This is a genomic window from Allobosea sp. TBD101 (assembly GCF_059817965.1).
The window spans coordinates 5,172,188-5,229,028 of record NZ_CM187543.1 but is presented as its reverse complement, the minus strand read 5'-3'; the positions used below and the strand labels follow the sequence as shown (position 1 = coordinate 5,229,028).

Genomic DNA, 56,841 nt, shown 5'->3' with positions numbered 1-56,841 from the left:
ATCATCGTCGTGCTGCTGTTTCTGCTGCTGCACAGCGCGCCTGGCGACGTCGTCGATGTCCTCGCCGGCGAGGCAGGAACGGCCTCGCCGGAGTATCTGGCGCAACTGCGAGCGCAGTTCGGGCTGGACCAGCCGGTTCTCGTCCAGCTCTACCGCTACGCGCTGAGGGTGCTCAGCTTTGATCTCGGTTATTCGTTCCGGACCAGTCAGCCGGTTTCGGCCCTGATCTTGGCTCGCATACCGGCGACCCTCCTGTTGCTCGGCATCAGCATCACGACCGCGATCGGTGCGGGAGTCGTGCTCGGCGTGACGGCGGCCCGTCATGTGAACCGCCCGCTCGACAACGCCATCTCGCTGCTGGCGCTCGTCTTTTATGCGACGCCGATCTTCTGGATCGCATTGATGATGATCGTGCTGTTTTCGGTTCAACTGGGCTGGTTCCCCACAGGGGGAATGATGACGCTCGGAGCGCCGATGCCGCCGTTAGCGCGGGCTTTAGACGTCGCACGTCACGCCGCGATGCCCAGCGCTGCGCTCTCGCTGTTTTATGTCGCGATCTATACGCGGCTGATGCGCGCTTCCATGCTTGAGGTGCAAGGCGCGGACTATGTCCGGACGGCTCAGGCCAAGGGATTGGCGAGCTCGACCGTGGCCTGGCGGCACGTCTTCCGCAACGCCCTGCTCCCGATCGTCACGATGGCCGGCCTGCAGATCGGCTCGATCATCGGCGGCGCAGTGCTCATCGAGACGGTGTTTGCCTGGCCGGGACTCGGCCGCCTCGCCTCGGAGGCGGTGTTCCAGCGCGACTTCAACCTCCTGATGGGGATCCTGATCATCAGCTCCATTCTCGTTCTCGTCATGAATATCCTCGTCGATGTCGTCTATGCGCTGATCGACCCCCGGATCTCTTTGTCCTGATGGCCGGATCAGTCAAATTCCTGGGCGCCTTCTGCCGACGCTGGACGACGCTGCTGGGCTGCGTCCTCCTCGGGGCGGTGCTCGCCATGACCTTGACGGCGCACTGGGTCTTTCCCGAGGATCCGTGGTCGATGGTGACGCAGCCGATGCTCTGGCCTGCCGAGCAGGCAGGCTATCCGCTCGGCTCGGATGCGCTGGGCCGGGACGTCGCGGCCGGGATCTTCTATGGCGCCCGCGTGTCGCTGGCGATCGGCATCGCGGCGACGGTAGCCGGCTTACTCCTCGGCACGGTCGTCGGCAGCATTGCCGGATATTACGGTGGCCTCGCCGACGACTTGCTGATGCGCTTCACCGAAGCGTTCCAGACGGTTCCGCCCTTCCTTCTGACAATCGTGATCGTCACGCTGCTGAACCCCTCTTTGACGACCGTCATCCTGTCGATCGCCCTCGTCTCCTGGCCCCCCGTCGCCCGCCTTGTGCGGGTCGAATTCATGACCATGCGCGAGCGCGAGTTCGTGCAGGCCTGCCGCGCCATCGGCATGGGCGATGCGCGCATCATTATTCGCCAGATCCTGCCGAACACGCTGTCCCCGGTGATTGTCACGTCTTCGATCATGGTCGCGAGCGCCATTCTGACCGAGTCGTCCCTCGCATTTCTGGGTTTGGGGGACCCCAATGTGATGAGTTGGGGAACGATGATCGGGGCGGGGAGAGAGCAGTTGCGGACGGCCTGGTACCTGACCGCGGTTCCTGGATTGGCCATTCTGGTCACGGTGCTGGCGATCAATCTGATCGGTGAGGGCCTCAACGACGCCTTGAACCCGCGCTTGCGAAATCTGTGACTCTGACAACGGCGAGGCGACGATGACGACCGTCATCCGTGACTGCGACTGGATCATCGCCTGGGATGCGGCATCGCGGTGTCACACCTACCGGCGGGGCGGCGATGTCGCTTTCGACAAGCGCATCCTGCAGGTCGGAGGACGGTTCGAAGGGACTGCTTCTCGCGAGTTGTCGGGCAAGGGTCGCCTCGTCATGCCCGGCCTCGTTGACCTCCACAGCCATCCCTCGCTCGAACCCGCCTATCGCGGTGTCCGCGAGGAGCATGGATTACGACAGATGTTCATGACCGGCCTCTACGAGCGCTCGATCGCATTCTGGCCCGATGCCGAGGGACAGGTCGCCGCCGCGGAGGTCGCATTTTGCGAAATGGCCTTGTCCGGTGTGACGACGGTGGCGGACCTGTCGAATCCTTATGACGGTTGGCTCGAACTGTTGGCGCGCAGTGGCCTGCGCGCCTTCGTGGCGCCAGGGTTCGCGTCGGCTCGCTGGACGCTCGATTCGCATTTCAATCTCGGCTTCAATTGGGATGAGGCCGCAGGTCACCGCGGCCTTGAAGCCGCATTGAAATTGATCGGGCAGGCACGGAATCATCCAGCGGGCCGGCTGTCGGGTATCGTTTACCCCGCTCAGATCGATACATGCACTCCCGAACTTCTAGACGCCGCTGCCAGAGCCGCAAAGCAACAAGGACTGCCTCTGACGACCCACGCCGCGCAGTCCGTCAACGAGTTCTTCGAGATGCTGCGCCGCACTGGCAAGACACCGGTACAGTTTGCGGGCGAGGTTGGCATCCTCGGTCCGAATCTCACCTTGGCGCACGGCATTTTCATTGACGATCATTCTTGGCTGCACTGGCGGCCATCGCGGGATCTCGCTCTGCTCGCCGAGACCGGGACTTCGATCGCGCATTGTCCGACGCCCTTCGCGCGTTATGGCGCCGTCCTCGAGAACTTCGGTCGATATCGCGGTGTCGGCATCAATCTCGGGATCGGGACGGACACGACTCCCCACAACATGATCGAAGAGATCCGGCTCGCGCTGATTTTGGCCAAGACGCAGTCCGGTGACGTTGAGAACGCTACGCTGTCGGATGTTTTTCACGCGGCAACCGTTGGGGGAGCGAAGGCGCTTCTGACAAGCGACATCGGCCGGCTCGAACCGGCGTGCAAGGCCGATATCGTTCTGGTGGACCTCGAACATCCATGGATAAAGCCGGCACGAGATCCTCTTCGCAGCTTGGTTTTCCACGCCGCCGATCGAGCGGTTACACATGTCTTCGTCGATGGTAACCCGGTCGTCGAGGATCGGTGCGTAACGACGCTCGATCGCGCGTCCGCCCTTGACCGGCTCGGCGAAGCTCAACAACGGATGCTCCATGGCGCCCCGGCCCGAGATGGCTTGAAGCGATCCGCTGACCAGATTGCGCCGCTCAGTCTTCCGGTCCTGGCATGAATCGCGTTGGAGCTGAGTGATGGGCTTGCGAAGCGCGCATCCTCACGCAGATGGACATGCTCTTCGCCAACTTCCCGGCGATGGGCCAACTGGGGATGTCGCCATTAGCAGCCATTCTCTCGCTTCCACCTCACGCCTGATCTGATACTCAAGACCGTCCTCAAGCCGAATACAGGAGGGGCCTAGGGTCTAACCCAACGAGCGTCTTGTGATTCAACTGGCTCACGAGAAAAGGAAAATTCTATGAGCCGCCTGTGCTGGTTGGTCGCCCCCCACATAACTCACTGACATCGCTCGCCAGCGAACTCAGGACCTCGCCGAGGACACCCCTCGGGAGCGCTCAGAAAGGTTCGAGCTCGTCTTTGTAGAATGGGCTGTTCACGTTGGAAGGCAGCGTCAGATGGCCACCTCTAACGAATGTCGGTATCGGTGGTTGCGCGCCCCCGCAACCAAATACACAAAAGCTCCGTCGCAACTGCGGCGGGGCTTTCGCGTTCCAAGGCAAACCGCCAAAGCCGAGCAAGGCCAACGTGCCGCCCGAGATCAACGCCACCGCCGTCGCGGGGCGTGGCCACGATCTTCTCGATCAGCGAATGGCCCGACCGGCCGTCGGCCGGGCCACGACCTTCATGCGTCAGAACATGTGGAACGGCGGCTTGGCGTCATCCGGCAACAGCGCCTTATAGGGTGTCCGGGTCAGGCGCTCCTGGAAATCGGCCTTGGCCTGTTCCAGCAACCCAGGTTCGGCGAGGACGTCCACGGCGACGCCTGCCATGACCTTCGCAACGTGAACCATGCCCTTGTGGGCCAGCGGCGACTGCCCATGGGCCGTCAACTGCCAGGAGTGGCCCGGCGTGCCGATCGTATAGGTCGCGCCCCGCGCCTGGACCGTCGGGACAGCCCAGGAGACATCGCCGACATCGGTGGAGCCCATCATCCGCGGTCCGGGCACTTCCTTGGGCGCGATGGCGTTGCACAGCGGGAAATCCGTCGCCGGTAGTCCAGAGCGTCGGAAAGCGCTTTCGACATGCGCGGGCGTCACCGTCTTCTGCATGCGCCTGGCGAAGGCGACGTCGTCCGCGTCGAAAGGCGGCGGGCCGAGCCGATCGAAATTGCGCTGCATCGCATCTTCAAGCGGCGTGTTAGCCAGCAAGCTGCTCATCGCGCTGACGACCTCATCAGTGACGGCCGTTTCCGTCATCAGCGCCGCGCCTTCGGCGATTTTCCGGACGCGGGCGAGGAGTTCATGGACCTGGGAGACCATCGTCGCGCGCACGACGTAGCGGAGCTTGGCCTTGGCCTGCACGACATTCGGCGCGATGCCGCCTGCATCCAGATAGGCATAGTGGATGCGGGCATCGCTCGGCATGTGCTCGCGCATGTAGTTGACGCCGACATTCATCAGCTCGGCGGCATCGAGTGCCGAACGGCCGAGATCCGGCGCGGCAGCGGCATGGCTGGCGCGGCCGGAGAACTCGAAGTCGATCGTCGTGTTCGCAAGGGATATGGCTGCCGTCACGGCCGCGAAATCGGCCGGATGCCAGGAGATCGCGATGTCGACATCCTTGAAGGCGCCTTCCTTGACCATGAACGCCTTGCCCGCTCCGCCTTCCTCGGCCGGACAGCCATAGTATCGGACGCGGCCCTTGAGCCCACGCTCCGCGAGGAAATCCTTGACCGCCGCTGCCGCCAGCATGGCGCCGGCCCCGAGCAGGTTGTGGCCGCAGCCATGGCCTGCCGGCTGGTTTGGAAGTGGCTGATGCTCGGAAACTCCAGGGGCTTGCGATAGCTCCGGCAGCGCATCGTATTCGCCGAGTATCGCGATCACCGGGCCGTCTTCTCCCGCCTCGCCCATGACCGCCGTCGGCAAGCCGGCAATGCCCGTCTCCACGCGAAATCCCTCGCGCCGAAGCTGCTCGGCATGAGCAGCAGCTGACTTGACCTCCCGGTAGTTGAGCTCGGGCATCTCAAAGACGCGGTCACTCAGCTCGATATAGTCAGCTTGCTTTGAATCGACGATCGTCCAAATCTTATCGGTATTCTGCACAGCCATCTCCCGAGGTGGCATCCGCGCCATAGAGGCCGCCGAAGGCCGCGGTCACCACAATCGCCAGGTGTCGGCAGCCCCAGCATCGAGAGGCTACTACACGGCGGACGGCAGAACGGCTGAATTTTGGTCCGAAGTTTCGGCGATTATTGCAGATCGGATTTTGCTTACGTCCTCCGAAGCTCACGATGTTTGCCTTTGTCCGCTCCCGCTTCGACTTGTCCTTCAGCGCCGTTTTGAGGAGCCGGGCACTGCGGATCGCTGCGTGGCAATGAGTTGCACCGGGGCAATCGCGGGCGGCCTGTAAGTCGCAATAAAATCTTACAAAGCTCTTGTGAAATCTCACAAGACAGATCAAGTTTCGGTTCATGCTCGATGCAAGCTCCCCTTTCCTTCCTGCTCCTATTGCCGAGGCGCTGCTCGATGTCGCTAGCCGCCGGCTGCGCACGGCTATCGTCTCCTGCGAGCTCACGCCCGGTGACTTCGTCCATGAGGCGGCCCTCGCCGAGCGCTTCGGGCTGGGCCGCGCCAGCGTTCGTGTCGCGCTGACCGAGTTGGCAGCGGGGCGCTTCGTTAGCCGGCATGCCCGGCAGGGCTGGCGGATTGCACCGATCGACGGCGCGCTGATCGGAGCGGTGATCGACGGGCGTCGCCGGCTCGAGCCTGCCCTGGCAGCGCACAGGCTGGCAGAGCCCGCGCTCTCCACGGCGACTGCGCTGCTCGGGATGGTCCAGTCCGTATCGGGGCGGACCGAACTCGCAGCGCTTGCTACGGCCCGCGCTGCCGAGCGCCAGCTGCGCAACCTGCTTGCTGCCGGCGCCGGCGTCTTCGCCAGCGATTGGCTCGGCGAGATCTGGGATCATTCGGACCGGATCGTGCGGATGCTCGACCTCGGCGGCCACGCCATCCCTTCTGCTGATCTCGGCGAGCTGGTCGCCGCGCTCGGCGCGGGCGACAGCGATCTCGCCGGGCGAGCGATCGAACGCGACCAAAAGCGCTTCGCCGACGCAATCGCCCACGGCTTCCTCGCCATGTCGGCGCAGCCGGCTCGCCCGCAAGCGCGTTCTGCCCGCCGAGGCCGCGCCGCCCAATCGCCGCTTGTCACAGCCGATCGGCCTATCCCCCTGTCGAAGGAGAAGCAGTCATGACCGTTGCCTGGCGAAACTATCCTCTCGCAGCGGCCTGCGCCGCGATCCTCGCTTTGGGGAGCGTCGCTCCCGCGCAAGCCTCCAAAGAGCGCTTCGTGGTTGACCTCGTCAACGAGCCTTCCTCGCTCGATCCGCAGGTTCAATGGAACCCCGATAGCTACTACGTCTACCGAAACATCTTCGACAATCTGGTCACCCGCGACGACAAGGGCGAGATCGTCCCGCAAGTCGCGACCTCCTGGAAATACCTGTCCGACAACGAGATCGAATTCGAGCTTCGGTCCGACATCGCCTTCCATGACGGCTCGAAGCTGACCGCGGACGACGTCGTCTTCAGCGTCAAGCGCATTACCGATCGCAGCTTCGGCAGCCCGCAGCTCGGCCAGTTCGACAAGATCACCGATGCGGTCGCGCTCTCGCCGACCAAGGTCAAGCTGACGACCAGCGGGGCCTACCCGGCCTTGCTGGCGCAGCTCGTCAAGCTCTCGATTGTGCCCAAGGCCGTCGTCGAGGCGGTGGGCAAGGACGCGTTCAACCTGAAACCGGTCGGCAGCGGGCCCTACAAATTCGAGAACTGGCAGCGCGGCGTTGCAGTGACGCTCTCGCGCAACGATGCCTATTGGGGCACGAAGGGGCCGTTCCCGAGCGTGATCTTCCGGGCCGTGCCTGACAGCGCGACCCGCCTTGCCAATCTCCAGGCCGGCACCAGCGACCTCGGCGTCACGCTCGACAGCGACCAGGCAGCCCAGCTGAAATCGGCGGCGAAGGCCAAGCCCCTGACGGGCCTGACCGAGCGTGTCGCCTATCTGCGCCTGAACACGACCAAACCGCCTTTCGACAACGTCAAGGTCCGGCAGGCGGCGGCTCTCGCCATCGACAAGGAGGGGCTGGTCGATGGCCTGCTCGGCGGCTTCGACAAGCCGGTCGGGCAGTTGCTGACGCCGGCGATCTTCGGATGGGTCGATGGCATGCCTGCCGCGAAATACGACCTCGCCAAGGCGAAGGCCCTGGTCGCCGAGGCCGGCCCCGCCGCCAAGGCCGAGATCGAGCTTTCGACCGCGCCGGTCTTCGACCAGCGCATCGTCCAGGCGGTGCAGCAGCAGCTCGGCGAGGCCGGGCTCAACGTCAAGATCGCGATGTCCGACATGGCGAGCTATCTGAAGCGCGCCCAGGCCGGGCCGGAAGGCACCTCGACGCTGAGCTTCGGCCGCTGGTCCTGTGCCTGCCAGGATGCTGATGGCGTGCTCTTCCCGCTGCTGCACAAGAGCAGCGGCTGGTCGGCCTATCGCAATCCCAAGACGGACGGCCTGCTGGAAGAGGCCCGCCAGACCCTCGACAAGGACAAGCGCCTCGCCGCCTACAAGCAGGTCCACGAGATCGTCGCGGCCGAGGCGCCGGTGATCCCGCTCTATCAGGCCGTCGTGATCTATGGCGCGACCAAGAACCTGAATTTCACGCCGACGCCGAACGAAAGCATGTTTCTGAACCGGATGAGCTGGAACGACTGAGCCGCAACGGCCGACAGCAGCTCTGTAAGATCAAGGCGCCGGGAGGAGACCGGGCGCCGCCAATCAAAAAAGGGGAATGGCTGATGATGCGAACACGCCGAATGCTCGCAGGCGCGCTGCTCGCCGCTTGCCTGTCGCTGCCGGGGGGCGCGGCCTTCGCCGCCAAGGAGCGTCTGACGATCGACCTCGTCGGCGAGCCAAACTCGCTCGATCCGCATGTCCAGTGGAACCCGGACAGCTACTACGTCTACCGCAACATCTTCGACAATCTCGTCACCCGTGACGACAAGGGTGTCATCGCGCCGCAGGTCGCAACCTCGTGGAAGCAGCTTTCCGACACGAAGATCCAGTTCCAGCTGCGCGATGACATCACCTTCCATGACGGCTCGAAGCTGACCGCCGACGACGTCGTCTTCAGCGTCAAGCGCATCACTGATCCAAAGTTCGCCAGCCCGCAGCTCGGCCAGTTCGACAAGATCATCGACGCCGTCGCGGACGACGCCAAAACGGTGACGCTGACCACGCAGGGTGCCTATCCGGCCCTGCTCGCGCAGCTCGTCAAGCTCTCGGTCGTGCCGAAGAAGGTCGTCGAGGCCGTGGGCAAGGACGCCTTCAATCTCGCGCCGGTCGGCAGCGGCCCCTACAAGTTCGGCGCGTGGCAGCGCGGCGTTGCGGTGACGCTCAATCGCAACGACGCCTACTGGGGCACCAAGGCGGCGTTCCCGAGTGTCGTCTTCCGCGCGATTCCCGATGCCGCGACGCGCGTCGCCAATCTGATGGCCGGCACCTCGGACCTCGCCGCCAATCTCGACGGCGATCTCGCCGCCCAGCTCAAGACCTCGCAGCGCGCCAAGCCCGTGCCGGTGCTGACCGAGCGCGTCGCCTATCTCGCGATGAACGTTCAGAAGGAACCGCTGAACGATCCCCGCGTGCGCCGTGCCATCGCCCAGGCGATCGACAAGCAGGCGATCACCGACGGCGTGCTCGGCGGCACCGAGAAGCCGCTGGCCCAGATGCTCTCGCCCGCGCATGAGGGCTTCGTCGAGGGGATCAAGGACTTGCCCTTCGATCTCGCCAAGGCCAAGGCGGAGCTTGCCGCGGTCGGCCCCAAGGCCAAGCAGGAGATCGCCCTGGTGACCGCGCCGGTCTACGACCAGCGCGTCGTGCAGGCGCTGCAGCAGATGCTGGTCGATGCCGGTCTCAGCGTGAAGATCGAGATGACCGACATGGGCTCCTGGCTGAAGCGCATGCAGAGCGGCCCCGATTCCATCCCCGTGATGGCGTTCAGCCGCTGGTCCTGCGGCTGCCAGGACGCGGACGGCGTGCTGTTCCCGATCCTGCACAGCGCCAGCGGCTGGGCCAATGCCAAGGACAAGGCGATCGAGGAAGCGCTTGAGACCGGGCGCCAGACGCTCGATCCGGCCAAGCGTCTCGCCGCATACAAGACCGTGCACGAACGCATCGCCAGCGAGCACTTCGTGATCCCGCTCTATCAGGCGGCACAGATGTACGGGACGTCCAAGAACCTCGTCTGGACCCCCACGCCCAATGAAAGCATCTTCGTCAACCGGATGAGCTGGAAGGACTGACGCGGCGTGGTCGGCTTCCTCCTCCAGCGCGCCGGGCAGGCGCTCGTCACGATCTTCGGCGTGGCGACGCTGATCTTCTTCGTCCAGCGGCTGACGGGGGATCCGACCTATCTCCTGGTGCCGGAAACCGCTACGCAAGCCGATATCGAAGCCCTGCGCCACGCGCTGGGCTTCGACCGGCCGCTGATCGTCCAGTATCTCGGCTTCCTTGCCGATCTCGCCCGTTTCGATCTCGGCCAGTCCGTGGTGCAGCGCGTGCCGGTGATCGACATCATCGCCTCGCGCCTGCCCTACACGCTGATGCTCGCCGGCGGCGCGCTGACGGTCGCCTGCGGCATCGGCATCCCCGTCGGCATCCTGCTCGCATTGTTCCGCGATAGCGCCGCGGCGAAGGCGGCCGCCGGCTTCGTGCTCGCGGCCCAGAGCATGCCGACCTTCTGGAGCGGCATCCTTCTGATCCTGCTCTTTGCCGTGACCCTCGGCTGGCTGCCGCCGTCTTCGACGGGCGGCTTCTCGCACCTGATCATGCCGTCCATCGCGCTCGGCCTGCTTTCGATGGCGACCTTCGCCCGGATCACGCGGGCGGCGCTGATCGAGGAGTTCACGCGCGACTATGTCCGCACGGCCCGCGCAAGAGGTGTCGGTCCGGTGCGCATCCTGCTGCGGCATGTCGCGAAGAACGCGGCGATTCCCGTCATCACCGTCGCCGCGCTCGAGATATCGAACCTGTTGGCCGGCGCGGTCATCGTCGAGACGGTGTTTGCCTGGCCTGGCCTTGGCCAGGTCACGGTTCAGGCCATCCTCGCACGCGATTTCCTGGTCGTGCAGGGCGTCGTCATGCTGGGGGCCCTGGTCACGATCGGGCTCAATCTGCTCTCGGACTTTCTCTACAGCGTCGTCGACCCGCGCATCGCATTGGGGGGCGGACGATGAGCGCACCAGTTCCTTCGCTGCCTCGCCGCCGCTTCCCGCTGAAGCGCTGGTGGCCGATCGCCATTCTCGCGGTCTTCGTGCTGACCGCGATCTGCGCGCCCCTGCTCGCTCCCTATGATCCCAATGCTCAGAATCTCGTCGGGCGGCTGAAGCCGCCGGGCACGGTTTCGCGCAGCTTTTACTACTGGCTCGGCTCGGACGAACTCGGCCGCGATCTCCTCAGCCGGATCATCTACGGCACGCGCGTCTCGCTGCTCGTCGCCGTGCTCTCCGTCCTGCTCTCGGGAGCGTGCGGAACCGCGCTCGGGCTGATCGCCGGCTACCGGCGCGGCTGGGTCGAGACTGCGGTGATGCGCATTGCCGACGTGTTCCTGTCGATCCCGGCGGTGCTTCTCGCCATCATCACCGTCGCGGTGCTGGGGCCCAGCCTGGTCAATGTCGTCCTCGTGCTCGCCCTCACGCGCTGGCCGCGCTATGCCCGCGTGGCGCATGCGCAGACATTGGCGACGGCCGGCATGGCCTATGTCGAGAACGCGGTGCTCTCGGGCGGTGGCAATGCGCGCATCCTCTTCCGGCATATCCTGCCCAACATCGCGGGCACGCTGATCGTCGTGGCGACCCTGGAGTTCGGCCTGATGGTCCTGTTCGAGGCCGGGCTCTCCTTCCTCGGCCTCGGCGTCCAGCCGCCGACCGCGAGCTGGGGCTCGATGCTCTCCACCGGCCGCAACTACGTTGCTACCGCCTGGTGGGTCGCGACGCTGCCCGGACTTTGCCTGTTCGTGCTGGTGCTCACCGTCAACCTGACCGGCGATGCCGTGCGCGACCGCCTCGACCCCCATTTTCGCTAAGGATCGCACCATGTTCGACGACATCAAGGGCAAGCGCGCGCTCGTCACCGGGGCTTGCGGCGTGATCGGAAAATGGATCGCCGAGACGCTTCACGACGCCGGCGCCACGCTGGCGCTCACCGACGCCAAGGAAGGCGAGCTCGACGCCTTCGCCAGGACGTTGGGCCTCGGCGGCGATAGCTTCGTCAAGGCCGCCGATCTCACCGACGAGGCTTCGATCAAGGCGCTGACGGCAGAGGTTGGGAAGCGCTGGGGCGCTGCCGACATCCTCGTCAACAATGCCGGGATCTATCCCAGCGCCTTCCTGCTCGACACGCCCACGGAGGAGTTCGACCGGATCTTCTCCGTCAACCTGCGCGCACCCTTCATTCTGAGCCGCGAACTCGCCACGCAGATGGTCCGCAAGGGCGTCAAGGGCTCGATCATCAACATCTCGTCGGGCGCCTCGCGCAAGATGCGGCGGACGGCCGCCGTCTACTCCACCTCGAAGACGGCGCTCGACCGCCTGACCAAGGGCTTTGGCGTCGAGTTGGCCGAATACGGCATCCGGGTGAATGCGCTCGAGCCCGGCTTTGCGGCCGGCAGCACGGTCAGCGGCCTGACGCAGGCGCATATCCAGAACACGGTCGCGCAGATTCCGCTGGGACGGCCGTCCTCGCGCGCGGATGTCGGCAACGCGCTGCTTTATCTCGCCAGCGACGTCTCCTCCTATGTCACCGGCGCGACCCTGACGGTCGACGGCGGCAATTCGATCGGCTCGCTCGCGGTCCATCAGGACAAGAAGAGCGCGCTGTGAGGAGCTTGTCGTGAACCAAAACACGTCTTCGCTCGCGCCGGCGAGCTTTCCCGCCTCGGCCTATGAATGGCCGGCGGGTAAGAGCAGCGCCTTCTGCTTCAGTGTCGATGTCGACGCCGAAAGCCCGTATCAATGGAACCTGGCCGAGGGCGCGCCCGCGACGCTCGGCCAGATCGAGCAGCGGCTGTTCGGGCCACGCATCGGCATCTGGCGCATCCTCGACCTGCTCGACCGCTACGGCATCAAGGCGACGATGTTCGTGCCGGGCCTGGTCGCGAAGAACCATCCCGACCTGCTGCCGGCCTTTGTCGAACGCGGCCACGAGATCGGATTGCACGGCTACTTCCACGAGATCGCCACCGAAGCGGGGCCGGATGAATTCGCCCGCGCGCTCGACGAATCGCTGGCGCTGTTCAAGAGCCAGACCGGCGTCGTGCCGAAAGGTTTCCGCTCGCCGGCCTGGGAGATGACACCGTTCATGCTGGCGGAGGTCAAACGACGCGGCCTCTACGACAGCTCGCTGATGGGTTTCGATCATCCCTATACGATCGACGGCGTCACGCAGGTACCGGTGCTCTGGGCTGTCGACGACGCGATCTATTTCCGCTTTACCGGCAGCCCGACCGATCGCGCACCGCCGTCGCCGCAAGGTGGCATCCTCGAAGCCTGGCTCGACGAATGGCATGTCCTTCATCGCGAAGGCCGGATGATGATGCTGACCATCCATGACTGGATCTCAGGAAGAGCCGGCCGTGTCCGCATGCTGGAAAAGCTGCTCGACGTGATCACGACCTCGCCGGGAACCTGGATCGCGACCGTCGGCGAACTCGCGGCGCATCATGCCGCCAGCGGCAATGCCGCGCGCTTCAGTGTGCCGATGCGACTGCCGGAGGCGAGCGCGCCCCATCGCTTCAAGGCGTCGCGCTGATGCAGACTTTCAGCATCCGGAGGCCTGCCGTGCATTCGGCGCACGGTCTCGTCGCCGCCCAGAACCGCCATGCGGCGCAAGCCGGGGCGGATGTTCTCTCGCGCGGCGGCAACGCCATGGACGCGGCCGTCGTGGCCGCGCTGGTGCTGAGCACTGTCGAGCCCTGGCTCTCGGGCATCGGCGGCGGCGGCTTCCTCGTCCATGCCGACGGCCGGACGGGCGCGACCGAGACGCTCGACTTCAACGTCCGCTCCGCCGCGGGGCTCGACCCGGCGGATTATCCGCTGGCCGACGCGCAGGCCGGCAACTGGTTCAGCTGGCCCTCGGTGGTCGGGGAGCGCAACGTCTCCGGCTATGGCGCGATCTGCGTACCCGGCGCGATCGCAGGCCTCGCCGCCGCGCTGGATCGTCATGGCTCGATCTCCTGGGAAGAGGCGCTGCAGCCTGCGATCGAGCACGCTGAACGCGGCCTGGAAATCGACTGGTTCGCCGCGCTCTGCATCGCGATCGAGGTTCCGGGCCTTGCGCGCGACCCCGTGCTCTCGGCGATCCTGCTCGACGACGGCCATGGCCCGAAGGCCGGTGCCGACACGCGCCGCTTCAAGCCGATGGCGCTCAAGGCCAAGCTGCTGCGGCGGCTCGCCAAGGCGGGAGCGCGCGACTTTTATGAAGGCGAGAGCGCTGCATCGATCGCCGCCGACCTCGAAGCGGGCGGTTCGCCGCTGCGCGCCCGCGATCTGGCCGCCTACGAGGTGGTCTGGGCGCCGGCTCTGACCGGCCGCTATCGCGATTTCGACATCGCCGCGGTGCCGGGTCTCAGCGGTGGCCCGACCTTCTTCGACGCGGCGCAGCGCCTTGCCGACGGGCCGCTGTCGCGCGAGACCTCGCCGGCCCAGGCTGCCCTGCTCTACGCGACCGCGATCCGCGCGGCCTATGAAAAGCGGCTCAACACGCTCGGCCATGCCGCGACGCCTCAAGCCGGCTGCACCTCCCATGTCAGCGTGGTCGACCGCTCCGGCACGATGGTCTCGCTCACCAACACGCTGCTTTCGCGCTTCGGCGCAAAAGTCGCGCTGCCGCAGAGCGGCGTCATCATGAACAACGGCATGATGTGGTTCGATCCGCGCCCCGGCCAGCCCAACAGCATCGCGGCGGGCCGGAAGCCGCTCGCCAATATGTGCCCGCTCGTGCTCAGCCAGGGCGGCCGCCCCGTGCTTGCCATCGGGGCTGCCGGCGGACGCACGATCTTCCCGACGGTTCTGCAGCTGATCTCGGGACTGTCCGATTTCGGCCTGTCGCTCGAGGAGGCCTTTCACCGCCCGCGCATCGATGCTTCGACCCCGCGCATCAAGATCGACGCGCGCGCCGAGGCGGATGTCGCGGCGACCGTCGCGACTGCGTTCCCTGTCGAGATCGTCGAGGACACGCTCTATCCCGTGAACTTCTCGATTCCCTCCGCCGTGATGGCCGCCGAGCACGGCTTCATCGGGATGGCGCATCCGACCAGCCCGTGGGCTGCCGTGGTTGCGGCCGCTTCATAACGAGTGCTCAGGGGGATCGCGTAGCTTCACTCGAACAGATCAGGATAGCTGGCTTCTGTCTTGGGAAGGGCCCGGAGAATCTCGGTGAGGTGATGGCGCATGGCGATTCCCGCCTGTGCCGCATCTCGCGCATCGATAGCGGCCATGATGCTCCGGTGCTGCTCCACCAGGGCCAACATCACGGCAGTCCCGGGCAAGGTCAGTTGGCAAACCCGGTCCATATGCGCCTTGATATCCCTGATCGCCTCCCAGGCGAGGGGCATGCCGACGCCTTCGGCCAGCTCGACATGGAACAGCTCGTCATAGCGCTGGAAGGATGCGTGGTCGTCCCGCTCGGCTGCCTTGTCCTGCATGTCGAGGAGATCGCTGATGCGCTGGCGGCTCTGTGCGGCGAAGGACTCGCAAGCCTGTTGGACAATGGCAACCTCCACCGCCTCTCGCACGAAGCGGGCCTCCATCATCTTGCGGACCGAGAACTTGACCACGACCGTGCCGCGCTGCGGCTGCACGTCGACGAGCCGCGTCCGGGCGAGCGCGATCAAGGCCTCGCGCACCGGCTGCCGCGACACCCCGTATTTCAATGCGATCTCCTGCTCCGACAGGCGCGTGCCCGGCGGCAATTCGAGCGCGATGATCGCGCGGCGCAGCTCAGCTTCGACACGCCCGGCCGCCGAGGCGCCCGAGGCAAGGGCGGATGACGCCAACGAAAGGCTCAAGTCAAAAACCTCCAGGGCCCGTTGCGTGCCATACCGCAACATACTACCATACAATCACTGTCGCAACCGCAGGGGGCGCGCAGCAAGCTTACGTTCGAGGCACCAGCGAACAAGCCGGGAAACGGCGGGGGCCTTCGAAACCACGGGAGAACGCACCATGACCGCACGCCGCAGTTTCCTTGCCTATACCGCCGCGCTGGCTTTCACGGCCGCCGCCGCGACTTCAGCCCTGGCCCAGAGCGTCACGCTGCGCTCGGCCGACATCCACCCGACCGATTATCCGACCGTCGAGGCCGTCCGCTATCTCGGCAAGCTGCTCGAGGAGCGCACCCAGGGGCGCGTCAAGATCAACGTCTTCCACTCGGCCCAGCTCGGCCAGGAGAAGGACACGATCGACCAGACCCGCTTCGGCGTCATCGATATCAACCGCATCAACATGGCGCCGTTCAACAACCTGATCCCGGCGACCAACATCCCCTCGCTGCCCTTCATCTTCCGCTCGGTCGATCACATGCGGAAGGCGATGGACGGGGCGATCGGCGACAATCTGCTCAAGGAGTTCGAGAAGCACGATTTGATCGGCCTGGCACTCTATGATTCCGGCTCGCGCTCCTTCTACAACTCCAAGCGCCCGATCAACACGCCCGCCGACATGAAGGGCATGAAGATCCGCGTCCAGCAGTCCGACATGTTCGTCGCGCTGGTTTCGGCGCTCGGCGCCAATGCCACGCCAATGCCCTTCGGCGAGGTCTACTCGGCGCTCCAGACCGGCGTCATCGACGGGGCCGAGAACAACTGGCCGTCCTATGAATCGACCCGCCATTTCGAGGTCTCCAAGTTCTACTCGGTGACCGAGCATTCGCTCTCGCCGGAAGCGCTGGTGATGTCGAAGAAGAGCTTCGATAAGTTCAACGCCGCCGACCAGGCGATCATCAAGGCCGCCGCGAAGGAATCGGTCGCCAAGATGCGCGAGCTCTGGGATGCGCGCGAGAAGGCGTCGGAAGCCAAGGTCAAGGCCGGCGGCGCGCAGATCAACACGGTCGACAAGAAGCCCTTCATCGACGCGATGAAGCCGGTCTACGACAAGTTCGTCACCGACCCGAAGCTGAAGGACATGGTCGCCGCCATCCAGGCGGTGAACTGAGCCTCGTCCAGGTGGGGCGGCTTCCGGGCCGCCCCGATTCCTAAAGCCCTCATCCTGAGGAGCGATCGCAGATCGCGTCTCGAAGGATGATCCAGAGACCGCTGGAACCATCCTTCGAGACGCCGCTTCGCGGCTGCTCAGGATGAGGGCTCAGGATGAGAAACCCGCATTCACGGACATCCCATGCGCGCTTTCACCGCCTTCCTGACTCGTATCGACGCCAAGCTCAGCCTGTTCGCGCTGATCGCCGCCGGGGCCGGCCTCGTCCTGATGACCGTGATGGTCGCCTGGGGCGTGTTCGGCCGCTATGTGCTCAACGACACGCCGATCTGGGTCGAGGCCGGATCGCTCTTCCTGATGTCCTGGTTCATCCTGCTCGGCGCCGCCGTGGGCGTGCGCGAGAGCGACCATCTCGGCTTCGAGGTCGGGCTGGTGATGTCGCCGCCGCCCGTGCGGGCCGCGCTGATCGTCATCGGCGAGGCTCTGGTCTGCGCCTTCGGACTGGCGATGCTCGGCTATGGCTGGCAACTCGCCGCCGGCACCTGGGACGACCGCATGCCGATCATCGGCATATCCCGCGGCTGGGACTATGTTCCGATCGCGGCCGGCGGTGCGCTGATCGCGCTGTTCGCGCTGGAAAAGCTTCTGCTCTTCATCACCGGCGAGCAGCAGGCCCCGCTCGGTTTCGTCCATTTCGGCGAAAGCCAGGAGGCCTGAACGATGGAACTCTGGATTCTCTTCGGCGTCTTCTCGGTCCTGCTGCTGATCGGCGTGCCCGTCGCCTTCTGCCTCGGCATCGCCTCGGTCGCGACCGTCGCCTATATGGGCCTGCCGCCGGTCGTCGTCTTCCAGCAGATGAATTCCGGCATGAACGCCTTCGCCATGATGGCGATTCCGTTCTTCATCTATGCCGGCGACCTGATGATCCGCGGCGGCATCGCCGAGCGCCTGATCCAGATGGCGGCGAGCCTCGTCGGGCATCTGCGCGGCGGCCTCGGCCAGGTCAATGTCGTGACCTGCACGCTCTTCGGCGGCATCTCCGGCTCGGCCGTGGCCGACGCTTCCGCCGTCGGCGGCCTGATGATCCCGCAGATGAAGAAGCGCGGCTATGACGCCGACTACGCCGTCAACGTCACGGCGAATGCGGCCATCATCGCGCTCCTGATCCCGCCCTCGCACAACATGATCATCTATTCGCTCTCGGCGGGCGGCAATCTCTCGATCGCTGACCTGTTCACCGCCGGCATCGTGCCGGGCCTCATGCTCTGCGCTGCGCTGATGGTCGCCGCCTGGGCCGTCGCGGTGAAGCGCGGCTATCCCCGGGAGCCCTTCCCCGGCTTCGCCACGGTCGGGCGCTATGTCGTGCTGGCGCTGCCCGGCATCCTGCTGATCGGCATCATCTTCGGCGGCGTCCGCTCGGGCGTCTTCACCGCGACGGAATCCTCCTGCGTCGCCGTCGTCTACGCCATCCTCGTCACCATCCTCGTCTATCGCCAGCTCACCTGGACGGCCTTCGTCGAGGCGACGCTGGGGGCCGTGCGAACCACGGCGATGGTGCTGCTGGTGATCGGCACCGCCGGCGCCTTCGGCTGGCTGATGGCCTTCCTGCAGGTGCCGCAGGCGACGATCGCCGCGATGAAGGCGGTCTCCGACAACCCGATCGTGATCCTGCTGATGATCAACCTGATCCTGCTGGTGCTCGGCACCTTCATGGACATGGCGCCGATGATCATCATCTGCACGCCGATCTTCCTGCCGGTGGTGAAGGCCTTCGGCGTCGACCCGATCCATTTCGGCGTCATCCTGATCCTCAACGCCGGCATCGGCCTCAACACCCCGCCGGTCGGCTCGGTGCAGTTCGTCGCCTGCGCCATCGGCCGCATCTCCATCGGCGAGTCCATGCGCACGATCTGGCCGTTCTACGGCGCCAGCGTCGCCGTGCTCCTGCTCGTCACCTATGTGCCCGGCCTGTCGCTCTGGCTGCCGCGCCTGTTCCACTGAAGGACCGATCATGACCATCGAGATTCGCCAGGTTTCGCACCCCGAGGCCGTCAAGGGCTTCGACACGGCGGAGCTGCGGCGCCACTTCCTGATCGAGACGCTGTTCGCCGCGGGCGAGGTCAAGCTGACCTACAGCCATCTCGATCGCGTCATCGTCGGCGGCGCCATGCCAACGACAGGCACGATCGTGCTGCCGACGCCGAAGGCGGTCGGCACCGACGCCTTCCTGAAGCGCCGTGAGCTCGGCATCGTCAATGTCGGCGGGCCCGGCAAGGTCTCGGTCGGCGGCAAGGATTACGAGCTCGCCAAGCGCGACGCGCTCTACATCGGCAAGGAAGCCGGCGAAGTCTCCTTCGCCAGTGACGATACGTCGAACCCCGCGAAGTTCTACCTGCTCTCGACCCCGGCCCATGCTGTGCATCCGACCAAGGTGATCCGCGAGGCCGACGCCAAGACCCTCGCGCTCGGTGAGCAGGCGACCGCCAACAAGCGCGTCATCCGGCAGTACATCATCCCCGGCGTCTGCGAGACCTGCCAGCTCGTGATGGGCGTGACCACGCTGGAAGAAGGCAGCATCTGGAACACCATGCCGTCGCATGTCCATGACCGGCGCTGCGAGATCTATCTGTATTTCGACGTTCCCGCCGATGCGCGTGTCTTCCACCTGATGGGCGAGCCGCAGGAGACCCGCCACCTCGTCGTCACCAACGAGCAGGCGATCCTCTCGCCCGGCTGGTCGATCCATTCTGGCGTCGGCACGAAGGCCTATTCCTTCATCTGGGGCATGGGCGGCGACAATGTCGACTACACCGACATGGATATGGTCGCGACCGGGGACCTGCGCTGATGTCCTCAGCCTTCGACCTGACCGGCCGCACGGCGATCGTCACCGGGGCCAATACGGGCCTCGGTCAGGCGATCGCGGTCGCGCTCGCCGAGGCCGGCGCCGGCATCGTCGCGGTTGGCCGCTCCAGCATGGCCGAGACGAGAGCGCTGGTCGCGGCGACGGGCAAGCCGTTCCATGAGATCACTGCCGACCTCGCGACGCTGGAGCCGGTCGCACGGGTCGTTGAAGAGGCTGACGCCGCGGCGAAGGCTGACGGCTCGCGGCTCGACATTCTCGTCAACAATGCCGGCATCATCCGCCGTGCCGACGCCATCGACTTCACCGAAGCCGATTGGGACGCGGTGATGGACGTCAACCTGAAGTCGACCTTCTTCCTGACACAGGGCGTGGCGAAGCGCATGCTGGCGGACGGCAAGGGCGGCAAGGTCATCAACATCGCCTCGCTGCTCTCCTTCCAGGGCGGCATCCGCATCCCCTCCTACACCGCGTCGAAAAGCGGGTTGGCCGGTCTGACCCGGCTTCTCGCCTGCGAATGGGCGGGCAAGGGCATCAACGTCAACGCCATCGCGCCGGGCTATTTCGTCACCAACAATACGGAGGCCCTGCGGGCCGACCCGGAGCGCAACGAGGCGATCCTCGCCCGCATTCCGGCCGGGCATTGGGGCAAGCCGCAGGAGATCGGCGGTGCCGCCGTGTTCCTCGCCTCCGATGCTGCCGCCTATGTCCATGGCGTCGTCCTGCCCGTCGACGGCGGCTGGCTCGCGCGCTGAGAAAGAGCACACATGGATCGCAAGAACGAACCCTTCGCCCATGATGCCGACCTCGCCTGGGAGCCGGCCGGCGAAGGCGTGACGCGCAAGATTCTGACCTATCGCGACGAGGTCATGATGGTGCGCGTGCACTTCGAGGCCGGCGCGATCGGCCCGAGCCACAGCCACCCGCATATCCAGTGCTCGCTGGTCGAGAGCGGTGTCTTCGACATCACCATCGCTGGCCACACCGAACGCCTCGTCGCTGGCGACAGCTTCACTGTGCCGCCTGACGCGATCCATGGTGCGGTCAATATCGAAGCCGGCGTGCTCGTCGATGTCTTCACGCCGATGCGCCGGGATTTCCTGCCCGCAATGTCTGCGGGCTAGTGAGACATCTGAAGCGTTATTCGTAGCCCTTCTCGCAGCGCCTCGTAAGGCGCCTGTCCGGCGGACGCGTCACGGGGCCGCGGGGTCAACGTCGTCGGTGTCGGTGGGGCTGGTAGAACTCCTCTTCGTCGGTTCGACGGGAACGCTCGACCGTGCCCTTCTCGCAGAGGACGTCGCGCAGCGGTTGCTTGGCCTGGCCGGCTGCTTCCCGCATGTTAAGGAGATGGCCTACACCTGTTCCGCCTACTGTCTTCGGAGATGCAAGATGCCTCGCTTTCGGGCCGTTGCAGCAATCCTTCTCGCTACGCTCGTTCTGCCGGCGCCTGGTGTGCAGGCGCAGTCCCGCATCAAGGCATTGATCGAGAGATTGCGAGGCGACACGATGCCGGACGGCATCGTCAAGACCAACGGCCGGATCGAGGCGACGCAGGTCGACGTGTCCTCGAAATATGCCGGTCGTCTGGCGGACGTCACGGTGAAGGAAGGGGACGAGGTCACGGCCGGGCAGGTCATCGCCCGCATCGCATCGCCGGAATACGAAGCGCAATTGCGGTCCGCGCAGGCGCAGGTGCTGCGCGCTCGTCAGGCCCTCGCGGAGGCCGAGGCGCTGATCGCCCAGCGCAAGAGCGACCAGATCCTCGCCCGCACCGATGCCGAGCGGGGCAAGGAACTGGTCGCAAAGGGCTATCTCAGCAAGCAGGTCGACGACCAGCGCTCGGCCAAGGCCGATGCGGCCGACGCGGCGCTGCGAGCCGCCCAGGCGCAGCGCGATCAGGCCCAGTTCGCGATCCACGCCTCCGAGGCCGATGCCGAGCAGATCAAGGCGATCCTGGTCGATCTCGTGCTGCTCGCGCCGCGCAGCGGGCGTGTCCAGTATCAGCTTGCCCGGACCGGCGAAGTGGTGGCGGCGGGCACGCGCGTCGTCACGATCCTCGACCTCTCGGACGTCTACATGACGATCTACCTGCCGGCCGCGCAGGCGGGGCAGCTCGCGCTGGGCGACGAGGCGCGCATCATCCTCGATCCCGTTCCGCAATATGTCATCCCGGCGACGGTGAGCTTCGTCGCGGCCGATGCACAGTTCACGCCGAAGGCGGTCGAGACCGCCGAGGAGCGCGAGAAGCTGGTCTTCCGCGCCAAGCTGCAGGTCGATCGCAACCTGCTCGCAAAATATCATCGGCAGGTGAAGACGGGCGTGCGCGGTCTCGGTTTCGTCCGCACCTCTCCGAGCGCGAAATGGCCTGACTCGCTCGCCGTGAAGCTGCCATGACGGAGGCCGGCCCCGCCGCCAGCCTCGCGGGGGTCACGCACCGCTACGGCAAGGTGATCGCCCTCGACGCGCTGACCCTCGACATCCCCGCCGGCCGTATGATCGGGGTGATCGGTCCGGACGGCGTCGGCAAATCGACCTTGCTTGCGCTTGTCGCCGGAGTGCGGGTCATCCAGCAGGGCAGCGTCCATGCGCTTGGCGGCGATCTCGGCATCAAGGCCGAGCGCGAGGCGCGACGCGGGCGCATCGCCTATATGCCGCAGGGGCTCGGCCGCAATCTCTATCCGACGCTCTCAGTCTTCGAGAATATCGACTTCCACGCCCGGCTCTTCGGGCAGGACGCGGCTGAGCGCCGCAGCCGCATCGACGAACTGCTCAAGGCGACGGGTCTCGATCCCTTCGAGGCCAGACCTGCCGCGAAGCTGTCCGGCGGCATGAAGCAGAAGCTCTCGCTCTGCTGTGCGCTGATCCATGATCCCGATCTGCTCGTCCTCGACGAGCCGACGACGGGCGTCGATCCGCTCTCGCGCGGCCAGTTCTGGGACCTGATCGACACGATCCGCGCCCGCCGCCCGGGCATGAGCGTCATTGTCGCCACCGCCTATATGGAGGAGGCCGAGCGCTTCGACTGGCTCGTGGCGATGGATGACGGCAAGGCGATCGCCACCGGCACGCCCGCCGAACTCCGCGAAAAGGCGGGGCAATCGACGCTGGAAGGCGCCTTCGTCGCGCTGCTGCCGGAAGCCAAGCGCGCGCAGCACCGGGAGGTCGTGCTGCGGCCGCGCGTCGTGAGCGACGATGCGACGCCCGCGATCGAGGCGGAGGGTCTGACCCGCAGATTCGGCGATTTCGTTGCCGTCGACCATGTCAGCTTCCGCATCGGTCGTGGCGAGATATTCGGCTTCCTCGGCTCGAATGGCTGCGGCAAGTCGACGACGATGAAGATGCTGACCGGCCTGCTGCCGGCGACCGAGGGCACGGCCAAGCTGTTCGGCCAGCCGCTGGCCGCCGACGACATGGAGACGCGCCGCAATGTCGGCTACATGTCGCAGGCGTTCTCGCTCTACAGCGAGCTGACGGTCCGCCAGAATCTCGTGCTCCATGCCGAGCTCTATCATTTGTCGCCGGCCGAGATTCCCGGCCGGATCGCGGAGCTGCTGACCCGCTTCGATCTGGCCGATGTCGCCGACGAGCGGCCCGAGAGCCTGCCGCTCGGCATCCGCCAGCGCCTGCAGCTCGCGGTCGCCGTCCTGCACAAGCCGGCCATGCTGATCCTCGACGAGCCGACCTCGGGCGTCGATCCGATCGCGCGCGACGCCTTCTGGCGCACGCTGATCGACCTCTCGCGTGACGACGGCGTCACCATCTTCCTCTCGACGCATTTCATGAACGAGGCGGAGCGCTGCGACCGTATCTCCTTCATGCATGCCGGCAAGGTTCTGGCGGTCGGCACCCCGCCGGAGCTGGTGGAAAAACGGGGCGTCGATACGCTCGAAGAGGCCTTCATCGCTTATCTCAAGGAGGCAGCCGGCATTGAGGACGCGCCTCCTGAAACGGCTGCGGTGCCTGTCGCCGCAACCCGGCCGGCGCCCCCGGCCCGCCGCTTCGATCCGCGTCGGCTTTGGGCCTGCACCCGCCGCGAAACCATGGAGCTGCTGCGCGATCCGATCCGGTTGAGCTTCTCTTTCCTCGGGCCGCTCCTGCTGATGCTGGCCTTCGGCTTCGGCATTTCCTTCGACGTCGAGAACCTGAAATTCGCGGCCTTCGACCAGGACAACTCGATGGAGAGCCGGCAATTGGTCGAGGCCTTCTCCAGCTCGCGCTATTTCGACGAGCGGGCGCCGATCCGCTCCGCCGCCGAACTCGACCAGCGCCTGCGCAGCGGTGAAATCCAGCTTGCGATCGAGATCCCGCCCTCCTTCGGCCGCGACATGATGGCAGGTCGCGCACCGGAGCTCTCGGTCTGGCTCGACGGTGCCATGCCGTTCCGGGCCGAGACCACGCGCGGCTATGTCACGGGCCTGGCGACACAATATGCGCAGGGGTTTGCGGCAGCGCAGGCGGCATCGAGCCACGCGCCGGCGCCCGTCACGATCGAGACCCGCTTCCGCTACAATCAGGACTTCAAGAGCGCCAATGCGATGGTGCCGAGCGTGATCATGCTGATGCTGATCCTGATCCCGGCCATCATGTCGGCGATCGGCGTCGTCCGCGAGAAGGAGACCGGCTCGATCGCCAATTTCCGCTCGACGCCGATCAGCCGCTTCGAATTCCTGTTCGGCAAGCAATTGCCCTATATCGCGGTCGCGATGGCGAGCTTCGTCATGCTGGCGCTGATCGCGCTCACCGTCTTCGCGGTTCCGATCAAGGGCCCGGCCTGGGTGCTGGTGCTGGCGACCCTGCTCTATGTCTCGGCCACGACCGGCTTCGGCCAGCTCATTTCCAGCTTCACACGCACGCAGGTCTCGGCCGTCTTCGCGACCGCGATCCTGTCGATCATCCCGGCGGTCAATTTCTCCGGCCTGATGGTGCCGGTCGCTTCGCTCTCGGGTGGCGGCCGGATCATCGGCATGAGCCTGCCGCCGGCCTGGTACCAGCCGGTCAGCGTCGGCGTCTTCACCAAGGGGCTGGGGGCGGCCGAACTCTGGCCCAATCTGGTGATGCTGGGCTTCTTCTTCCTGCTCTTCCTCGTCGTCGCGCAGTTGGCGCTACGCAAGCAGGAGGCTTGAGATGGCCGCGCTCGTCATCCACCTCCAGAACATCCTGCGCCTCGTCGTGAAGGAGCTGCGCAGCCTGCGTGCCGATCCGATCATGCTGGTGCTGGTGGTCTATACCTTCAGCATCGCCGTCTACACGGTCGCGACCGGCGTGAAGCTGGAGGCGCGCGACCTCACCATCGGGATCGTCGACGAGGACCAGTCGGAGTTCTCGCGCTCGCTGCTCGGTGCCTTCGGTCCGCCCCTGTTCAAGGTCTCGAAGCGCATCGCCGCCTCGGAGATCGATGCCGAGATGAATTCCGGCCGGCTCGTCTTCGTGCTCGAGATCCCGCCCAAGTTTCAGGCGGACCTGTTGGCCCGACGGCAGACGGCGCTGCAGCTCAATATCGACGCCACCGCGATGACCCAGGCCGGCAATGGCGCGGTCTATATCCAGCAGATCATCGCGCAGGAGATCGCGAACCGGCAGGCCGGGCGCGAGACCGCGACGGCGTTGCCGATCAATCTCGTTGTGCGGGCGCGTTTCAACCCCAATCTCGACTCCGGCTGGTTCAGCTCGGTGATGCAGGTGCTCAACAACGTCACCCTGCTGACCATCATCCTGACCGGCGCGGCCCTGATCCGGGAGCGCGAGCAGGGCACGGTCGAGCATCTCCTGGTGATGCCGGTCACACCGGTCGAGATCATGCTCGCGAAGATGGTGGCGAACGCCCTGGTCATCCTCGTTGCAGCGGTGGCCTCGCTGGTGCTCGTCGTCGAATGGACGCTCGGCGTGCCGATCGCCGGCTCGCTCCTGCTCTTCGTGCTGGGGACGGCGATCTATGCTTTTGCCGTCGCCGCGCTCGGCATCTTGCTCGGCACGCTGGCGACGACGATGGGGCAGTTCGGTCTGCTCGCGATCCCGGTCTTCGTGGTGACGCAGCTTCTGTCCGGCGCAACGACCCCGATGGAGAGCATGCCGCTCTGGCTGCAATGGATCATGCGGATATTTTCGCCGACGCCGCATTTCGTCGCCTTCTCGCAGGGCGTGCTCTACCGCGGCGCCGGCCTCGACGTGGTCTGGCCCGAGATCGCCAAGATCATCGCGATCGGCGCAGCCTATTTCGCCTTCGCGCTCGCCCGATTCCGGAAAGTGATCTTCGCGTGAGGGCGGTTTTGCCGCGGGAGCGGAAGCGGCCGGTCGATTGTCATCGCCCTGTCGGCTTCCTAGTGTTCCGACCTGACGGGAGGAGGCTCCGCTCGACATGACCGCCCGCGAGAAGACGAACCCCACTCCGAAGGCCGATGCTGACCGCCCCGCGGAACTCAGCCTGCCCTGGTTCTGGCCCGGCATCGCCCGCTGGCTCGTCGCGCAAAGCTAGAGAGACGCCATGACGACGCTGACCTCCTCCGAGTATTTTCGGCTCGCGCTCGGCCGTTGCGAGGCTCTTCCGGCCGTGCGGACCGGGGTGGTGCACCCCGTCAAGGCCAATGTGATCGAGGCGGTGGCCGATGCCGTCAGCGAGCAGCTGATCGCGCCTGTCCTGATCGGCCCGGCCGGCCGCATTCGCGCTGCCGCAGAGGAGGCCGGCATCGACATCTCTCTCTGGGAGATCGTCGATACCGAGCACAGCCACGAAGCCGCGGCGAAGGCCGTCTCGCTGGCCGCCGCGGGCGAACTCGACGCGCTGATGAAAGGTTCGCTCCATTCCGACGAGCTTCTGGGCGCGGTCGTCCGGGCCGATTCCGGATTGCGGACCGAGCGGCGCATCTCGCACGCCTTCGTGATGCATATCGAGAGCTATCCCAAGCCCTTCATCATCACCGACGCTGCGGTCAACATCGCCCCCGATCTCATGACGAAGGCCGATATCGTCCAGAACGCCGTCAATCTCTGGCATGTCGTGCTGAACGGCATCGACGAATTGCCGAAGGTCGCGGTGCTGGCCGCCGTCGAAACCGTCAATCCTCATATGGCGGCAACGCTCGACGCCGCTGCTCTTTCCAAGATGGCCGATCGCGGCCAGATCACCGGCGCCATCGTCGACGGACCGCTTGCCTTCGACAATGCGATCAGCGCCGCGGCGGCGAAGGAGAAAGGCATCACCTCGGCCGTAGCCGGCCATGCCGATATCCTGCTCGTGCCGGAGATCGAGGCCGGCAACATGCTGGCGAAGCAATTGACCTTCCTGAGCGGCGCCGATGCTGCGGGAATCGTGCTCGGCGCACGCGTGCCGATCATCCTGACGAGCCGCGCCGACAATCTGCGCGCGCGCCTGCTCTCCTGTGCGCTGGCCGTTCTCCTGGCGGAAGCGCGCCGCACGGGACGGATCAAGTGATCGACACCGTCCTCGTCCTCAACGCCGGCTCGTCCAGCCTCAAGTTCCAGGTCTTTCGCGTCGGCGATCTCGACGTTCTCGCGCGCGGCAAGGCCGTGCGTCTTGGCGAGCCGGAACCCGTCATGGACGCGAGCCTCGCGGACGGCACCCGGGAGCGTATCGCGCTGCCGCCGGCCTGCGACCATGACACGGCTCTTGCGGCCGTCCTCGCCTTCGTCGACCGCCACGACGATGCCTGGCGGATGAAGGCGGTCGTTCATCGCATCGTCCATGGCGGCGAACGCTTTGTCGATCCGGTCGTGGTCACCCCCGAGGTCTTCGCGGCACTGGAGGCGCTTTCGCCGCTGGCGCCACTGCACCAGCCCCATAACCTGGCCGCGGTGACCGCCGCCCGGCGCCTGATGGGCGACGTGCCGAACATCGCCTGTTTCGATACAGCCTTCCACGCCCGGCACGACCCTCTCACCCATCATTTCGCACTCGAGCAGGGGCTGCGCGACAAGGGCATCCGTCGCTATGGCTTCCATGGCCTGTCCTATCAATGGCTGGAGATGGTGCTGGCCGAGCAGCATCCGCATCTCCATGCGGGCCGTGTCGTCGCGGCCCATCTCGGCAATGGCGCGAGCCTCTGCGCCATCCAGGGCGGGCGCAGCATCGACACGACCATGGGAATGACGGCGCTCGATGGCCTGCCGATGGGCACGCGCTGCGGCGCGCTCGATGCAGGGGCCGTGCTCTACATGTTCCAGAGCCTGGGCATGAACGCGCAGGAGGTCTCGGATGCGCTCTATGAACGCTCGGGTCTGCTGGGATTGTCGGGCCTCTCCAACGACGTCGAGACGCTGCTGAAAAGCGACGACCCGCGCGCCCGCTTCGCGCTCGACCATTTCGCGCTCAAGGTTGCGCAGTTCACGGCATCCATGGCCGCCGCCATCGGCGGGATCGACGCGCTCGTCTTCACAGGCGGCATCGGCGAGCACGCGGCTCCCATACGCGATGCGATCGTCGAACGCCTGCGCTTTCTCGGGACATTCGAGGTCATCGTGATCAAGGCGAACGAAGAGCGCGTTATGGCGCTGCAGGCGCTCGCATGCCTCGCCGCGGAGGGACAGGCGCGATAGCGGTCAGGTCCGTCGCTGCGCTGCTGTATGGGTTGGTTCGAACGACAGCACGAGATGCAGCCCGATGGTGTCTACGAAACTCGGGGCTATTCCGTGTACGTGAAAGGAATCGAACTCGTTCCCGCCGAAGGAGTTATTGGCAGGACTGCGCGCGCGGCCGCCGATCTATCCGTGAGATAACCCTGAGCCGCTGAACTCGATGATCGGAACCGCCCGGCCGGCCGGATTGCACGTGCGCAGTGCATCCGAGGTGATGGCGGTTGCCGGCTTCGGCGATCAAATGTCAAAGCGTTGCAAAGCCCATCGAAATCTCCGTTTCCCGCCGATTGCCGACCGTGCTGGAGGCAGGTCAACCTGAGCGCCGGCCCTCATCACACAAGTGCGATTGACAAGGCGAGTCGAGATATTTCAAACTTAAAATATTCAGATCGCTGAGGGGCGACGTCATGCGGGTCATCATTGTCGGCGGCGGTATCGGCGGGTTGACGCTGGCCTTGATGCTCCATGCCCGTGGCATCGGCGCGACCGTCTACGAGCAGTCCGGCGAGATCCGCGAGGTCGGCGTCGGCATCAATACCTTGCCGCATGCCATTCGCGAATTGGCCGAGCTCGGCCTTTTGCCCGCGCTCGACGAGGCCGGCATCCGCACGCGTGAACTGCACTACATGAATCGCTTCGGGCAGACGGTGTGGAGCGAGCCGCGCGGCCTGCATGCGGGCGCGCCGGTGCCGCAATTCTCGATCCATCGCGGCCGGCTCCAGTGCGTCATTCGCGATGCGGTGGCTGAGCGGCTGGGTCAGGATGCGATCCGCACCGGCCGCCGGCTGCAGGGCTTCATCCAGGACGAGGGCGGTGTCACCGCGCATTTCAGCGATACCCGCTTCGGCGGGGCCGGCGAGACCACGCGCGGCGATATTCTGATCGGCGCCGACGGCATTCACTCGGCCGTCCGTGCTCACTACTTCCCGAACCAGGGATCGCCGCGCTGGCAGGGCGTGCAGATGTGGCGCGGCGCCTGCGACTGGCCCGCCTTCCTCGATGGCGAGAGTATGATCATCGCTGGCGGCATGGCCGGCAAGCTGGTGCTCTATCCGATCGGGCAGGGTGCGACGCCGCAGACGCGCCTCACCAACTGGGTCGTCAATATCCGCACCGGTGACCCCGAAAGGCCGCCGCCGAAGGAGGCCTGGTCGAAAGCCGGGCGGCTCGAGGACGTCCTGCCTTTCGCGCGCCGCTTCAGCGTGCCGGGTGTCGATATCCTCGCGTTGATCCGGGCGACCGGGACCTTCTGGGAATACCCGATGTGCGACCGAGACCCGCTGCCGCGCTGGACCCATGGCCGCGTCACGCTGCTCGGCGATGCCGCCCACCCGATGTATCCGGTCGGCTCCAACGGCGCCTCGCAGGCGATCCTCGACGCACGCTGCCTCGCCGACGGGCTGGCGAAAGCCGAGCATCCGCGCCAGGCGCTGGCGGCCTATGAGGCGCAGCGCCTGCCGGCGACGGCAGAGGTCGTGGCGATGAACCGGGTCGGCGGGCCGGAGCGGGTCATCGATGCGGTGGAGGCGCTGGCCCCGCAGGGCTTCGACGATATCGAGAAGGTGCTCGACCACGCCAGCCGCGAGCAGATCGTCAAGGGCTATGCCGGCAAGGCGGGCTTCTCGGCCGAGCAGTTGGCGGGGCGGAAATAACGCACCAGCGGCGCCGTCATTTCGGAGCGCCGCAAAGCGGTGGCCTCAGAATCCGCGGACAAGACCGCTGCAGTCCCGTCATGGTCGGGCTTGTCCCGACCATCCACGTCTTCGTCGATCCAGTGCTGTGTTCAAGACATGGATGCTCGCCACAAGGGCGAGCATGACGGCTTGGTTCCGCAAGCAAGCGTTGGAGCGCCTTGCCCTCAACCCGCATCAGGCGGGGGCGGCAGGAAATCGACCTCGTGCTTGGCCGAGAGCGCGACGACATCGGCCGGCTTCTGCTCGGCCATGGAGTGCAGGCCCCAGAACAGGTCGTAGAGGCGGGCGGTTGGCGAGACCCAGAACAGGCACTTCACCGTCACGTCGCCCTTGTTGAACAGGCCGTGCGGGATGTTGCGCGGCAGCTTGATCAGGTCGCCGGCGGTGGCGAAACTCTCCTTGCCGTCGAGCAGCAGGTCGAGCCGGCCCTCCAGCATGTAGATGAACTCGTCCTGCGTCGTGTGGATATGCGGCGGCACGAAGGTTCCGGGGGGCAGGGTCGCGTGCCAGGAGAAGCTCTCCTCCGTCAGCGTTTTCGGCACATAGGTCTGGCCGAGGATGCTCCAGGAAATGCCTTCCAGGCCCTCATTGGCGCGCGTCACGCCGGCTGTCAGCGGATTCATCGTCTTGGCTCTCCTCATCTGCCGGCGTGCGGGCCGGATGGCGGTGGTGTGATCGGCTAGAAATGGAGGAAGCGATCCTTCACAGCGCTGTCGCTGCGCAGTTCCGCGCTGGAGCCGCGCCAGACGACGCGCCCTTTCTCCAGCACGACATGACGGTCGGCGATCCGGACCAGCGCGTCGACATTCTTGTCGATGACGAGGATCGATTCGCCCTCCGCCTTCAGGGCCGTCAGGCAGTTCCAGATCTCCTCGCGGATCAGGGGGGCGAGCCCCTCCGTCGCCTCGTCGAGGATGATCAGTTTCGGATTGGTCATCAGCGCCCGGCCGATCGCCAGCATCTGCTGCTCGCCGCCGGAGAGCTGGTTGCCGCGATTCTCCCGCCTCTCCCTGAGGCGCGGGAAGAAGGCGTAGATGCGCTCCAGATCCCAGCGCTTCTTGCCGGAGCGGTCCGCCGCTGTCGCGATCAGGTTTTCCTCGACCGAGAGCGTCGGGAAGATCTGGCGGCCTTCCGGCACGAGGCCGATCCCGGCCTGCGCGATGCGGAAGGGCGCGGCGCCAGTGAGATCGCGCCCGCCGAAGGCGATCTTCCCCGCCTTTGCCGGCAGCAGGCCCATGATCGAGCGCACCGTCGTGGTCTTGCCCATGCCATTGCGGCCGAGCAGGGTCACGACCTCGCCTTCGCCCACAGTGAGGTCGACCCCGAACAGGATCTGCGCCTCGCCATAGCCGGCATCGAGCCCTTCGACGCTCAGCATGACGAGCACTCCGCCTTTGTCATTCCGGGGCGCGCAGCGAACCCGGAACCCACGACTGGGTTCGACGCTTCTGCGGCAATGGGAAGGGCCGGCCCGGTCGTGGGTTCCGGGTTCTTCGCTGCGCGAAGCCTCAGAATGACAAGGGTGATGCAACGAGCCGCCATCTCATCCCTCCTCGCCGAGATAGGCTTGCCGTACCGCCGGATCGGCCCGGACCGCAGCCGGCGCGCCCGAAGCGATGACACCGCCATAGACCAGCACGGTGACGCGATCGGCCAGCGCGAAGACCGCGCTCATGTCGTGCTCGACCAGGAGCATGGCGAAGCGGCCTTTGAGGCTGTTCAGCAGCGCGATCAGGCGCTCGCCCTCCTCGTGGCCGACGCCGGCCAAGGGCTCGTCGAGCAGGATGAGCTTGGGCTGCAGGGTCAGCGCCATCGCGATTTCCAGCGCGCGCTTCTCGCCATGCGAGAGGCTGCCGGCCGGCGCATGGGCGCGCTCGGTCAGGCCGACCGCCTCCAGCGCCTCCCAGGCGGGCGCGTTGAGCGCCGCGTCGCTCGCGGCGTCACGGAACAGCGAGAGCGGATGGGCGCTATGTGCCTGCACGCCGAGAGCGACATTCTCCAGCGCCGAGAGCGAGGCGATGGTCGAGGTGATCTGGAAGGTGCGCGCGAGCCCGGCCCGTGCCCGCGCCTGCGGCGGCAGGCGGGTGATGTCCTGGCCGCCGAACAGGATCGCGCCGGAATCCGGCTTCAGCGTCCCGGAGATCTGGTGGACCAGCGTGGTCTTGCCGGCTCCGTTGGGACCGATCAGCGCGTGCAGTTCGCCCGGCGCGATGGTGAGGTCGACCCCGTTGGTGACCTTGAGCGCGCCGAACGACTTGGCGAGGCTCTTGAGTGCGAGCGCCGGCTCAGCCATCGCGGCGCCCCCTCAGCTTGCTGACGAGCCCGGCGATGCCGCCATGGGTGAACAGCACGAAGAGCACGATCAGGGGCCCGAAGATGACCTTCCAGTTCTGGGTCAGGCTGGAGAGCAGATCCTCGGTGACGAGGAAGGCGAGTGCGCCGAGGATCGCGCCATAGAGCGAGCCGACGCCGCCGAGCACGACCATGAAGATCAATTCGCCCGAGCGCGACCAGGACATATATGCCGGACTGACGAAATCGGTCTGGTTGGCGAGGAGGAAGCCCGACAGACCCGCCATCATGCCACTGACCACATAGGCGCCGAGCCGGACACGGTTGACGTCATAGCCGGTGACGGTGACGCGCACGGCATTCTCCCGCGCCGCCCGTAGCACGCGGCCGAAGCGCGAGGCGACGAGCCGTCGCGCCAGCCAGTAACACACCGCGAGCGTGCCGAGCGCGGCGTAGTAGAAGCCGGTCCGGTTGGCGAAGATCTCGCGCCCGAAGAGCGTGCTCTTTTCGTAGAGGGTCAAGCCGTCATCGCCGCCATAGGCCGAGAGCGCTTGGGCGAAATAGAAAGCCATCTGCCCGAAGGCCAGCGTGATCATGATGAAGGCGACGCCGCGCGTGCGCAGCGAGACATAGCCGGTGACCGCCGCGAAGATGGCGCAGGCGAAGAGGGTGATCGGCAGTGCCACCAGAATCTCGGTCTGGCCCTCGCTGATCAGGATACCTGTGCCATAGGCGCCGATGCCGATGAAGGCGGCATGGCCGAAGGAGACGAGGCCGCCGATACCGAGGACGAGGTCGAGCGAGAGCGCCGCGATCGCGAAGATCATCGCCCGCGTCACCAGCGTCAGCCAATGTCCGGGCAGGCCGAGCATGGAGGCGAGCGGCAACAGGGCCAGCAAGGCGAAGATGATGAGCGGCGCGAGCCGGCGCACTGTCGGCGCCGGAGGCCTCGCCGCGGCTGCGGCGGAATTCGGAGGAGCGCTCGCCATGCTCACGAGCGCCCCTTGGCCGGGAGCAGACCTTCCGGCCGGACGAACAGAACCGCCGCCATGACCAGATAGATCAGCATCGAGGAAAGCGCGGCGCCTGTCGCGCGTGCCGAGGCCGGCGCCATGAACAGCCGGAGCAGGTCGTTCATGAAAGAGCGGCCGAGCGTATCGACGAGCCCGACGATCAGCGCGCCGACGAAGGCGCCGCGGATCGAGCCGATGCCGCCGACGACGATGACGACGAAGGCGAGGATCAGCACGGTGTCGCCCATGCCGGGCTCGACCGAGAGGATCGGCGCTGCCATCGCCCCGGCGAAACCGGCGAGCATGGTGCCGAAGGCGAAGACGATCATGAACAGCTTGCGGATATCGACGCCGAGCGCCGAGACCATCGGCGCATTCGAGGCGCCGGCCCTGAGCAGCATGCCGGTGCGCGTCTTCTCGACGACGAACCAGAGCAGCGCGCCGACGCCGAGGCCCGCTGCGATCAGGGCGAAGCGGTAGACGGGGTAGAGGATGCCGTCCATCAGCCGGACATTGCCGGACAGGAATTCCGGCACCGGCACCGAGAGCGGAGCGGCGCCCCAGATCATCTTCACCGCCTGGTTGAGCAGCAGGATCAGGCCGAAGGTGGCGAGCACCTGATCGAGATGGTCGCGTTCATAGAGATGCCGGAAGACCAGGAATTCGAGGGCGAGCCCCAGCAGCAGCGCGGCGGCGAGCGCGAGCACCAGCCCCAGCAGGAACGAGCCGGTCAGGCTGACGAAGGTGACGGCGAGATAGGCGCCCAGCATGTACTGGACGCCGTGGGCTAGGTTGATGAAATCCATCACGCCGAAGACCAGCGTCAGCCCGGCCGCGACCAGGAACAGCAGGACGCCGAACTGGAGCCCGTTCAGGAGCTGGACGATCAGGAGGCTGAGGGTCATGGGATCGGTGGCTCGCTCTGCCGTCGCGATCAGGCTCGACCGTCATTCCGGGCGTAGCGACGCGAAGGCCCGGAATCCATCATAGGGCGCATCGCCCTGCGATGGATCCCGGATCAGCGCCGCTTCGCGGCTTGTCCGGGATGACGGCGGCGGACATGGCGCCGAGGCGCCCTTACTTCAGCGCGCAATCCTTGGCGTGCGGGTCGGCGTAGTCCGAAAACACCTTCTGGGCGATCTCGGTCTGGAACTTGCCGTCGGCGCGCTTGGCGACCTTGACGAGGTAGAAGTCCTGGATCGGGTAGCCGTTGGTGTTGAACTTGAACTTGCCGCGCAGCGAGGTGAAGTCGGCCTTCTTGATGGCGTCGCGCAGCTTGTCGGCATTGCCGGTGCCGCCCGCCGCCTTCACGGCGGAATCGATCAGCATGGCCGCATCGTAGGACTGCTGGGCATAGGAGCCGGGCACGATCTTGTAGGCCGCCTCATAGGCTTTGACGAAGTCCTTCGTCTGCGCGTTGTCCATGTTGGGCGCCCAGGTCATGCCGCCATAGAGGCCGACCGCGGCGTCCTGCTGCGCCGGCAGGGTCGATTCATCGACCGTGAAGGCGGAGAGGAAGGGGATCTTGCCCTGCAGGCCGGCCTGCGACCACTGCTTGACGAAGTTGACGCCGAGCCCGCCGGGCAGGAAGGCGAAGACGACATCGGGCTTGGACGAGGCGATCTTGGCGAGGTCGGCCGAGAAATCCATCGCGTTCAGCGGCGCATAGACCTCGTCGACGATCTCGCCCTTGAAGTAGCGCTTGAAGCCGGCGAGCGAGTCCTTACCGGCCTGGTAGTTCGGCGCGATGATATAGGCCTTCTTGTAGTTCTGGTCCTGCGCGTATTTGCCGAGGACCTCGTGCACCTGATCGTTCTGGTAGGAGGTGACGAAGAAGTTCTTGTTGCAGGCCTTGCCGGCCATGGTCGAGGGGCCGGCATTCGGGCTGATCAGGAAGGCGCCGGAATCGAGCACCGGCTTGGCGATCGCGCCGAGGATGTTGGAGAAGACCGGGCCGACGACGAAGGCCGGCTTCTCGCTCTCGACGAACGAGCGCACACGCTCGACCGCGACATCGGGCTTCAGCTCGTCGTCGATCACCGTGATCTTGACCGGCACGCCGCCGAGCTTGCCGCCGTTCTTGTCGACCGCGAGCTGGAAGCCGTCGCGGACCTGCTGCCCCAGCGAGGCGGCCGGGCCGGTCAGCACGCTGACCACGCCGATCTTGATCGGCTCCTGTGCCTGTGCGGACGCGATGGACAGCGCCAGCGCGCCGCAACCGAGTGCCAGACCGAACCTGAATGCCGTCATCGATGCTCTCCCGGGCGAAGTTGAAGCGCGGCCCCGTTCCCTTGGATTTCTTTGGCTCGCGCAGACCATAATGTTTCAAGCTTAAAATATCTGCAAGACGCAGTTTAAGGAAATTTCCCGGGCTCTCCAAGGCGGCGGCATCGGTGGCGCTCGCTGCCCGCACAAATGGCGTGTCGGCAAGGTATCGCCCGCCGGCGCGGGCGGGGCGGCGGCTGCGACCTACCCCTGCCGGGTGAGGCCCTGCGGCGAGGATTATTGCCGAAGAGCGAGGGCGACACCGCCGATGGTCAGCACGATCGCGAGCAATTCCCGAGCCCCCAGCGTTTCGCCCAGCAGAGGCACGGCGGTCAGCGTTCCCACCACGGGCACGATCAGCATGCTGGTGGCCGCGACGGCGGTCGGCAGGCGCCTGAGCGCACCGAACCAGGTGAGATAGCAGAGCGCCATCGGGCCGATGGCCATGTAGGCCAACCCCATGGCTCCCTGCATCGACAGCGATGCGATATGCGGCTGCTCCAGCATGAGGCTCAATCCCACCATCGGCAGGCAGCCGAGGCCGACCTGCCAAGCGGCGACAGCCGGACCCGGCATGGCGAGGGGCTTCCTCGCCTTGACCGTGCCGAGGGCGAACAGAACGGCCGCCGCAAAGGCGAACAGCACGCCGGGAAGCTTGGCCGCCGAGAAGTCAGGCCCGCCCATCAGAACGACCATACCGGTGACGCTCAGGCCCAGCGCCACCAGGCTGCGCCGTGTCGGGCGGGCTCCGAGCAAAGGCCAGGCGAGCATCATCGCCCAGATCGGCATCGAATAGGCGATCAGTGCCCCTTCCGAGACCTTGAGCCAATTCAGCGCCAGCGCGGTGAAACCCATCCAGGCGAAGACGTTGATCGCAGCCGCCACGACGAGAGGCGCACGGGCTTCCCTTGGCACGGCAAGGCTGTCGCCGCGAGCGATTGCGAGCAGGGCGAGGCACAGCGCGCCGATGAGGCCGGCCGTCCCCCGCGCGAAGAGCGGGGGCCAGTCCTGCAGGACGAATTTCAGCACTGACCAGTTGAGGCCCCAACCCAGGGCCGTGACCATGAGGAGGAGTTTGCCGACCGTCTGACTGGCCGGCATGGGGGCGGAGCCTGTCACGGTCATGGCAAAAGCCTTACGCGCGATGTCCGGCCTTCAGAGCCTGGTCGAGATCGGCATAGAGGTCGTCGATATCCTCGATGCCGGTCGAGAGACGCAGCAGGTCGGTCGGGCAGGGCGAGCCGGCGCCCTCGATCGAGGCGCGATGCTCGATCAGGCTCTCGACGCCGCCGAGCGAGGTCGCCCTCTTGTACAGTTCGACATGAGCTGCCGTGGCAATGGCCGCCGCCTCGCCGCCGGTCACCTGCACCGACAGCATGAAGCCGAAGCCGTTCTCCATCTGCCGCGCCGCGATGTCGTGGCCGGGATGCTGCGGCAGGCCGGGATAGAGCACGCGGGCCACCAGCGGATGCGCCGAGAGTCGCTGCGCCAGCGCCATTGCAGACGCGGCCTGCCGCTCCTGCCGGACGTGCAAGGTACGCATGCCGCGCATCAGCAGATAGGCCTCGAACGGGCCGAGGATGCCGCCCTGGCCCTTGCGCACCGTCTTGATGCGGTTCCAGAACTCGTCGTCCTCGCGAGCGCAGAGCGCGCCGGCGACCACGTCGGAATGGCCGTTCAGAACCTTCGTCGCGGCGTGCATGACGATGTCGGCGCCGAGCGTCAGCGGGCGGGTATGGACCGGCGAGGCGCAGGTCGAATCGACGGCGAGCTTGGCGCCGGCTGCATGGGCAATCTCCGCAGCACCGGCAATGTCGGTGATCGTCCAGAGCGGGTTCGACGGCGTCTCGATCCAGACGAGCTTGGTCGCGCCCGGCTTCACGGCGGCCTTCAGCGCGGCGAGGTCGTCGGTCTCGACGAAATCGACCTTGATGCCCCAGCGCGTCGCCTCGGTGAGCAGCCAGGCCCTGAGCGCCCAGTACATCACCTTGGAAGCGACGACATGGTCGCCGGGCGAGAGCGCCTGGAACACGGCGGTGGCGGCTGCCATCCCCGAGCCGAACAGCAGCGCGCCGGCCTTGGCCTCCTCGAGCATGGCGAGCACGGCCTGCGCCTCGTGCACCGTCTCGTTGTCCGGCCGGCCATAGATGAAGCCGGTCGAGTAGCCGTTATCCTCGTCGCGGATATAGGTCGTCGAGATATGGATCGGCGGCACGACGCCCTTGGTGGTCGGGTCGATCTTGCCCATGGCCTGCGCGGCAAGGCTTCTCTTGGTCCACTTCGCCGCGTTCATGGTCTGCTTCCCCGATTCATGGCTGCCGACGAGTTCGGCGCGTTGACCAGATCATGCCGGCAAGCGCTTGGCGATAGTCGCCCATTTTTGCTATCGAGTGATCAAATTCGCCAATTGTAGAGTGCTTGATGGCTAAAGCAGTCGATCTCGACAAGTTCGATTACGCCCTGCTGAGAGAGGTGCAGGCCGATAATCAGACGCCCGCGCGGGTACTGGCCGAACGCGTCGGCCTGTCCCAGAGCGCCGTGCTGCGGCGGCTCCGGCGCCTGCGCGCCGAAAAGGTCATCACGGCCGATGTCTCGATCGTCAGCCCGGAAGTCATGGGCGTGCCGGTGACGGTGCATGTCACCGTCTCGATCATCCAGGGCTCGCGCACCTATGGCGATTTCGCCCGCAAGCTTCAGGCACGGCCCGAGGTCAAGCAGGCCTCTTATGTGACGGGCGGTGCTGACTTCGTGCTCCACCTGCAGGTCGAGAGCATGGCCGCCTACGCCGCTTTCACTCGCGAAGTCTTCCATGACGATCCGAACGTCGCGGAGTACCATAGCTTTATCGCCATGCGGGAAGTCGTCGGCCGGGGCGCGCCATAGCGCTCTGCGCCGGGCGATGTGGACGCCGGCCTCGGCTGTGGCTATCCGCTCGAAGCCCCGGTGACGCTGCGAATGCCGGGAAGCGTTGCTCTCGGTCCAGCCTTCCTCTTCGAGGATATCGTCTGATGAAGCGTGAAGAAGCCCTGGAAACCGCCGCCGGCTTGCCTTCGAAGGGATGGCTCAGGGAAACCCTTGTCCCCGGCTGGATCGGCCGTGCGGTCCGGCCCGGCCACGCTGGCTTCGTCGAACTCTTCGATCCGGCCGATCCGGATCGCGAACCCGGCCCGATCAGAACGGCGCTCGTCACCGCCCGGCTGACCTATGTCTTCAGTCATGCCCATCTGCTCGACCCGCAGGGAGGTGCACTCGCGGCTGCACGCCATGGTTTCGCCTTCCTGCGTGACGCCTGCCGGGAGGGTGGGCGAAGGCGCTTCCTTCACTCCGTCCGTGAGGACGGCACACCGGTGGATGCCCGGACCGATCTCTACGACCTCGCCTTCGTCCTCTTCGCCATGGCCTGGTATTATCGCGCGACGCGGGACGATCAGGCGCTCGCGATCGCAAACGAGGTGATCGGCTTCATCGAAGGCGAGATGGCGCATCCGCAGGGCGGCTTCGCCGAGGATACGCTGGGAACGCTGCCGCGGCGGCAGAACCCCCATATGCACCTGCTCGAAGCATTTCACGCACTCGCGGAGGCGACCGGCGAGCAACGTTGGCTCGACCATGCCAATGCGATCGTCCGGCTTGCGCGCGAGCATCTGGTCGATGCCGGGACCGACACGCTCGGCGAGTATTTCACCGATGACTGGAAACAGGCTCCCGGCGCGGCCGGCATGGTCTGCGAGCCCGGCCATCACCTCGAATGGACCTGGCTGCTGCTGCATCACTGGCGCCTGACGGGCGACACCGAAGCGCGCGATCTGGCGGAGCGGCTCTACGGCTTCGCGATCCGGCACGGCTTCGACGATGGCCAGGCAGGCCCGCTCGCCGCCTTCGACATGGTCGACCGCTCCGGCAATGTCACGGCGCCGACCAAGCTGCTCTGGCCTCAGACCGAGGCGATCAAGGCCTTCCTCGCCCGGATCGAGTTGCTGGGCGATGCCGATGCGGCCGAGCGTCTCGACAAGCATCTCGCCAGCCTGTTCCGCTGGTTCGTCGCGCCCGAGACGGGGCTCTGGTTCAACCAGCTCGCGAGGGACGGAACGCCCAGGCAGACCGTCATCCCGGTGCGGGTGCTCTACCATCTCCTGCTCGCTCTGGCCGAGTGGGAGCGGGTCCGCGTGGGCTGACGGGGCTGTCCGCGTCCCCGGCCTGAAGCTTACGGCTCCGCGGCAGCGGTTTTCGCCGCCGGCGCGGCCTGCGCCAGGAAGAAGAACGCCAGCGAGGCGCACCAGACGATCAGGCCGAAGACGGTGGCGCCGGCCAGCACCAGCCCGAACCCGCCTTGCGCATGCAGCAGGGCCAGCATCGGCACGACGAAGCCGCTGACCGTGAAGCCGAGGAAATAGCGCACGCTGAAGGCCTTGGCGCGGTGCTGCGCCGGCACGTAGCGGGCGACCATCGCGTCGTTGACGACGACCTGCCCGTAGATCGCGGCCATGGTCATGACGAGGCCGATCAGCAGTGGCGCGCCGGACGTCGTCGCCGCGAGCGCGAGCCCGAGCGGCTGGAACAGCGCGAGCCCGACGAACAGGGTGGGCAGCGTGAAGCGGTCGACCAGCCGGCCCATCAGCCATTGCGTGGCGGCGCCGAAGACGAAGACCAGCGTCGCCAGCGAGCCGATCAGTGCCAGAGGCAGATCGAGGCCGAGCCGTTCGTCGATGACTTTCGGCAGCGCGATCGTGGTGATGTTGAAGGTCATGCCGCCCGCGATGATCGCGACGGCGAAGACGACGAGCAGCGCGACCGGCCGGTTGACCGGAATAAGCTCGGCCTTGCCGGCGCGGTTGGCGGACGGGTTTCCGTCGCCGGGCACGAGCGCGATGAAGGCGGCGCCGAGAACGAGGCAGACGAGGCCCGGCAGGATGAAGGCGAAGCGCCAGCCGAATTGCGCGGCGATGAGCGCGGTGACGCCGGCGGCCGAGGCGGCGCCGAGATTGCCCCAGACGGCGTTGACGCCGAGATCGCGGCCGAGCTGGCGGGCATGGCTGACCAGCATGGTCGAGCCGACCGGGTGATAGATCGCCGATGCCACGCCGAGCACGAGCAGCCAGCCGGCGAAGGCGGCGGGCCGGTCCGCGCTGGCAACGCCGAGGCAGGACAGGCCATAGCCGATGAAGAACACGGCGAGCATGTTGCGCCGGCCGAACCTGTCCGAGAGCCAGCCCATCGGCAAGGAGCACAGCCCGAAGGCGACGAAGGCGCCGGTGGCGAGGCCGATCAGCTCGGCATAGCTGAGGTTCGTCTGCGCCGCGATGGCGATCACCGCCGTCGGATAGATCAGCAGCACGAAGTGATCGAGCGCATGGGCCGCGTTGACGAAAAGAAGGGTGCGTTTCGACAGGGTCTCGGGACTCATGGGTGATCTCGCGGCAATGATGCGTGATCCTAGCTTGACCCGTTAGGCCTGTCGGGTCGTTATTCGACGCGATCGGGCCAGAGAGTGCAGGCGATGCGCAGCGAGAGCGAAGCCTATCAGACGGTACCGCGGGCCGTCGCCGTGATGCCGAAGAGCTACCAGGCCGGCGCGAGCACGGGCTGGCACAGTCACCCGCGCGCGCAACTGCTCTATGCCACCGCCGGCCTGACCCTGGTGCGGGCCGAGGACGGCACCTGGGTCCTGCCAGCCCGGCACGCGCTCTGGATTCCGCCCGGTCTCTCCCACGAGGTCAGGATGCATGGCGCGGTCTCGATGTGCTCGGCCTATATCGCGCCCGAGGCGGTCGGCGTCCTGCCGACAGGATGCCGTGTGCTGGAGGTCTCGGCCCTGCTGGCTTCGGCGCTGGAGGCGCTCTCGGCCGAGCCGCTGCTCTATGACGAAGCCGGGCGCGGCGGGCATCTCGCCGCGCTGATCCTCGACGAGATCGCGCGGGCGCCGGAGACCGCCTTGACGCTGCCCTTGCCGCGCGATCCGCGCCTGCGACGGATCTGTGATGCGCTGCTCAAGGACCCCGCGCTGGATGTCGATCTCGACGGTTGGGCCGAGCATGCCGGTGCGAGCCGGCGCACGCTGACGCGCGGCTTCCGGGCCGAGACCGGGATGAGCTTCGGTGACTGGCGCTCGCGCCTGCGCGTGCTCAGGGCCATGACAATGGCGAGCGACGGCGCATCACCGCACCAGATCGTCAGGGCGGTCGGCTATCAGGATCAACGTGCGTTGCGAACGGCTGCGCGACGCGTCCTCGGCCGGGTCGATCTGTCCTGATGGGAGCCAGTCAGCGCGATTGCAGTGTCGGGTCGAGCCGGTCGCGAATCCAGTCGCCGACGATCGAGATCGACATCGTCGTCAGGAAGATCGCCATGCCCGGCAGGACCGCGATCCACCAGGCACTGGTCAGATAGGCGCGGCCGGCGCCCAGCATCTGGCCGAGGCTGGTCAGGGGCGGGCGGATGCCGAGCCCGAGGAAGCTGAGTGAGGTTTCCAGCAGGATCACCTGCGGGAAGTTCAGCGTGAACTGGACGATCAGCACGCTCAGGATGTTCGGCAGGACATGGCGGAGATAGACATGTCGGGCCGGCGCGCCCAGCGCCGTCACGGCCGTCGCATAGCCCTGCGTATTGGCGGCGATGACGACGCCGCGCGTCAGCCGCGCGAACACCTCCCAGCCATAGAAGCCCATGATCGCGACGAAGAGGAAGAAGCCGCCGCCGAACAGGGCGATCAGCGCCAGCGCGATCATCATGAAGGGCAGCGAGGCCTGCACGTCGGCCAGCATCATGATCGCCTCCTCGGTGAGCCCGCGGAAATGGGCGGCGATGAAGCCGAGCGTCGTGCCGATCAAGGCGCCGATCAGCGTCCCGCCGAGCGCAACGAGCACGCTGAAGCGGATCGCGTAGATCAGGCGGCTGAGGACATCGCGCCCGAGCTCGTCGGTCCCCAGCAGATGCTCCGGCAGGCCGCCGAGAAAGCTCGGCGGTTTCAGGCGCTTCAGCAGTGATTGCGTGCGGTAGTCGTAAGGCGCCAGCCAGTCGGCGAAGAGGAAGATCACGAGGATCAGGCCGAGCAGGGCAAGCGCCGCGATGACGAGGGCGGGATAGCGTGCCTCGGCGCGCACCGGCGCATCGTCCTTCCGGCGGAAGAGTGTCGTGAGCGCCATCTCAGCTCTCCGAGCGGGCGGCGCGCATGCGCGGATCGATCAGCGCGTAGATCGCGTCGACCGCGAGATTGGCGAGCACCATCGTGATCGAGGTCATGATCAGGATCGCCTGCACCAGCGCGAAATCGCGCGAGGTCACCGCATTGACGAGAAGCCGGCCGACACCGGGAACCGCGAACACCGTCTCGACGATGATCGAGCCGGCAACGAGGTCGCCGAGCTTGAGGCCGATGATCGTGATGATCGGGATCGCCGCATTGGGCAGCGCGTGCCAGAGCACGCGGCGCGGCCGCGGCACGCCCTTGGCCCTGGCCGCGACGACATACTGCTTGTTCAGCACCTCGAGCATGGCCGAGCGCGTGAAACGGGCGAAGGTGCCGGCGAAGTGCGTGCCCAGCGTTACAGCCGGTAGGATCAGGTGCCAGACCGTCGCGTCGCCCGAGCTCGGCAGCAGGCGCCAGTGCAGCGAGAACAGCAGGATCAGCAGGATGCCGAGAAAGAAGTTCGGCAGGCTGAAGCCGAGCACGGCGAAGCTCATGACGAAGCGGTCGATCGGCCGGTTGCGGTTGAGCGCGGCGACGATGCCGAGCCCGACGCCGAGGAGGAGGCCGAGCACGAAGGCGGTCAACCCGAGCCTGAGCGTGCGCGGCAATGCTGCGGCGATCAATTCGAGCGCCGGGCGCTGGTCCGAGAGTGACAGGCCGAAATCGCCCTGCGCGATCCCGGTGACATAGGAGACGTATTGCTGCCAGAGCGGCCGGTCGAGCCCGAACTTCTCGCGGTAATGCGCGATGACCTCGGCGGGAGCCTGGTCGCCGACCAGCGCCTCGATCGGGTCTCCCGAAAGATTGAGCGCGACGAAGGTCAGCGTCACGATCAGCCACACGGTCAGCAGACCGCGTGCGAGCTTCGTCAGGAAAAGCTGGCCCGGCATCACGAGGCCATGCGGCTCTGCAAGCCCGTCAACAGGTCGGGATTGTTGAGCAGAACGGCTTGCGGCGCATGTGTGAGTATGGCGCTAAGGCCGTCACTATCGACATCGCCGACGATGCGGCCAGTGCCGTTGCCACCGGCCGTGATCCAGACAGGCACGCGCCCCAGCAGCCGCGCCGCGACAGGGCCGTCGAGGTTCCCCTCCCAGATGCGGAACGCACTTGCGCCTGCGGCGGCGTAGTGATCCGGATTGGCCTTGTCGGGCAGGAAGGCGAGCATGCGGATGCCCGGCACCGTGAGGGTGGCATGCGCGACCTGAAGCACCTCCCGCGCGCCGATCCAGACCCGGTCGAGCACGCCGAGTTCCTTGATCACGCTAAGCACAGCGTCGATGATGGCGAGATCCCCGGTCTTGATGTCGATCAGCGCCTGGCGGTGCGGGCAGATCGCGGCGAGTGCCTCGGCCAGCGTCGTGAGCTGCACGCCACCGGAGCGGGCGATGGCCTCGAGGTCTTCATGAGACGTCTTCGCGATCGCGGCGTCGCGGCCGGCGATCCGGGTGAGATCGGGATCATGCGAGGCGATGACGACGCCGTCGGCGCTGAGCCGCGCATCGGTCTCGACGAGATCGGCACCCGACGCGATCGCGGCGCGATAGGCTTCCAGCGTGTTCTCAGGGTAACGCGCGGAATGGCCGCGATGGGCGATGACAAGCGGCCGGGTCATGACGCAACTCCCAGTTCACCAGCAAAATGGCAGCGGACGCTGCGGCCTTCGCCCATCGGGCGCAGAGCCGGCATCTCGGCCGAGCAGCGCGGGCGGGCATAGGGGCAGCGCGTATGGAAATGGCAGCCCGAAGGCGGATTGGCCGGCGAGGGCGGATCGCCTGCCAGGCGCACAGTGCGGGTGGTGCGCGAGGTGGAAAGGTCCGGAATCGCGGCGAGCAGCGCCGTCGTGTAGGGGTGCATCGGCTGGCGGTAGACCGGGTCGGTCGGGCCTTCCTCGACGATCTGGCCGAGATACATCACGGCGATGCGATGCGAGAGCTTCTTCACCACGCGCAGGTCGTGCGAGATGAAGAGATAGGCGATGTCGAAGCGCTGCTGCAGCTCCTGCAAAAGCTCCGTTACCGTCGCCTGCACGGAGACGTCGAGCGCCGAGACCGGCTCGTCGCAGACGATCAGGCTGGGTTTCATTGCCAGCGCCCGCGCGATCACGACCCGCTGCGCCTGCCCGCCGCTTATCTGATGTGGGAAGCGGTCGGCCATCTCCGGCGCGAGCGCCACCGCCTGCATCAGGCGCAGGACTTCCGCATCGCGCCCGCTGCGCTCGCCGATCTCGTGCAGGTCGAGCGGCTCGCGGATCTGCCGGCCGATGCTGAGCCGCGGATCGAGCGCCGATTGCGGGTTCTGGAAGATCATCTGGATATCGCGGCGCTGCCGTTGCCAGTCCTTCGGCGTCAGGCTCGTGAGATCGCGGCCCTTGAACAAGATCTCGCCACCGCTCGGCCGTTCCAGCCCGACGATCATGCGGCCGGTGGTGGATTTCCCGCAGCCGGATTCGCCGACGAGCCCGAGCGTCTCGCCGATCCGCAAGGTCAGCGAGACATCCTCGACGGCGCGGATGGTCCGTTGCGTCCGCAGGAAGGAACGGCCGCCGCCGAAATGCCGGCGTAAGCCCGAGACGCGCAGCAGGGGGGCGGTCGCGGCGCTCATGATACGGCCCGCTCGCGATAGATCGGTGCGGCGACATCGAGGCACGGCATCGCGGCGAGGAGCTCCTGAGTGTAGGGCGCTTCCGGCGCGTTCAGGAGGCGCTCGGCCGGGCCGGCCTCGACGACGCGGCCATGGCGCATCACCACGACATCATCCGCCATCTCCGCGACGACGCCGAGATCATGGGTGACGAACAGGATCGCCATGCCGAGCTCGGCCTTGAGCTGGTTCAGGAGATCGAGGATCTGCGCCTGGATGGTCACGTCGAGCGCGGTCGTCGGCTCGTCGGCGATCAGCAGGCGCGGCTCGCAGGCGAGCGCCATCGCGATCATCACGCGCTGCGCCATGCCGCCGGAGAACTGGTGGACGTAGGATGCCAGGCGCTGCTCGGGTTCGGGAATACCGACCAGACGCAGGAGTTCCAGCGCGCGGGCCTGCCGCTGCGGCTCGGAGAGCGTGGTGTGCAGACGCAAGGTCTCGCGCAATTGCGTGCCCACCGTATGCAGTGGGTTGAGCGAGCCCAGCGGGTCCTGGAACACCATGCCGATGCCCCGGCCGCGTACCGTTTCGAGTTCGGCCTCGCTGGCGGCGGCGAGGTCGCGCCCTTCGAACAGGATGCGACCGGCCGTCCGGCGCCCGTTCGCGGGCAGGAGGCCAAGCACCGCCTGGCAGGAGACGCTCTTGCCGCTGCCGCTCTCGCCGACGATGCAGGTCGTCGTGCCCGGCCGCACCGCGAAGGAGACCGCGTGCAGGATGTCGGCATAGCCCCTGGTGGTGCGGAAGCCGACGGTCAGGCCCTCGACGGAGAGCAGCGGCTCGCTGCCCCCCTCAGACCCGGTCCTGCGTTCGCTCCCCGTCACTTCGTGGCCAGCGAGAAGTTCGAGGGGCGGAAGTCCATGTAGTACTGGCTGTAGGGCGTCCAGTTGATGCCCTTCTTCACGCCATAGCCGGTGACGGGGTTGTAGAGCATGGTCATCGGCATATCGTCCTCAAAGGCCGTGAGCAGCTTGGCGAAGGCCGCCCGGCGCTTGGCCTCGTCGGTCTCGTCGGTCAGTTCCTTAGCGGCCTCGTTGAAGGCCGCGCTCGCGCCATAGAGCTTCCAGGTCTTCTGGTTCTCGCTCGCGGGGCCCCAGAGCGTCAGGATCGCGCCGGAGGGATCGGGCACGCGATAGGTGTTCGACCAGGCGAAGACCTGGGCGCCCGGCTTGCGCACCTCCTTGAAGCTGTCGACGAAGTCGATGCGGGCATTGATGCCGACCGCACGCCACATCTCCTGGATCACCTGCGCCGCCTCGACATTGTAGAGGTAGTAGTTCGGGATCAGCCGGTAGGAGATCTCCTGGCCCTTGTAGCTGCTCTCCGCCAGCAGCTTCTTGGCGAGCGCCGGATCATAGGCGTAGCCCTTGTTCTCCTTGACATAGATCGGCCCGAAGCTCGGGAGCTGGTGGCCATTGGGTGTATAGGTCTGGCCCTTCCAGAGCGCGTCGATCAGCGCCTTGCGGTCGATCGACAGGCTCATCGCGTGGCGCAGCTTCTTGTCGGAGAGCACGGGATCGCTGGTGTTGAACTGGAGGACATGGCTGTTCTCCAGCGGCTCGGTCTTCACCGAGACGTCCTTGTAGCGCTTCAAGCCATCCCACTGGTCCGGCGGCAATTCGACGGCGATGTCGAAATCGCCCGCCACGAGACCGGCGACGCGCGCCGCGACCTCGGGTACCGAGCGGAAGGTGATGGACTTGGCCGCAGGCTGGCCGCCGAAATAGCGGTCAAAGGCCGCTAGCGTGATCCGGTCGTTCTTCTGGTAGTCGACGAAGCTGTAGGGACCGGTTCCGACCGGCTTCCAGCGTAGCGCCTTGGCGGCCTGGTCCATCCAGACCTTGGAATCGACGCCCTCCTTGCGGAAGGCGTTCCAGGGCTCGTCGCAGATCGTGAAGGACATGTAGCTCGACAGGCGGTGCTCCATGATCGGGTCATGCTGCGCCACGGTGATCCGCACGCTGAAGTCGTCGAGCTTCTCGACATTGGTGAAATTGCCGAAATAGACGCGGCCTTCCGGGTAATAAGCCTTCGGCCCCCAGAGCCGGTCGGGCGAGAAGGTCGCCAGCACGTCATTGGCGTCGAACGGGCTGCCGTCATGGCAGACGACGCCGCGGCGCAGCTTCAGGTCGAAGGTGGTCGGCGTCGTCCAGGACCAGCTCTCGGCGAGGCCGGGAACGAGATTGGCGCCGCCATCGGCTTTCGGCTTGGCGAAGTCGCGCCGGATCAGCGTATCGAAGATCGAGTAGTAGATGCGGGTATCGACATTGCCGGTATGCTCGCCGGGGTCGAGCGAGCGCGCCAGCTCGTTGACGGCGACAGTAAGAGCAGGTCGCTCCTGCGCGATGGCGCTGGAGCCGGCTGCGATCGCAAGGCCTGCGGCGAGCGCGATGGCGTATGGCGTTTTGCGGGTGGTCGAATTGGTCATGTCATCCTCCCATCGGACAGGAATCGTTGGGTGTTCCGTCGCCCGTCTTTGCGGCGGCCCTAGCCGGGCTTGCCGCGAAACAGGCGTTGCAGGGTCTCGACCTTCGCCAGCGTTTCCAGCGAGCGGCCGTCATCGGTGCGCGACAGCTCCAGGATCAGCGTGTTGCAGATCGCCATCGGCACGGTCAGCGAATGGAATTCGCCCTGCTCGCCTCGGGCGGCGACGAGCTGAAGGTCGCAGGCCGGCACACCGGTGCGCCGGTCGGTGATCAGCAGCGTCCTGGCGCCGATCTCCCGGGCGCAGGCGATCAGGCGTGTCATCGCCGGGCTTTCATGGCGGAAGATCAGAGCGATGACGACATCGCCGGCGGCAAGGCCGAGCAACTGGTCGGCCGCCTGCCAGTCGGCATGGGCGATGACCGTGGCGCGATAGCCGGAGCGGACGAGGCGCCGCGCGAACAATTCCGCGAGGCTGCTGGCATGGCCCTCGCCGGCGACGAGGATGCGCCCGGCCTGCCGCAGCATGTCGGCCGCAGTGACGATCTCCGCATCCGAGATTTGGCTGACAAGCGCGCCGAGCGCGCGGATTTCGCCCTCGACGACGGAGCCCAGCAAGGAATCGCCCTGCACCCGGTCGAGCCGGCGTCGCACCCGGACGGACGCGTCGAGGTCGGCGACGACGGTATCCTGCAAGGCGCCGCGCATCTCGCGATAGGAGGCGAAGCCGAGCTTGCGGGCGAGGCGGCCGGCGGTCGAGGCGTGCACGCCAGCCTGCTCGGCGACCTTGTGCGACGGCAGGAAGCTGCCCGCCGTGCGATTGGCCAGGAGAACCTCGACCAGCCGACGGTCTGACTCTGTCAGCTCGTCCCGGCGCGCCGCGATGATCTCCGTCAGGTTCATCGTCTCTCCCATGGCAGGCAAGGTAATGGAGTATTGCGGTGATCTGCAAGTTAAATTGCAGACTCGCTCATCCGCAATTTATGTTGCATAAGCAGACATCTCCCCCTTTTGGTTACAGAGATATGACGGACATCGCCTCGCATCGCGGAGGCGCCAAAATCTGGCCCGAGAACAGCCGCCTCGCCTTCCGCAATTCCGCGGTTCTCCCCGTGGATTTCATCGAATTCGATATCCATCGCAGCCGCGACGGCGTGCTGGTGGTTCATCACGATTCCCTGCTCGGCCGGACGGCGTCAGGCGAAGGCGCTGTCGGTGACATGGACTGGAGCGGGCTGCGAGCCGTGGAGCTGATCGGGGCCGACGGCGAGACCATCCCGAGTTTCGACGAGGTTCTGGACATCCTTGAGCCGAGCGGCATCAGGCTGCGCATCGAGCTGAAGACGCGGCAAGATGGCGAGCGCTATTCGGGGATCGAGGCGCAGGTCGTGGCGCGATTGCAGGAGCGGCGCCTGCTCGACCGCACGACCTTCACCTCCTTCGATCTGCCGACGCTGACGGAACTCCTGCGCCTTGCGCCGACGGTGCCGACGATCTGGCTCATCGCCGACAAGCTGCTGGCTGTGCCCATGCGAGACCTGCGCGGGTTATGCCGTGAGGTGAGCGCGGCCGGCGTACCGGAGATTGCGATCCGCATCGCGCAGGCTCGCGATGGCGATGGCGAGATCTGCCGCAGCGAGGCTGTGAAGCTGGGCTATTACGGCGCCCATGACGAGCCGGCGATCCGGAAGGCCTTCGCGGATGGCGTCACCGCCTTCACGACCGACCGGCCGGATATCGCCATTGCCGTCCGCCGCGCGATCGGCGCTTCGGTCTGAGCTCAGGCGAATCCTGGAATACGGTTCCGGGCTCCGCCTGGCTCAAGCCGTGTTTCCAACAGGTCAGGCCGCCTTAGCGAGAAAATCCTCGGCGTAGTGGCAGGCGACTTTCCGGCCGTCGATCTCGCGCTTCTCCGGGCGCTCGACGCGGCAGCGATCGGTCACATGCGGGCAGCGGGTCGAGAACACGCAGCCCTTCGGCGGGTTGAGTGGGGAGGGCAGTTCGCCGCGCAGGATGATGCGCTCGCGCTTGCCGGCATCGACACGCGGCGTCGAGGCGAGCAGCGCCTGGGTATAGGGGTGGAGCGGCCGCGCGTAGATGCGCTCCTTCGGCCCGTGCTCGATGGCATTGCCGAGATACATCACCATCACGTCATGGGCGATGTGGCGGACGACGCTGAGGTCATGCGAGATGAAGAGATAGGCGAGCTTCAGCTCGTCCTGCAGGTCCGCCAGCAGGTTCAGCACCTGCGCCTGGATCGAGATGTCCAAGGCCGAGACCGGCTCGTCCGCCACCACGACCTTGGGCGAGAGGATCAGCGCGCGCGCGATCGCGATGCGCTGGCGCTGCCCGCCCGAGAACATGTGCGGATAGCGGGCGTAATGCTCGGGGCGCAGGCCGACCTTGGCCATCATCGCGCGCGCCTTCTCGGTGCGCTCGGCAGGCGAAAGGTCGGTGTTGATCTTGAGCGGTTCCTCCAGGATCGTCCCGACCTTCTTGCGCGGGTTGAGCGATCCATAGGGGTTCTGGAAGACGAACTGCACCGTGCGGCGCAGCCGCCGCCGCTCGCCGGCCGGCGGCGAGACGGCATCGAGCCCGTCCAGCGTCAGGGCGCCCGACGTCGGCGTCTCGATCAGCGTCGCCATTCGGGCGAGCGTCGACTTTCCGCAGCCGGACTCGCCGACAACGGCGAGCGTGCGCCCGGCCTCGACCGCGAAGGAGACCTTGTTCACCGCCTGCAACTGCGCCGGGGCGCGGAAGAGACCCTGCTTGACCGGGTAGATCTGCGTCAGCTCGCGCGCTTCGATCACGGGGTTGGTCATCGCGCGGCCTCCTTCGCCTGGCCGGCTTCGTCGCGGGCGCGCGCGGCATCGCGCTGGGGATCGCCGAGCGGGTAGTGACAGCGCACGCGCCCGTCCGCCCAGTTGCGCAGCTCAGGCTGGATATTGCGCGAGTGCTCGGTCGCATAGGCGCAACGCGGGCTGAACAGGCAGCCCTTTGGCCGGTCGTTCAGGCCGGGCACCATGCCGGGAATGGTCGCCAGCCGCGTCGCATGCTCGCTGCGCTCCGGCAGGGCCGCGAGCAGGGCTTGGGAATAGGGATGCTGCGGGTTGGCGAAGAGCGCGTCGACCTTGCGCTCCTCCATGATCTGCCCGGCATACATCACCATGATGCGCTGCGCGGTCTCGGCGACGACGCCCATGTTGTGGGTGATGAGAACGAGCGCCATGTTGCGCTCGCGCTGGAGCGACATCAGCAATTCGAGGATCTGCGCCTGGATGGTGACGTCGAGCGCGGTGGTCGGCTCGTCGGCGATCAGCAGGCGTGGATTGCAGGCGATCGCCATCGCGATCATCACGCGCTGGTTCATGCCGCCGGAGAGCTGGTGCGGGAAAGCCTTGAGGCGGCTCTCGGCGGCCGGGATGCCGACCTGCTCCAAAAGCTCGATCGCCCGGTGCTTCGCGGCCTTGCGGTCCATGCCCTCGTGCTTCCTGAGGGTCTCGGCCAACTGGAAGCCGATGGTGAAGCAAGGGTTCAGGCTGGTGCTCGGCTCCTGGAAGATCATCGCCACGTCCTTGCCGGTGAGCTGGCGGCGCTCGCGCGCGGACATGGTCAGGAGGTCGCGGCCGTCGAAGCGCAGCTTGTCGGCGCGGACGCGGCCGGGATAGCCGACCAGACCCATCAGCGCGAGCATGGTCACGCTCTTGCCGGAGCCGGATTCGCCGACCACGCCGAGAACCTCGCCCTCGTCGAGGGTGAGGTCGATGCGGTCGACGGCGCGCAGTGTTCCCTGGGAGGTCGGGAATTCGACGCTGAGGTTTTCGATTTCGAGAAGGGGCATGGGATCAGCGCTTCAGCTTGGGGTCGAGCGCATCGCGCAGGCCGTCACCGAGAAGGTTGAAGGCGAGCACGGTGATGAGGATGGCGAGGCCCGGGAAGGTGACGACCCACCAGGCGCGCAGTACGAATTCGCGCGCATCGGCGAGCATCGTGCCCCATTCCGGTGTCGGAGGCTGGGCGCCCAACCCGAGGAAGCCGAGCGCGGCGGCATCGAGGATCGCGGTGGAGACGCCGAGCGTCGCCTGCACGATCAGCGGCGCGGCGCAGTTCGGGAGGATCTCGGAGAACATCAGGCGGATCGTCTGCGCGCCCGAGACCTGGGCGGCGACGACATAGTCCTTGCTCGCCTCGGCGATGACGGCGGCGCGGGTGATGCGGACATAGTGCGGCAGCACCACGATGGCCACCGCAAGCATCGCGTTCATCAGGCCGGGGCCGAGAATCGCGACGATGACGATGGCGAGCAGAAGGCTCGGCATCGTCATCAGGATGTCCATCAGGCGCATGATCGCGATATCGGCGAGGCCCTTGAAATAGCCGGCGATCAGCCCGAGCACGATGCCGACGACGATCGCGAGCGCGACGACGGCGATGCCGATCACCAGCGAGAGCCGCGCGCCGAAGAGCAGGCGCGAGAGGATGTCGCGGCCGATCGCGTCGGTGCCGAGCGGATAGGAAAGCGAGCCGCCTTCCTGCCAGAACGGCGGCTTCAGGAAGACCGTGTTGTTGGTCAGGTTCGGGTCATGCGGCGCGATCCACGGCGCGAACAGCGCGCAGAGCAGCACCAGGACGATGACGACGAGGCCGGCGACGGCGCCGCGATTGGCGCTGAAATAGGTCCAGAACTCGCGCAGCGGATGGGGCGGGGCGACGCTCGGCGCGACGGCCGGAGCTTGCAGGGTTTCGGTGCTCATGCGGCGAGGCTCCAATGGGAGCGAAGGGAGGAATGGCGGGTCATTTCGCGTGCCTGATGCGCGGGTTGATCAGGCCGTAGAGCAGGTCGACGAAGAGGTTGACGCTCATCACCACGACGCCGAGCAGCAATGTGCCGCCTTGCAGGACCGGATAGTCGCGCCGGCTGATCGCCTCGATCAGCCATTTGCCGACGCCGGGCCAGGAGAAGATCGTCTCGGTCAGGATCGCGCCGGTGAAGAGCGCGCCGACCTGCAGGCCGATGACGGTGACGATCGGGATCAGCGCGTTGCGAAGGGCATGCAGCGCGACGACTCGGATCGGCGCCATGCCCTTGGCGCGGGCGGTGCGGATGTAGTCCTCGCCCAGCACTTCCAGCATCGCCGAGCGGGTCATCCGGGCGATGACCGCGAGCGGCACGGTGCCGAGCACGATCGCAGGCAGGACGAGATGCGACAGCGCCGACCAGAAGGCGTCGATGTCCCCGGCCAGAAGGCTGTCGATGGTGAGGAAGCCGGTGACCGGCTCGATGAAATACTGCACCGCGATCCGGCCCGAGACCGGCGTGATGCCGAGCTGCACCGAGAACAGCAGGATCAGCAGCAGACCCCACCAGAAGATCGGCATCGAATAGCCGGTGAGCGAGATGCCCATCACGCCATGGTCGAAGATCGAGTTTCGCTTCACCGCGGCGATGATGCCGGCCGGAAGGCCGACGAGCAGCGCGATCAGGATGGCGCAGAGCGCGAGCTCGATCGTCGCCGGGAAGAGCTGGCCGAACTCGGTCAGGACGTTCTCTCGTGTGACGATCGACTTGCCGAGATCGCCTTGCACGACGCGCTCGATATATTTGCCGTACTGGACGAGCAGCGGTCGGTCGAGGCCGTATTCGGTCAGGAGCTGGGCATGGCGGGCGGCGTCGATGCCGCGTTCGCCGGCCATGGTCTCGATCGGATCGCCGGGGACGAGGCGCACGAGGAAGAAGGCCAGCAGCGTGATGCCGATGAAGGTCGGGATGACCAGGCTCAGCCGGGTGAAGATGAAGCGCAGCATGGTTCTGCCGATGTTTTTGGCCGGCGTGAAAGCGTTCGTCGCACGCCGGCAGGTCGTTTGGATTTATTGCAATGTCGAGCTGTAGCCCAGCGCAAACACCAAAAAGCGCTGGAGATCAAGGATATCGTCCGCGACATAGCGGATCGTGAAGGCATCCACCCGCTCCACGAGTTTCAGCATCACGAGATATTCGACCGGCTGGCGGAACAGGAAACCGACCTCGAGCGTGATCGGCCCGGCGATCCGGTAGGGCTTGATCGAAGCCCGCCGCGCGATGGCGCGTTTCACGCCGTCCGCGATCAGCTCGTAGGAGGCTTCCGGCATCAGCGTGCGCGCGGATTGGCGGCTATGTGCCCATTTCACCGTCACGCCCTCGATATCGGGCAGGAAGCCCTTGGTCTCGGCGATCGTGGCGTCGTCGCCGCTGACGAGCAGGACCGGCACGTCGAAATGCCCGGCGATGGCGGCGTTGATGCCGGCCTCCGGTACGGCAACGCCGTTGACCCGCACTTCCCGCAACGTGGCGCCGCGGAAGGTATGGGCCAGCACACCTTCGGGATTGGTCGAGCCCGTGTGGTAGCCGATGAAGAGCGCGCCGTCATAGGCGCCGGCTTCGACGCCCTGCATCATCGAGAGCGGCCGCGGATGGGCGCGCACGAGCTGGACGTCGCGTGGCAGCCGCTCCAGCAGCAGGTTCTGCGCCCGGCCATGGCTGTCGGCGATGACGACCTCGCTGGCGCCGCTGTCATAGGCGGCGCGAGCGGCGGCGGTGACGCTGTCGGTCATCCAGACGCGCGCTGCCTGGTATTCGAAGCCCTCCACCAGGGTCTGGTCGCGGGTGACCACGCCGGCGATGCCTTCGATATCGGCGGAAATATAGATGCGCATGGCGAGGGAACTCCGGGGAGGCCCTGTGCGGCCAGCATGACCGCGCAGGCAGTCGACCGCGGCAGCGAGAGGCTGCCGCGGTGAGAGCGTGGGACGATTACTTGGCGATGGAGACGCCGAAGAAGGGCTGTCCGCCGAAGAAGTGGATCTTGTAATCCTTCACGTCCTTGCGCACCGGCGTGAAGGCCTGCGCATTGGCGAAGAGCAGGCCCGCGACATCCTGGTGGAACAGCTCCTGGAAGCGCTTGTAGAGCTTGGCGCGCTCGCCCTGGTCGGTGATCGTGCTGGCCTTGGCGAGCGCGTCCGAGGCTTCCTGGTTGCACCAGCGGGCACGGTTGGCGCCGCTCTTCACACCCTCGCAGGTCCAGCCCGTCAGCAGGATCTGGCTCGGATCGGGATAGTCCCAGGTGTAGCCGAACATGCCGACCTCGTGGTCGCCGGCGCGGCCGCGCTTGAGATATTCGCCCCATTCGAAGGTCTGGATCGTCGCCTTGACGCCGATCTTGGCCCAGTCGGCCTGGATCAGCTCGGCCGCGCGCCGGCCGTTCGGCATATAGGCGCGCACCACCGGGATGGCCCAGAGCGTCGTCTCGAAGCCGTCCGCGAGGCCGGCTTCCTTGAGCAGGGCCTTGGCCTTCTCGGGATCGTAGGGGCGCGGCTTCAGGTCGGCGTCATGCGACCAGAGCGAGGGCGGCACCGCCGCGGCGGTGGGCTTGCCGGTGCCCTGATAGACGGCATCGATGATGGCGGGGATGTTGGTCGCATAGGCCAGGGCCTCGCGCACCCGCTTGTCGCCGAAGGGCTTCTTCTGCTGGTTGAAGGCGAGGAAGCTCTCATCGGCGATGGTGCCTTGCAGCAGGTTGATCGAGGCTTCCGCCTTCATCGCCGGCAGGTCGCCGGGATTGGGGTAGCGCGCGATCTGGCATTCGCCCGAGCGCACCTTGGCGAAGCGTACCGCGGCATCGGGCGTGATCACGAAGATCAGGTCGTTGACGAGCGCCATGCGGTCGCGGTTGCCGACGGCCTTGGTCCAGTGGTCCGGCACCGCCTTGAAGCGGATCACGGCGTCCTTCTGGTATGAGAGCAGCGAGAACGGCCCGGTGCCGATCGGCACAAAGTCGATCTGCTCGGGCGTGCCGGCCTTGAGCATGGCCGCGGCATATTCGGCCGAAAGGATCGACATCGGCTCGACCGAGAGCGCCGAGAGCAACGGCGCGTTCGGCTTGCTCAGGGTCAGCTTGACCGTGTAGTCGTCGACCTTCTCGAGTGCCTTGAAGCTCGGCTTCACGATCTCGGCGAAGAAGCTGAAATTGCCGCTACCGACCTTGTAGAACGGGTTGCTCTCGTCGAACATCCGTCCGAACGAGAAGATCACATCGTCGGCGTTGAAGTCCCGCGTCGGCGTGAAGTTCTTGCTGGCGTGCCATTTCACGCCCTTGCGCAGCTTGAAGGTGTAGGTCAGCGCGTCCTCGGAGATCGTCCAGGACTCGGCGAGGCTCGGGATGATCTCCGAGCCGCCGCGTTCCGTCGCCGTCAGCCGCTCATAGATTTGCGCGGCGACGTCATAGGCGGTGTTCTGGCCGCTGAACTGCGGATTCAGAAAGTCGGGGCTGGCTTCGGAGCAGACGACGAGCGCCTGGGCGCTGGCGATGGCGGGCAGCAATAGGGCGCTGAGCCCCAACGTAAGCGCAAGGGAGCGGGCACGAACGGACATGGGCGGGGTTCTTTCGGCAGAAGCAGGGAGGGCGGATCGGGCGCGGGGCGTCGTGCCCCATCGTCTCCGCTTCCCGGAACGCGGCCCCGCCGGGGGCCGCGTCGTCTGGCATGCATCAGCCGCGCCAGGGCGTGGCGCGGCCGGCAATTCGGCTCACTTGCCGATGTCGACGCCGTAGAAGGTGTGGCGGCCGAACGGCGAGAGCTTGAAGTCCTTCACCTCCTTGCGGACCGGCTTGAGCTGCACGGCATGCGCGATGGTGAGCCACGGCGACTGCTCCTTGAAGATCACCTGCGCCTGCCGGTAGAGCTTCTCGCGCTCGGCCTGGTCGGTGACCGTCTTCGCCTTCGCCACCAGCTCCTCGAAGGGCTGGTAGCAGAACTTGGCGACGTTCGAGCCATTCGTCTTGGCCGAGTCGCAACCCAGCAGCGTGTGCAGGAAGTTGTCCGGGTCGCCGTTGTCGCCGGTCCAGCCGAGCATGCCCGTCTGGTGCTCGCCCGCCTGCATGCGCTTGCGGTACTCGCCCCATTCGAAGCTCTTGATCTCGGCCTTGACGCCGACCTTGGCGAGGTCGGCCTGCATCAGCTCGGCGATGCGCTTGGCGTTCGGGTTGTAGGGGCGCTGCACCGGCATGGCCCAGAGGTCGATCTCGAGGCCGTTCGGATAGCCGGCCTCGGCCAGCTCCTTCTTGGCCGCTTCCGGATCGAAGGCATCGTCCTTGATCGTCTCGTTATAGGACCACATCGTCGGCGGGATCGGGTTCGTCGCCGCGACGCCGCTCGACAAGTAGACCGCGTCGATGATCGCCTTCTTGTTGATCGCCTTGTTGACGGCGCGGCGCACCTTGACGTCGTCGAAGGGCTTCTTGGTGGTGTTGTAGGCGAGATAGCCGATGTTCAGGCCGGGCTGCTCCAGGATCTCGACATTCGCGTCCTTGCGGATCGCCTCGAGATCGGCCGGGTTCGGATAGGGCATGACATGGCATTCGCCCTTCTGGAGCTTGGCCCAGCGCACCGAGGCGTCCGGCGTGATCGCGAAGATCAGGTCGTCGATCTTG

The 56,841-nt window shown here is 66.3% G+C and carries 52 protein-coding genes (2 of these 52 only partly in view); 27 read left to right on the top strand and 25 right to left on the bottom strand.

The window, feature by feature from the left end:
* The 3 genes in view from AC6RIC_RS25345 to AC6RIC_RS25335 are tightly spaced (at most 22 nt apart) and all read left to right on the top strand, a layout consistent with a single transcriptional unit that may run on beyond the window.
* Positions 1-918 carry the 3' portion of an ABC transporter permease gene (locus AC6RIC_RS25345; protein WP_499734432.1) on the top strand. 60 nt of this gene lie to the left of the window's left edge, so only the last 918 of its 978 coding nucleotides appear in the window; the start codon falls outside the window, past its left edge; its stop codon occupies positions 916-918.
* Positions 918-1,760: an ABC transporter permease gene (locus AC6RIC_RS25340; RefSeq protein ID WP_499734431.1), complete on the top strand. Its 843-nt coding sequence runs from the start codon at positions 918-920 to the stop codon at positions 1,758-1,760. Before AC6RIC_RS25345 ends, AC6RIC_RS25340 begins: the two co-directional genes overlap by 1 nt.
* Positions 1,761-1,782: 22 nt before the next feature.
* Positions 1,783-3,213, top strand: a complete 1,431-nt coding sequence (locus AC6RIC_RS25335; RefSeq protein WP_499734430.1) for an amidohydrolase family protein — start codon at positions 1,783-1,785, stop codon at positions 3,211-3,213.
* A 634-nt stretch (positions 3,214-3,847) separates the two neighbouring features.
* Here AC6RIC_RS25335 and AC6RIC_RS25330 read toward each other — a convergent pair.
* A complete protein-coding gene (locus tag AC6RIC_RS25330) occupies positions 3,848-5,260 on the bottom strand; it encodes a M20 family metallopeptidase (protein ID WP_499734429.1) in 1,413 nt (470 codons plus the stop codon).
* 368 nt (positions 5,261-5,628) lie between these two features.
* Between AC6RIC_RS25330 and AC6RIC_RS25325 the strand changes: the two genes are divergently transcribed.
* The 8 genes from AC6RIC_RS25325 to AC6RIC_RS25290 all read left to right on the top strand — a co-directional run bounded on the left by AC6RIC_RS25325 (position 5,629) and on the right by AC6RIC_RS25290 (position 14,551).
* The gene (locus AC6RIC_RS25325) at positions 5,629-6,408 is read left to right on the top strand and encodes a GntR family transcriptional regulator (protein WP_499734428.1); all 780 of its coding nucleotides are present in this window, start codon (positions 5,629-5,631) and stop codon (positions 6,406-6,408) included.
* Positions 6,405-7,916 (top strand): ABC transporter substrate-binding protein, encoded by a 1,512-nt coding sequence (locus AC6RIC_RS25320; RefSeq protein WP_499734427.1) that lies wholly within the window; start codon positions 6,405-6,407, stop codon positions 7,914-7,916. Before AC6RIC_RS25325 ends, AC6RIC_RS25320 begins: the two co-directional genes overlap by 4 nt.
* An 83-nt stretch (positions 7,917-7,999) precedes the next feature.
* Positions 8,000-9,505 carry an ABC transporter substrate-binding protein gene (locus AC6RIC_RS25315; protein WP_499734426.1) on the top strand — a complete coding sequence of 502 codons (1,506 nt, stop codon included), beginning with the start codon at positions 8,000-8,002 and terminating at the stop codon, positions 9,503-9,505.
* Positions 9,506-9,511: 6 nt separating this feature from the next.
* Positions 9,512-10,438, top strand: coding sequence for an ABC transporter permease (locus AC6RIC_RS25310; protein ID WP_454658709.1), 927 nt, complete (start codon positions 9,512-9,514; stop codon positions 10,436-10,438).
* Positions 10,435-11,286, top strand: coding sequence for an ABC transporter permease (locus AC6RIC_RS25305; protein WP_499734425.1), 852 nt, complete (start codon positions 10,435-10,437; stop codon positions 11,284-11,286). Before AC6RIC_RS25310 ends, AC6RIC_RS25305 begins: the two co-directional genes overlap by 4 nt.
* Before the next feature lie 10 nt (positions 11,287-11,296).
* Complete coding sequence (locus AC6RIC_RS25300) at positions 11,297-12,082, top strand: SDR family NAD(P)-dependent oxidoreductase (RefSeq protein ID WP_499734424.1); 786 nt, start codon at positions 11,297-11,299, stop codon at positions 12,080-12,082.
* Between the two features lie 10 nt (positions 12,083-12,092).
* The gene (locus tag AC6RIC_RS25295; RefSeq protein ID WP_499734423.1) at positions 12,093-13,010 is read left to right on the top strand and encodes a polysaccharide deacetylase family protein; all 918 of its coding nucleotides are present in this window, start codon (positions 12,093-12,095) and stop codon (positions 13,008-13,010) included.
* A 29-nt stretch (positions 13,011-13,039) separates the two neighbouring features.
* A complete protein-coding gene (locus AC6RIC_RS25290) occupies positions 13,040-14,551 on the top strand; it encodes a gamma-glutamyltransferase (protein ID WP_499734422.1) in 1,512 nt (503 codons plus the stop codon).
* A gap of 26 nt (positions 14,552-14,577) precedes the next feature.
* Here the strand turns inward: AC6RIC_RS25290 and AC6RIC_RS25285 are convergent, their stop codons facing one another.
* Entirely contained in the window at positions 14,578-15,309 is a 732-nt protein-coding gene (locus AC6RIC_RS25285) for a GntR family transcriptional regulator (protein ID WP_499734421.1), read from the bottom strand.
* 115 nt (positions 15,310-15,424) lie between these two features.
* On the opposite strand from AC6RIC_RS25285, the gene AC6RIC_RS25280 reads away from it, so the two are divergent.
* The 12 genes from AC6RIC_RS25280 (at position 15,425) to AC6RIC_RS25225 (ending at position 29,515) form a co-directional block, all read left to right on the top strand.
* Complete coding sequence (locus tag AC6RIC_RS25280) at positions 15,425-16,411, top strand: TRAP transporter substrate-binding protein (RefSeq protein WP_499734420.1); 987 nt, start codon at positions 15,425-15,427, stop codon at positions 16,409-16,411.
* A 183-nt stretch (positions 16,412-16,594) separates the two neighbouring features.
* The gene (locus AC6RIC_RS25275) at positions 16,595-17,128 is read left to right on the top strand and encodes a TRAP transporter small permease subunit (RefSeq protein ID WP_494581727.1); all 534 of its coding nucleotides are present in this window, start codon (positions 16,595-16,597) and stop codon (positions 17,126-17,128) included.
* A 3-nt stretch (positions 17,129-17,131) separates the two neighbouring features.
* Entirely contained in the window at positions 17,132-18,412 is a 1,281-nt protein-coding gene (locus AC6RIC_RS25270) for a TRAP transporter large permease (protein ID WP_499734419.1), read from the top strand.
* Between the two features lie 10 nt (positions 18,413-18,422).
* Positions 18,423-19,259 carry a 5-dehydro-4-deoxy-D-glucuronate isomerase gene (kduI, locus tag AC6RIC_RS25265; RefSeq protein WP_499734418.1) on the top strand — a complete coding sequence of 279 codons (837 nt, stop codon included), beginning with the start codon at positions 18,423-18,425 and terminating at the stop codon, positions 19,257-19,259.
* The gene (gene kduD / locus AC6RIC_RS25260) at positions 19,259-20,029 is read left to right on the top strand and encodes a 2-dehydro-3-deoxy-D-gluconate 5-dehydrogenase KduD (protein WP_499734417.1); all 771 of its coding nucleotides are present in this window, start codon (positions 19,259-19,261) and stop codon (positions 20,027-20,029) included. Before kduI ends, kduD begins: the two co-directional genes overlap by 1 nt.
* A 12-nt stretch (positions 20,030-20,041) precedes the next feature.
* Positions 20,042-20,398 carry a cupin domain-containing protein gene (locus AC6RIC_RS25255; RefSeq protein ID WP_499734416.1) on the top strand — a complete coding sequence of 119 codons (357 nt, stop codon included), beginning with the start codon at positions 20,042-20,044 and terminating at the stop codon, positions 20,396-20,398.
* Positions 20,399-20,663: 265 nt separating this feature from the next.
* Positions 20,664-21,668, top strand: a complete 1,005-nt coding sequence (locus AC6RIC_RS25250; protein ID WP_499734415.1) for an HlyD family secretion protein — start codon at positions 20,664-20,666, stop codon at positions 21,666-21,668.
* Positions 21,665-24,397, top strand: coding sequence for a ribosome-associated ATPase/putative transporter RbbA (gene rbbA / locus AC6RIC_RS25245; protein WP_499734414.1), 2,733 nt, complete (start codon positions 21,665-21,667; stop codon positions 24,395-24,397). Before AC6RIC_RS25250 ends, rbbA begins: the two co-directional genes overlap by 4 nt.
* A 1-nt stretch (position 24,398) precedes the next feature.
* Positions 24,399-25,532 (top strand): ABC transporter permease, encoded by a 1,134-nt coding sequence (locus AC6RIC_RS25240; protein ID WP_499734413.1) that lies wholly within the window; start codon positions 24,399-24,401, stop codon positions 25,530-25,532.
* A 223-nt stretch (positions 25,533-25,755) separates the two neighbouring features.
* Complete coding sequence (locus AC6RIC_RS25235; RefSeq protein WP_454658695.1) at positions 25,756-26,703, top strand: bifunctional enoyl-CoA hydratase/phosphate acetyltransferase; 948 nt, start codon at positions 25,756-25,758, stop codon at positions 26,701-26,703.
* Complete coding sequence (locus AC6RIC_RS25230) at positions 26,700-27,824, top strand: acetate/propionate family kinase (protein ID WP_499734412.1); 1,125 nt, start codon at positions 26,700-26,702, stop codon at positions 27,822-27,824. The genes AC6RIC_RS25235 and AC6RIC_RS25230 overlap by 4 nt, the downstream gene beginning before the upstream one ends.
* Before the next feature lie 446 nt (positions 27,825-28,270).
* Positions 28,271-29,515: a flavin-dependent oxidoreductase gene (locus AC6RIC_RS25225; RefSeq protein ID WP_499734411.1), complete on the top strand. Its 1,245-nt coding sequence runs from the start codon at positions 28,271-28,273 to the stop codon at positions 29,513-29,515.
* Between the two features lie 206 nt (positions 29,516-29,721).
* On the opposite strand, the gene AC6RIC_RS25220 is transcribed toward AC6RIC_RS25225, so the two are convergent.
* The 8 genes from AC6RIC_RS25220 to AC6RIC_RS25185 all read right to left on the bottom strand — a co-directional run bounded on the left by AC6RIC_RS25220 (position 29,722) and on the right by AC6RIC_RS25185 (position 37,420).
* Positions 29,722-30,180: a cupin domain-containing protein gene (locus AC6RIC_RS25220; protein WP_454658692.1), complete on the bottom strand. Its 459-nt coding sequence runs from the start codon at positions 30,178-30,180 to the stop codon at positions 29,722-29,724.
* A gap of 56 nt (positions 30,181-30,236) precedes the next feature.
* Positions 30,237-30,935: an ABC transporter ATP-binding protein gene (locus AC6RIC_RS25215; protein WP_499734410.1), complete on the bottom strand. Its 699-nt coding sequence runs from the start codon at positions 30,933-30,935 to the stop codon at positions 30,237-30,239.
* A 165-nt stretch (positions 30,936-31,100) separates the two neighbouring features.
* Positions 31,101-31,850 carry an ABC transporter ATP-binding protein gene (locus tag AC6RIC_RS25210; RefSeq protein WP_499734409.1) on the bottom strand — a complete coding sequence of 250 codons (750 nt, stop codon included), beginning with the start codon at positions 31,848-31,850 and terminating at the stop codon, positions 31,101-31,103.
* A complete protein-coding gene (locus AC6RIC_RS25205; protein WP_499734408.1) occupies positions 31,843-32,838 on the bottom strand; it encodes a branched-chain amino acid ABC transporter permease in 996 nt (331 codons plus the stop codon). The genes AC6RIC_RS25210 and AC6RIC_RS25205 overlap by 8 nt, the downstream gene beginning before the upstream one ends.
* Positions 32,839-32,840: 2 nt before the next feature.
* Positions 32,841-33,767 carry a branched-chain amino acid ABC transporter permease gene (locus AC6RIC_RS25200; RefSeq protein WP_454658688.1) on the bottom strand — a complete coding sequence of 309 codons (927 nt, stop codon included), beginning with the start codon at positions 33,765-33,767 and terminating at the stop codon, positions 32,841-32,843.
* Positions 33,768-33,939: 172 nt separating this feature from the next.
* Complete coding sequence (locus AC6RIC_RS25195) at positions 33,940-35,112, bottom strand: ABC transporter substrate-binding protein (protein ID WP_499734407.1); 1,173 nt, start codon at positions 35,110-35,112, stop codon at positions 33,940-33,942.
* 252 nt (positions 35,113-35,364) lie between these two features.
* Entirely contained in the window at positions 35,365-36,252 is an 888-nt protein-coding gene (locus AC6RIC_RS25190) for a DMT family transporter (protein WP_454658686.1), read from the bottom strand.
* A 10-nt stretch (positions 36,253-36,262) separates the two neighbouring features.
* Entirely contained in the window at positions 36,263-37,420 is a 1,158-nt protein-coding gene (locus tag AC6RIC_RS25185; protein ID WP_499734406.1) for a trans-sulfuration enzyme family protein, read from the bottom strand.
* A 128-nt stretch (positions 37,421-37,548) separates the two neighbouring features.
* Here AC6RIC_RS25185 and AC6RIC_RS25180 point away from each other — a divergent pair, with 128 nt between their 5' ends.
* Both AC6RIC_RS25180 and AC6RIC_RS25175 read left to right on the top strand, forming a co-directional pair.
* Positions 37,549-38,010, top strand: coding sequence for an Lrp/AsnC family transcriptional regulator (locus AC6RIC_RS25180; RefSeq protein ID WP_454658684.1), 462 nt, complete (start codon positions 37,549-37,551; stop codon positions 38,008-38,010).
* A 125-nt stretch (positions 38,011-38,135) separates the two neighbouring features.
* On the top strand, positions 38,136-39,302 hold the full coding sequence (locus AC6RIC_RS25175; protein ID WP_499734405.1) for an AGE family epimerase/isomerase: 1,167 nt from the start codon (positions 38,136-38,138) through the stop codon (positions 39,300-39,302).
* 29 nt (positions 39,303-39,331) lie between these two features.
* On the opposite strand, the gene AC6RIC_RS25170 is transcribed toward AC6RIC_RS25175, so the two are convergent.
* Positions 39,332-40,531, bottom strand: a complete 1,200-nt coding sequence (locus AC6RIC_RS25170) for an MFS transporter (protein ID WP_499734404.1) — start codon at positions 40,529-40,531, stop codon at positions 39,332-39,334.
* A 93-nt stretch (positions 40,532-40,624) separates the two neighbouring features.
* Between AC6RIC_RS25170 and AC6RIC_RS25165 the strand changes: the two genes are divergently transcribed.
* Positions 40,625-41,377 carry an AraC family ligand binding domain-containing protein gene (locus AC6RIC_RS25165; RefSeq protein ID WP_499734403.1) on the top strand — a complete coding sequence of 251 codons (753 nt, stop codon included), beginning with the start codon at positions 40,625-40,627 and terminating at the stop codon, positions 41,375-41,377.
* A gap of 10 nt (positions 41,378-41,387) precedes the next feature.
* Here the strand turns inward: AC6RIC_RS25165 and AC6RIC_RS25160 are convergent, their stop codons facing one another.
* The 7 genes from AC6RIC_RS25160 to AC6RIC_RS25130 are packed head-to-tail and all read right to left on the bottom strand — an operon-like array spanning position 41,388 to position 48,280.
* Positions 41,388-42,269, bottom strand: coding sequence for an ABC transporter permease (locus AC6RIC_RS25160; protein ID WP_499734402.1), 882 nt, complete (start codon positions 42,267-42,269; stop codon positions 41,388-41,390).
* Between the two features lies 1 nt (position 42,270).
* The gene (locus AC6RIC_RS25155; RefSeq protein ID WP_499734401.1) at positions 42,271-43,203 is read right to left on the bottom strand and encodes an ABC transporter permease; all 933 of its coding nucleotides are present in this window, start codon (positions 43,201-43,203) and stop codon (positions 42,271-42,273) included.
* Positions 43,203-43,928 (bottom strand): glycerophosphodiester phosphodiesterase, encoded by a 726-nt coding sequence (locus AC6RIC_RS25150; protein WP_499734400.1) that lies wholly within the window; start codon positions 43,926-43,928, stop codon positions 43,203-43,205. Before AC6RIC_RS25150 ends, AC6RIC_RS25155 begins: the two co-directional genes overlap by 1 nt.
* The gene (locus AC6RIC_RS25145) at positions 43,925-44,917 is read right to left on the bottom strand and encodes an ABC transporter ATP-binding protein (RefSeq protein ID WP_499734399.1); all 993 of its coding nucleotides are present in this window, start codon (positions 44,915-44,917) and stop codon (positions 43,925-43,927) included. The genes AC6RIC_RS25150 and AC6RIC_RS25145 overlap by 4 nt, the downstream gene beginning before the upstream one ends.
* Complete coding sequence (locus AC6RIC_RS25140) at positions 44,914-45,777, bottom strand: ATP-binding cassette domain-containing protein (RefSeq protein WP_499734398.1); 864 nt, start codon at positions 45,775-45,777, stop codon at positions 44,914-44,916. The genes AC6RIC_RS25145 and AC6RIC_RS25140 overlap by 4 nt, the downstream gene beginning before the upstream one ends.
* Positions 45,774-47,381 carry an ABC transporter substrate-binding protein gene (locus AC6RIC_RS25135; RefSeq protein WP_499734397.1) on the bottom strand — a complete coding sequence of 536 codons (1,608 nt, stop codon included), beginning with the start codon at positions 47,379-47,381 and terminating at the stop codon, positions 45,774-45,776. Before AC6RIC_RS25135 ends, AC6RIC_RS25140 begins: the two co-directional genes overlap by 4 nt.
* Positions 47,382-47,440: 59 nt before the next feature.
* Complete coding sequence (locus AC6RIC_RS25130; protein WP_499734396.1) at positions 47,441-48,280, bottom strand: MurR/RpiR family transcriptional regulator; 840 nt, start codon at positions 48,278-48,280, stop codon at positions 47,441-47,443.
* Positions 48,281-48,402: 122 nt separating this feature from the next.
* Here AC6RIC_RS25130 and AC6RIC_RS25125 point away from each other — a divergent pair, with 122 nt between their 5' ends.
* The gene (locus AC6RIC_RS25125; protein ID WP_499734395.1) at positions 48,403-49,155 is read left to right on the top strand and encodes a glycerophosphodiester phosphodiesterase family protein; all 753 of its coding nucleotides are present in this window, start codon (positions 48,403-48,405) and stop codon (positions 49,153-49,155) included.
* Positions 49,156-49,218: 63 nt separating this feature from the next.
* Here the strand turns inward: AC6RIC_RS25125 and AC6RIC_RS25120 are convergent, their stop codons facing one another.
* The 7 genes from AC6RIC_RS25120 to AC6RIC_RS25090 form a co-directional block, all read right to left on the bottom strand.
* Positions 49,219-50,199, bottom strand: a complete 981-nt coding sequence (locus tag AC6RIC_RS25120) for a peptide ABC transporter ATP-binding protein (RefSeq protein WP_499734394.1) — start codon at positions 50,197-50,199, stop codon at positions 49,219-49,221.
* Entirely contained in the window at positions 50,196-51,218 is a 1,023-nt protein-coding gene (locus AC6RIC_RS25115) for an ABC transporter ATP-binding protein (RefSeq protein WP_454658671.1), read from the bottom strand. Before AC6RIC_RS25115 ends, AC6RIC_RS25120 begins: the two co-directional genes overlap by 4 nt.
* 4 nt (positions 51,219-51,222) lie before the next feature.
* Positions 51,223-52,131, bottom strand: a complete 909-nt coding sequence (locus tag AC6RIC_RS25110) for an ABC transporter permease subunit (protein ID WP_499734393.1) — start codon at positions 52,129-52,131, stop codon at positions 51,223-51,225.
* A 40-nt stretch (positions 52,132-52,171) separates the two neighbouring features.
* Entirely contained in the window at positions 52,172-53,182 is a 1,011-nt protein-coding gene (locus AC6RIC_RS25105; protein WP_499734392.1) for an ABC transporter permease subunit, read from the bottom strand.
* 63 nt (positions 53,183-53,245) lie between these two features.
* The gene (locus tag AC6RIC_RS25100) at positions 53,246-54,070 is read right to left on the bottom strand and encodes a M55 family metallopeptidase (protein ID WP_499734391.1); all 825 of its coding nucleotides are present in this window, start codon (positions 54,068-54,070) and stop codon (positions 53,246-53,248) included.
* 97 nt (positions 54,071-54,167) lie between these two features.
* Positions 54,168-55,784, bottom strand: a complete 1,617-nt coding sequence (locus AC6RIC_RS25095; RefSeq protein ID WP_499734390.1) for an ABC transporter substrate-binding protein — start codon at positions 55,782-55,784, stop codon at positions 54,168-54,170.
* A gap of 153 nt (positions 55,785-55,937) precedes the next feature.
* Positions 55,938-56,841, bottom strand: the 3' portion of a protein-coding gene (locus tag AC6RIC_RS25090; protein WP_499734389.1) for an ABC transporter substrate-binding protein. 689 nt of this gene lie beyond the right edge of the window; 904 of the gene's 1,593 nt are visible here — the last part of the coding sequence; its start codon lies off the right edge, out of view; its stop codon occupies positions 55,938-55,940.

Coding starts and splice junctions, on each gene's coding strand:
- AC6RIC_RS25315 (WP_499734426.1), top strand. CDS start 8,000: ATGATGCGAACACGCCGAATGCTCGCAGGCGCGCTGCTCGCCGCTTGC.
- kduD (WP_499734417.1), top strand. CDS start 19,259: ATGTCCTCAGCCTTCGACCTGACCGGCCGCACGGCGATCGTCACCGGG.
- AC6RIC_RS25155 (WP_499734401.1), bottom strand. CDS start 43,203: ATGCCGGGCCAGCTTTTCCTGACGAAGCTCGCACGCGGTCTGCTGACC.
- AC6RIC_RS25305 (WP_499734425.1), top strand. CDS start 10,435: ATGAGCGCACCAGTTCCTTCGCTGCCTCGCCGCCGCTTCCCGCTGAAG.
- AC6RIC_RS25115 (WP_454658671.1), bottom strand. CDS start 51,218: ATGCCCCTTCTCGAAATCGAAAACCTCAGCGTCGAATTCCCGACCTCC.
- AC6RIC_RS25320 (WP_499734427.1), top strand. CDS start 6,405: ATGACCGTTGCCTGGCGAAACTATCCTCTCGCAGCGGCCTGCGCCGCG.
- AC6RIC_RS25105 (WP_499734392.1), bottom strand. CDS start 53,182: ATGCTGCGCTTCATCTTCACCCGGCTGAGCCTGGTCATCCCGACCTTC.
- AC6RIC_RS25160 (WP_499734402.1), bottom strand. CDS start 42,269: ATGGCGCTCACGACACTCTTCCGCCGGAAGGACGATGCGCCGGTGCGC.
- AC6RIC_RS25135 (WP_499734397.1), bottom strand. CDS start 47,381: ATGACCAATTCGACCACCCGCAAAACGCCATACGCCATCGCGCTCGCC.
- AC6RIC_RS25130 (WP_499734396.1), bottom strand. CDS start 48,280: ATGAACCTGACGGAGATCATCGCGGCGCGCCGGGACGAGCTGACAGAG.
- AC6RIC_RS25205 (WP_499734408.1), bottom strand. CDS start 32,838: ATGGCGAGCGCTCCTCCGAATTCCGCCGCAGCCGCGGCGAGGCCTCCG.
- AC6RIC_RS25250 (WP_499734415.1), top strand. CDS start 20,664: ATGCCTCGCTTTCGGGCCGTTGCAGCAATCCTTCTCGCTACGCTCGTT.
- AC6RIC_RS25100 (WP_499734391.1), bottom strand. CDS start 54,070: ATGCGCATCTATATTTCCGCCGATATCGAAGGCATCGCCGGCGTGGTC.
- AC6RIC_RS25175 (WP_499734405.1), top strand. CDS start 38,136: ATGAAGCGTGAAGAAGCCCTGGAAACCGCCGCCGGCTTGCCTTCGAAG.
- AC6RIC_RS25275 (WP_494581727.1), top strand. CDS start 16,595: ATGCGCGCTTTCACCGCCTTCCTGACTCGTATCGACGCCAAGCTCAGC.
- AC6RIC_RS25145 (WP_499734399.1), bottom strand. CDS start 44,917: ATGAGCGCCGCGACCGCCCCCCTGCTGCGCGTCTCGGGCTTACGCCGG.
- AC6RIC_RS25285 (WP_499734421.1), bottom strand. CDS start 15,309: ATGTTGCGGTATGGCACGCAACGGGCCCTGGAGGTTTTTGACTTGAGC.
- AC6RIC_RS25215 (WP_499734410.1), bottom strand. CDS start 30,935: ATGCTGAGCGTCGAAGGGCTCGATGCCGGCTATGGCGAGGCGCAGATC.
- AC6RIC_RS25125 (WP_499734395.1), top strand. CDS start 48,403: ATGACGGACATCGCCTCGCATCGCGGAGGCGCCAAAATCTGGCCCGAG.
- AC6RIC_RS25255 (WP_499734416.1), top strand. CDS start 20,042: ATGGATCGCAAGAACGAACCCTTCGCCCATGATGCCGACCTCGCCTGG.
- AC6RIC_RS25225 (WP_499734411.1), top strand. CDS start 28,271: ATGCGGGTCATCATTGTCGGCGGCGGTATCGGCGGGTTGACGCTGGCC.
- AC6RIC_RS25300 (WP_499734424.1), top strand. CDS start 11,297: ATGTTCGACGACATCAAGGGCAAGCGCGCGCTCGTCACCGGGGCTTGC.
- rbbA (WP_499734414.1), top strand. CDS start 21,665: ATGACGGAGGCCGGCCCCGCCGCCAGCCTCGCGGGGGTCACGCACCGC.
- AC6RIC_RS25235 (WP_454658695.1), top strand. CDS start 25,756: ATGACGACGCTGACCTCCTCCGAGTATTTTCGGCTCGCGCTCGGCCGT.
- AC6RIC_RS25095 (WP_499734390.1), bottom strand. CDS start 55,784: ATGTCCGTTCGTGCCCGCTCCCTTGCGCTTACGTTGGGGCTCAGCGCC.
- AC6RIC_RS25220 (WP_454658692.1), bottom strand. CDS start 30,180: ATGAATCCGCTGACAGCCGGCGTGACGCGCGCCAATGAGGGCCTGGAA.
- AC6RIC_RS25335 (WP_499734430.1), top strand. CDS start 1,783: ATGACGACCGTCATCCGTGACTGCGACTGGATCATCGCCTGGGATGCG.
- AC6RIC_RS25280 (WP_499734420.1), top strand. CDS start 15,425: ATGACCGCACGCCGCAGTTTCCTTGCCTATACCGCCGCGCTGGCTTTC.
- AC6RIC_RS25195 (WP_499734407.1), bottom strand. CDS start 35,112: ATGACGGCATTCAGGTTCGGTCTGGCACTCGGTTGCGGCGCGCTGGCG.
- AC6RIC_RS25325 (WP_499734428.1), top strand. CDS start 5,629: ATGCTCGATGCAAGCTCCCCTTTCCTTCCTGCTCCTATTGCCGAGGCG.
- kduI (WP_499734418.1), top strand. CDS start 18,423: ATGACCATCGAGATTCGCCAGGTTTCGCACCCCGAGGCCGTCAAGGGC.
- AC6RIC_RS25120 (WP_499734394.1), bottom strand. CDS start 50,199: ATGACCAACCCCGTGATCGAAGCGCGCGAGCTGACGCAGATCTACCCG.
- AC6RIC_RS25340 (WP_499734431.1), top strand. CDS start 918: ATGGCCGGATCAGTCAAATTCCTGGGCGCCTTCTGCCGACGCTGGACG.
- AC6RIC_RS25110 (WP_499734393.1), bottom strand. CDS start 52,131: ATGAGCACCGAAACCCTGCAAGCTCCGGCCGTCGCGCCGAGCGTCGCC.
- AC6RIC_RS25170 (WP_499734404.1), bottom strand. CDS start 40,531: ATGAGTCCCGAGACCCTGTCGAAACGCACCCTTCTTTTCGTCAACGCG.
- AC6RIC_RS25165 (WP_499734403.1), top strand. CDS start 40,625: ATGCGCAGCGAGAGCGAAGCCTATCAGACGGTACCGCGGGCCGTCGCC.
- AC6RIC_RS25190 (WP_454658686.1), bottom strand. CDS start 36,252: ATGACCGTGACAGGCTCCGCCCCCATGCCGGCCAGTCAGACGGTCGGC.
- AC6RIC_RS25270 (WP_499734419.1), top strand. CDS start 17,132: ATGGAACTCTGGATTCTCTTCGGCGTCTTCTCGGTCCTGCTGCTGATC.
- AC6RIC_RS25240 (WP_499734413.1), top strand. CDS start 24,399: ATGGCCGCGCTCGTCATCCACCTCCAGAACATCCTGCGCCTCGTCGTG.
- AC6RIC_RS25185 (WP_499734406.1), bottom strand. CDS start 37,420: ATGAACGCGGCGAAGTGGACCAAGAGAAGCCTTGCCGCGCAGGCCATG.
- AC6RIC_RS25180 (WP_454658684.1), top strand. CDS start 37,549: ATGGCTAAAGCAGTCGATCTCGACAAGTTCGATTACGCCCTGCTGAGA.
- AC6RIC_RS25210 (WP_499734409.1), bottom strand. CDS start 31,850: ATGGCTGAGCCGGCGCTCGCACTCAAGAGCCTCGCCAAGTCGTTCGGC.
- AC6RIC_RS25200 (WP_454658688.1), bottom strand. CDS start 33,767: ATGACCCTCAGCCTCCTGATCGTCCAGCTCCTGAACGGGCTCCAGTTC.
- AC6RIC_RS25150 (WP_499734400.1), bottom strand. CDS start 43,928: ATGACCCGGCCGCTTGTCATCGCCCATCGCGGCCATTCCGCGCGTTAC.